The sequence below is a fragment of the Zhongshania borealis genome, from assembly GCF_039539625.1.
Taxonomy (GTDB): Bacteria; Pseudomonadota; Gammaproteobacteria; order Pseudomonadales; family Spongiibacteraceae; genus Spongiibacter; species Spongiibacter borealis.
Genome location: NZ_BAABDM010000002.1, coordinates 1 through 57,671 on the forward strand (window position 1 = coordinate 1; position 57,671 = coordinate 57,671).

The 57,671-nt window shown below is 52.1% G+C and carries 41 protein-coding genes (1 of these 41 running past the window's edge); 13 read left to right on the plus strand and 28 right to left on the minus strand.

Annotation, left to right across the window (positions count from 1 at the left end; all coding sequences use genetic code 11):
- From ABD836_RS06315 to tkt, 11 genes are all read right to left on the minus strand, one after another.
- A partial coding sequence (locus ABD836_RS06315; RefSeq protein ID WP_344933600.1) for an Ig-like domain-containing protein occupies positions 1-13,375 on the minus strand: 13,375 nt, incomplete at its 3' end.
- A gap of 139 nt (positions 13,376-13,514) precedes the next feature.
- Positions 13,515-14,144, minus strand: a complete 630-nt coding sequence (locus tag ABD836_RS06320; protein WP_344933602.1) for a helix-turn-helix transcriptional regulator — start codon at positions 14,142-14,144, stop codon at positions 13,515-13,517.
- Positions 14,145-15,488, minus strand: coding sequence for an HlyD family type I secretion periplasmic adaptor subunit (locus ABD836_RS06325; protein WP_344933604.1), 1,344 nt, complete (start codon positions 15,486-15,488; stop codon positions 14,145-14,147). It lies immediately after the preceding gene.
- A gap of 10 nt (positions 15,489-15,498) precedes the next feature.
- The gene (locus ABD836_RS06330; RefSeq protein WP_344933606.1) at positions 15,499-17,646 is read right to left on the minus strand and encodes a type I secretion system permease/ATPase; all 2,148 of its coding nucleotides are present in this window, start codon (positions 17,644-17,646) and stop codon (positions 15,499-15,501) included.
- Positions 17,643-19,565: a bifunctional diguanylate cyclase/phosphodiesterase gene (locus ABD836_RS06335; protein WP_344933609.1), complete on the minus strand. Its 1,923-nt coding sequence runs from the start codon at positions 19,563-19,565 to the stop codon at positions 17,643-17,645. The genes ABD836_RS06330 and ABD836_RS06335 overlap by 4 nt, the downstream gene beginning before the upstream one ends.
- Positions 19,562-20,236: a transglutaminase-like cysteine peptidase gene (locus ABD836_RS06340; protein WP_344933611.1), complete on the minus strand. Its 675-nt coding sequence runs from the start codon at positions 20,234-20,236 to the stop codon at positions 19,562-19,564. The genes ABD836_RS06335 and ABD836_RS06340 overlap by 4 nt, the downstream gene beginning before the upstream one ends.
- A 167-nt stretch (positions 20,237-20,403) precedes the next feature.
- Positions 20,404-22,536: a TolC family outer membrane protein gene (locus ABD836_RS06345; protein ID WP_344933613.1), complete on the minus strand. Its 2,133-nt coding sequence runs from the start codon at positions 22,534-22,536 to the stop codon at positions 20,404-20,406.
- An 874-nt stretch (positions 22,537-23,410) separates the two neighbouring features.
- Positions 23,411-24,469: a class II fructose-bisphosphate aldolase gene (gene fba / locus ABD836_RS06350; protein WP_344933615.1), complete on the minus strand. Its 1,059-nt coding sequence runs from the start codon at positions 24,467-24,469 to the stop codon at positions 23,411-23,413.
- Between the two features lie 96 nt (positions 24,470-24,565).
- Positions 24,566-25,735: a phosphoglycerate kinase gene (locus tag ABD836_RS06355; RefSeq protein WP_344933617.1), complete on the minus strand. Its 1,170-nt coding sequence runs from the start codon at positions 25,733-25,735 to the stop codon at positions 24,566-24,568.
- A gap of 63 nt (positions 25,736-25,798) precedes the next feature.
- The gene (locus ABD836_RS06360; protein WP_344933620.1) at positions 25,799-26,806 is read right to left on the minus strand and encodes a type I glyceraldehyde-3-phosphate dehydrogenase; all 1,008 of its coding nucleotides are present in this window, start codon (positions 26,804-26,806) and stop codon (positions 25,799-25,801) included.
- Positions 26,806-28,803 (minus strand): transketolase, encoded by a 1,998-nt coding sequence (gene tkt, locus ABD836_RS06365; protein WP_344933622.1) that lies wholly within the window; start codon positions 28,801-28,803, stop codon positions 26,806-26,808. The genes ABD836_RS06360 and tkt overlap by 1 nt, the downstream gene beginning before the upstream one ends.
- Positions 28,804-29,022: 219 nt before the next feature.
- On the opposite strand from tkt, the gene ABD836_RS06370 reads away from it, so the two are divergent.
- The 6 genes from ABD836_RS06370 (at position 29,023) to metF (ending at position 34,685) form a co-directional block, all read left to right on the plus strand.
- The gene (locus ABD836_RS06370) at positions 29,023-29,460 is read left to right on the plus strand and encodes a low molecular weight protein-tyrosine-phosphatase (RefSeq protein WP_344933623.1); all 438 of its coding nucleotides are present in this window, start codon (positions 29,023-29,025) and stop codon (positions 29,458-29,460) included.
- A 123-nt stretch (positions 29,461-29,583) separates the two neighbouring features.
- Positions 29,584-30,606, plus strand: coding sequence for an ArsR/SmtB family transcription factor (locus ABD836_RS06375; protein WP_344933625.1), 1,023 nt, complete (start codon positions 29,584-29,586; stop codon positions 30,604-30,606).
- A 36-nt stretch (positions 30,607-30,642) separates the two neighbouring features.
- Positions 30,643-31,851, plus strand: a complete 1,209-nt coding sequence (metK, locus tag ABD836_RS06380; RefSeq protein ID WP_344933627.1) for a methionine adenosyltransferase — start codon at positions 30,643-30,645, stop codon at positions 31,849-31,851.
- Positions 31,852-31,924: 73 nt separating this feature from the next.
- Complete coding sequence (locus tag ABD836_RS06385) at positions 31,925-32,320, plus strand: four helix bundle protein (protein WP_344933630.1); 396 nt, start codon at positions 31,925-31,927, stop codon at positions 32,318-32,320.
- 18 nt (positions 32,321-32,338) lie between these two features.
- A complete protein-coding gene (ahcY, locus tag ABD836_RS06390; RefSeq protein WP_344933633.1) occupies positions 32,339-33,715 on the plus strand; it encodes an adenosylhomocysteinase in 1,377 nt (458 codons plus the stop codon).
- A gap of 130 nt (positions 33,716-33,845) precedes the next feature.
- Entirely contained in the window at positions 33,846-34,685 is an 840-nt protein-coding gene (gene metF / locus ABD836_RS06395; RefSeq protein ID WP_344933636.1) for a methylenetetrahydrofolate reductase [NAD(P)H], read from the plus strand.
- Positions 34,686-34,735: 50 nt separating this feature from the next.
- Here the strand turns inward: metF and ABD836_RS06400 are convergent, their stop codons facing one another.
- Together ABD836_RS06400 and ABD836_RS06405 are read right to left on the minus strand one after the other, a co-directional pair.
- Entirely contained in the window at positions 34,736-35,401 is a 666-nt protein-coding gene (locus ABD836_RS06400; protein ID WP_344933639.1) for a fumarylacetoacetate hydrolase family protein, read from the minus strand.
- Positions 35,402-35,416: 15 nt separating this feature from the next.
- Complete coding sequence (locus ABD836_RS06405; protein WP_344933642.1) at positions 35,417-36,826, minus strand: FAD-binding oxidoreductase; 1,410 nt, start codon at positions 36,824-36,826, stop codon at positions 35,417-35,419.
- A 92-nt stretch (positions 36,827-36,918) separates the two neighbouring features.
- Between ABD836_RS06405 and serA the strand changes: the two genes are divergently transcribed.
- Together serA and ABD836_RS06415 are read left to right on the plus strand one after the other, a co-directional pair.
- Positions 36,919-38,145 carry a phosphoglycerate dehydrogenase gene (gene serA, locus ABD836_RS06410; protein ID WP_344933645.1) on the plus strand — a complete coding sequence of 409 codons (1,227 nt, stop codon included), beginning with the start codon at positions 36,919-36,921 and terminating at the stop codon, positions 38,143-38,145.
- Between the two features lie 47 nt (positions 38,146-38,192).
- Positions 38,193-38,564: a hypothetical protein gene (locus ABD836_RS06415; protein WP_344933648.1), complete on the plus strand. Its 372-nt coding sequence runs from the start codon at positions 38,193-38,195 to the stop codon at positions 38,562-38,564.
- 148 nt (positions 38,565-38,712) lie between these two features.
- Here the strand turns inward: ABD836_RS06415 and ABD836_RS06420 are convergent, their stop codons facing one another.
- Together ABD836_RS06420 and ABD836_RS06425 are read right to left on the minus strand one after the other, a co-directional pair.
- Positions 38,713-39,657: an alpha/beta hydrolase gene (locus tag ABD836_RS06420; RefSeq protein WP_344933650.1), complete on the minus strand. Its 945-nt coding sequence runs from the start codon at positions 39,655-39,657 to the stop codon at positions 38,713-38,715.
- Between the two features lie 16 nt (positions 39,658-39,673).
- Entirely contained in the window at positions 39,674-40,444 is a 771-nt protein-coding gene (locus tag ABD836_RS06425; RefSeq protein ID WP_344933653.1) for an SDR family NAD(P)-dependent oxidoreductase, read from the minus strand.
- Between the two features lie 280 nt (positions 40,445-40,724).
- Between ABD836_RS06425 and ABD836_RS06430 the strand changes: the two genes are divergently transcribed.
- Positions 40,725-41,114 carry a hypothetical protein gene (locus ABD836_RS06430; protein WP_344933656.1) on the plus strand — a complete coding sequence of 130 codons (390 nt, stop codon included), beginning with the start codon at positions 40,725-40,727 and terminating at the stop codon, positions 41,112-41,114.
- Between the two features lie 40 nt (positions 41,115-41,154).
- Here ABD836_RS06430 and ABD836_RS06435 read toward each other — a convergent pair whose 3' ends face one another.
- On the minus strand, positions 41,155-41,964 hold the full coding sequence (locus tag ABD836_RS06435; RefSeq protein WP_344933659.1) for a hypothetical protein: 810 nt from the start codon (positions 41,962-41,964) through the stop codon (positions 41,155-41,157).
- Between the two features lie 343 nt (positions 41,965-42,307).
- Here ABD836_RS06435 and mscL point away from each other — a divergent pair, with 343 nt between their 5' ends.
- Positions 42,308-42,763: a large-conductance mechanosensitive channel protein MscL gene (mscL, locus tag ABD836_RS06440; protein ID WP_344933662.1), complete on the plus strand. Its 456-nt coding sequence runs from the start codon at positions 42,308-42,310 to the stop codon at positions 42,761-42,763.
- Between the two features lie 16 nt (positions 42,764-42,779).
- Here the strand turns inward: mscL and ABD836_RS06445 are convergent, their stop codons facing one another.
- Positions 42,780-43,310, minus strand: coding sequence for a hypothetical protein (locus tag ABD836_RS06445; protein WP_344933664.1), 531 nt, complete (start codon positions 43,308-43,310; stop codon positions 42,780-42,782).
- 38 nt (positions 43,311-43,348) lie between these two features.
- Positions 43,349-43,888, minus strand: a complete 540-nt coding sequence (locus ABD836_RS06450; protein WP_344933666.1) for a DUF924 family protein — start codon at positions 43,886-43,888, stop codon at positions 43,349-43,351.
- A gap of 148 nt (positions 43,889-44,036) precedes the next feature.
- On the opposite strand from ABD836_RS06450, the gene ABD836_RS06455 reads away from it, so the two are divergent.
- The 3 genes from ABD836_RS06455 to dxs all read left to right on the plus strand — a co-directional run bounded on the left by ABD836_RS06455 (position 44,037) and on the right by dxs (position 47,179).
- Positions 44,037-44,270, plus strand: a complete 234-nt coding sequence (locus ABD836_RS06455) for an exodeoxyribonuclease VII small subunit (protein WP_344933668.1) — start codon at positions 44,037-44,039, stop codon at positions 44,268-44,270.
- Positions 44,271-44,273: 3 nt separating this feature from the next.
- Positions 44,274-45,191 carry a polyprenyl synthetase family protein gene (locus tag ABD836_RS06460; RefSeq protein WP_344933670.1) on the plus strand — a complete coding sequence of 306 codons (918 nt, stop codon included), beginning with the start codon at positions 44,274-44,276 and terminating at the stop codon, positions 45,189-45,191.
- Between the two features lie 80 nt (positions 45,192-45,271).
- Entirely contained in the window at positions 45,272-47,179 is a 1,908-nt protein-coding gene (dxs, locus tag ABD836_RS06465) for a 1-deoxy-D-xylulose-5-phosphate synthase (protein ID WP_344933672.1), read from the plus strand.
- A gap of 78 nt (positions 47,180-47,257) precedes the next feature.
- Here dxs and ribA read toward each other — a convergent pair whose 3' ends face one another.
- The 10 genes from ribA to thiC form a co-directional block, all read right to left on the minus strand.
- On the minus strand, positions 47,258-47,854 hold the full coding sequence (gene ribA / locus ABD836_RS06470; protein ID WP_425583023.1) for a GTP cyclohydrolase II: 597 nt from the start codon (positions 47,852-47,854) through the stop codon (positions 47,258-47,260).
- Positions 47,855-47,915: 61 nt separating this feature from the next.
- A complete protein-coding gene (locus tag ABD836_RS06475) occupies positions 47,916-48,557 on the minus strand; it encodes a retropepsin-like aspartic protease family protein (protein WP_344933675.1) in 642 nt (213 codons plus the stop codon).
- A complete protein-coding gene (thiE, locus tag ABD836_RS06480) occupies positions 48,557-50,035 on the minus strand; it encodes a thiamine phosphate synthase (protein ID WP_344933677.1) in 1,479 nt (492 codons plus the stop codon). The genes ABD836_RS06475 and thiE overlap by 1 nt, the downstream gene beginning before the upstream one ends.
- A gap of 111 nt (positions 50,036-50,146) precedes the next feature.
- Complete coding sequence (locus tag ABD836_RS06485; RefSeq protein ID WP_344933678.1) at positions 50,147-50,902, minus strand: sulfite exporter TauE/SafE family protein; 756 nt, start codon at positions 50,900-50,902, stop codon at positions 50,147-50,149.
- A complete protein-coding gene (locus tag ABD836_RS06490) occupies positions 50,899-52,698 on the minus strand; it encodes a monovalent cation:proton antiporter-2 (CPA2) family protein (RefSeq protein ID WP_344933679.1) in 1,800 nt (599 codons plus the stop codon). Before ABD836_RS06490 ends, ABD836_RS06485 begins: the two co-directional genes overlap by 4 nt.
- A 240-nt stretch (positions 52,699-52,938) precedes the next feature.
- Positions 52,939-53,769, minus strand: coding sequence for a TIGR03619 family F420-dependent LLM class oxidoreductase (locus ABD836_RS06495; RefSeq protein WP_344933681.1), 831 nt, complete (start codon positions 53,767-53,769; stop codon positions 52,939-52,941).
- A gap of 163 nt (positions 53,770-53,932) precedes the next feature.
- Positions 53,933-54,730 carry a thiazole synthase gene (locus ABD836_RS06500; protein WP_425583030.1) on the minus strand — a complete coding sequence of 266 codons (798 nt, stop codon included), beginning with the start codon at positions 54,728-54,730 and terminating at the stop codon, positions 53,933-53,935.
- 106 nt (positions 54,731-54,836) lie between these two features.
- Positions 54,837-55,040 carry a sulfur carrier protein ThiS gene (gene thiS / locus ABD836_RS06505; protein ID WP_344933685.1) on the minus strand — a complete coding sequence of 68 codons (204 nt, stop codon included), beginning with the start codon at positions 55,038-55,040 and terminating at the stop codon, positions 54,837-54,839.
- A 17-nt stretch (positions 55,041-55,057) separates the two neighbouring features.
- Positions 55,058-56,164 carry a glycine oxidase ThiO gene (gene thiO, locus ABD836_RS06510; RefSeq protein ID WP_344933687.1) on the minus strand — a complete coding sequence of 369 codons (1,107 nt, stop codon included), beginning with the start codon at positions 56,162-56,164 and terminating at the stop codon, positions 55,058-55,060.
- A 36-nt stretch (positions 56,165-56,200) separates the two neighbouring features.
- Positions 56,201-57,671 carry the 3' portion of a phosphomethylpyrimidine synthase ThiC gene (gene thiC / locus ABD836_RS06515; protein WP_344933689.1) on the minus strand. The gene runs 425 nt beyond the window's last position, so 1,471 of the gene's 1,896 nt are visible here — the last part of the coding sequence; the start codon falls outside the window, past its right edge — the gene reads right to left on this strand; it ends in the stop codon at positions 56,201-56,203.

The window sequence follows — 57,671 nt, forward strand, 5'->3', positions numbered from 1 at the left end:
CCGTGTGAGTCGAGGTTGTCGTTGCCGTGAACGGATTACCTGCGACGTCAGTGCCAGTCACTGTTGCATCGAAGCTGGTGTCGGCTGCCAAATCGGCGCCGTCAACCGCAATGCTGTAGGTGTTGCCGGCCAAGACCGTACCGCTGTAAGGCGTGCCGTTGATCGTAAAGCTAACCGTGTCGCCTGGGGCCGCGTCCCCACCCACTGAACCAGTGACGTTAATGTTTCCGCCAGCTTCGGCCGCATTCACGATGTCATCTGGCGTGATCGCGTCTACGCTGATGGTTGCTGCTGCGCTCGTATCTACTGAGTGCGTTGACGTTGTTGTAGCAGTAAAGGAATTACCCGCGGCGTCGCTGCCCGCAACGGTGGCGTCGAAGCTAGTTTGCGCCGCAAGATCGCTACCCGCTACCGGAATGCTAAAGGTGTTGCCAGCCAACACAGTACCGCTGTATGGCGTGCCGTTAATGGTAAAACTAACGGTGTCGCCTGGGGCCGCATCGCCGCCGACCGAACCAGTAACATTAATTGTGGTGCCCGCTTCCACCACGTTAACCACGTCATCGGCAGTGATACTGTCAACGATGATTGTCGCTGCACTAGCGGTATCTACGGTGTGGGTTGATGTGGCCGTTGCAGTGAAAGGGTTGCCCGCACCGTCCGTGCCCGTAACAGTGACGTCGAAGGACGTATCAGCAGCAAGATCGGCGCCCGCGACCGCAATACTGTATGTGTTTCCGGCGAGTACGATGCCACTATAAGGTGTGCCATTAACCGTAAAGCTAACGGTGTCACCCACGCTAGCATCGCCGCCAACCGTACCCTTAACATTAATGTTCGCACCAGCTTCAGCCGCGTTAACCACGTCATCAGTGGTGATATTATCAACCGTGACGGTCGCCGCTGCAGAGGTATCAACCGTGTGACTTGAGGTGGTCGTAGCCGTGAACGGATTACCCGCTGCGTCGGTGCCAGTAACGCTTACATCGAAACTGGTGTCGGCCACTAAGTCTGAACCGGCTACTGCAATACTGTATGTACTACCGGGCTGCACGACGCCGCTGTAGGGCGTGCCATTAATAGTAAAGCTAATGGTATCGCCAACCGCAGCGTCACCGCCAACGGTTCCCGTCACATTGATGCTCGCACCCGCTTCAGCTGCGTTCACCACGTCATCGGCGGTAATATTGTTTACCGTAATGCTCGCCGAACTTGCGCTATCAACCGTATGCGTTGAGGTGGTGGTTGCGGTAAACGGATTACCCGCCGAATCAGTGCCCGCAACACTTGCATCAAAGCTGGTGTCGGCCGCTAAGTCTGCGCCAGCAACTGCAATCGTAAAGGTATTGCCCGCCTGAACGGTGCCGCTGTAGGGCGTGCCATTAATGGTAAAGCTGACCGTATCGCCAACCACGGCATCACCACCAACACCACCAGTGACATCAATGCTCCCACCGGCCTCTACTGCATTCACGACATCATCGGCAGTAATGTTATCGACGGTGATGGTCGCCGTCGCTGTGGTATCAACGGTGAATGGGCGGTTGTCGTTTGCCGTGAAGCTATTACCGGCGTCATCGCTACCCGTCAGGGTCGCGGTGGCACTACCCGCAGTGAGGGCCGCCACATCCGTGGCGGGAACAGTAACGCTGAAACTGGTGTTGTCTGCATTGACGGTGGCCGCGTAATCCTTGCCACCAATACTAACAATAACACTGTCACCGCTAGCGGCATCGCCACCAACCGTGCCAGAAATAATAAGATCAGTGCCCGCTTCCGCGGCATTAATAATGTCATCGGCCGCAATTGCTGCCAGCGCAATAGTTGCCGCCGCACTGGTATCAACACTGTGCGTTGAGGTACTGCTTGCCGTAAACGGATTGCCGGCATTATCGGCGCCCGTAACCGTGGCATCAAAACTGGTGTCAGCCGCTAAATCTGTGCCCGCTACCGCAATACTAAAGGTATTGCCAGCTTGGACCGTACCGCTGTAGTTAGTGCCATTGATGGTAAAACTTACCGCATCACCAGGCGCCGCATCGCCGCCCACTGAGCCAGTCACATTGATTGTGCTGCCAGCTTCCGCCGCGCTAACAACGTCGTCAGCGGTAATACTATCGACAATAATGGTCGCCGACGCAGTAGTATCAGAAATATGCGTTGAGGTAGTCGTTGCAGTAAAGGTATTACCGGCATCATCGCTGCCAGTTACACTTGCATCAAAGCTGGTATCGGCTGCCAAATCTGCACCCGCGACGGCAATACTGTAGGTATTACCGGTTTGTACAATACCGCTGTAATCATTGCCGTTAACGGTAAAGCTAACCGTGTCACCAGGGGCCGCGTCACCGCCGACCGAACCCGTCACGTTAATTGTACCGCCCGCTTCCGCCGCGCTAACCACGTCATCGGCGGTGATACTATCGACGGTGATTGTCGCGGCCGCTGTCGCGTCAAAAATATGTGTGGAAGTGGTGCTTACCGTAAACGGATTCCCGGCATTATCTGTACCCACTACCGTGGCATCGAAGCTGGTATCCGCTGCTAAATCGCTGCCAGCTACCGCAATACTGTAAGTGTTGCCGGGCTGAACGATGCCGCTGTAATCGCTGCCATTAATCGTGAAGCTAACCGTGTCGCCTGGGGCGGCGTCGCCAGCAACCGAGCCTGTCACGTTGATCGTGCCACCGGCCTCTGCCGCATTAACCACGTCATCAGCAGTAATGCTATCCACGATAATGGTCGCCGCCGCAGTAGTGTCTACGGTGTAGCTTGAGGTGGTCGTTGCGGTGAAGCTATTACCCGCTGCATCAGTGCCCGTTACTGTGGCATCGAAGCTGGTATCGGCGGCCAAATCGGCGCCATTAACAGCAATGCTGTAGGTGTTGCCCGCCAAGACGATACCGCTGTATGGCGTGCCGTTAATGGTGAAGCTCACGGTATCGCCAGGCGCGGCATCGCCACCGACAGTACCGGTGACGTTGATGCTTGTTCCTGCTTCAGCAGCGTTCACTACATCGTCAGCGGTGATGTCATTAACGGTGATCGTTGCCGCAGCAGACGTATCGACGGTATGCGTTGAAGTCGTCGTTGCCGTAAACGGATTACCCGCGGCGTCAGTGCCCGTCACGGTCGCATCGAAGCTGGTATCGGCGGCCAAGTCGGCGCCATCAACGGCAATGCTGTAGGTGTTGCCCGCCAAGACAGTACCGCTGTATGGCGTGCCATTGATGGTAAAGCTTATTGTGTCGCCTGGTGCCGCGTCACCACCGACCGTACCCGTCACATTTATCGTTGCGCCGGCTTCGGCTGCATTTAAAACGTCGTCAGCAGTGATGTCATCAACAGAAATTGTTGCACCGGCAACGTTATCCACCGTGTGAGTTGACGTTGTTGTCGCCGTATACGGATTCCCGGCGTCATCGCTACCAGCAACACTTGCGTCGAACGAGGTATCGGCAGCAAGATCAGATCCAGCTACGGCAATACTAAAGGTATTGCCCGCTTGCACGGCGCCACTGTAATCCGTGCCATTAATAGTAAAACTAACCGTGTCGCCAATGGCGGCGTCACCGCCAACCGAACCCGTCACATTGATGGTGCCACCGGCTTCCGCCGCGCTAACCACGTCATCGGCAGTAATATTATCAACTGAAATTGTGGCCGTCGCAGCGGTATCAACCGTGAAGGGGCGACTGCTCGTTGCGGTAAATGGATTACCGGCATCATCGCTGCCGGTGAGGGTCGCAGTAACATTACCTGCCGTTAGCGCCTCGACATCCGTAGCCGGAACAGTAACGCTGAAAGTGATGTTGTCTGCATTAACGGTCGCCGCATAATCATTGCCACCAATGCTAACCACGACGCTGTCGCCGCTAACAGCATCGCCGCCAACCGTACCGCTAATTGTAAGATCTGCGCCTGCCTCGACCGCGTTAATAATGTCATCTACTGCAATCGCACCCAGTGCAACACTTGCGGCAGAACTGGTATCCACACTGTGTGTTGATGTGGTGCTTGCGGTAAACGGATTCCCTGCATTATCGGTGCCGACAACAGTGGCATCAAAGCTGGTATCGGCCAGCAAATCACTACCTGCTACCGCGATACTATAGGTATTGCCTGCTTGGACAGTGCCACTGTAATCCGTGCCATTAACAGTAAAACTAACCGTGTCGCCAACAGTGGCATCGCCACCGACCGAGCCAGTGACATTAATTGTGGCTCCGGCTTCCGCAGCGTTAACAACATCATCCGGCGTGATGCTATCGACAATAATCGTTGCGGTCGCGGTGGCATCAACCGTGTGTGTTGATGTGCTTGTGGCAGTGAAGGGATTACCCGATCCGTCGCTGCCTGATACTGAGACATCGAAGCTGGTGTCGGCGGCCAGATCCGATCCCGCCACCGCGACGCTATAGGTATTGCCTGCTTGAACAGTGCCACTGTAGTCTGTGCCATTGACGGTAAAACTAACGCTATCACCAGGCGCTGCATCGCCACCCACGGAACCAGTGACATTGATTGTGCCGCCCGCTTCTGCCGCACTAACCACATCATCGGCGGTGATACTATCGACGGTGATTGTCGCCGCCGCCGACGCATCCGAAATATGCGTTGAGGTGGTCGTCGCCGCAAACGGATTACCCGCGTTATCTGTGCCGACAACCGTGGCATCGAAACTGGTATCAGCCGCTAAATCTGTGCCCGCTACCGCAATGCTAAAGACACTGCCCGCTTGCACAGTCCCGCTGTAATCTGTGCCGTTAATGGTAAAGCTGACAGTATCACCAACGGTAGCATCGCCACTTACCGAGCCCGTGACATTAATTATGCCGCCTGCTTCCGCCGCATTGACTACGTCATCGGCGGTGATGCTATCGACGACAATGGCCGCCGAGCTTGTGGTGTCGACGCTGTGTGTTGAGGTCGTGCTGGCAGTGAAGGGATTACCCGCGCCATCTGTGCCCGCAACAGTGATATCGAAGCTGGTATCTGCCGCCAGATCAGCACCTGACACCGCAATACTAAAGCTATTATCCGCCAGTACCGTGCCACTGTAATCAGTGCCATTGATAGTGAAACTAACTGCGTCGCCTGGCGCGGCATCGCCGCCAACAGAGCCGGTTATATTGATCGTTGCGCCAGCTTCAGCAGCGTTAATGACATCATCGGCGGTGACGCTGTCCACGGATATTGTCGCCGCAGCCGTCGTGTCTACCGCGTGGCTAGAAGTAGTGATCGCAGTAAATGGATTGCCGGCGTTGTCGCTGCCCGTCACGGTGACATCAAAACTATTATCAGCGGCTAAGTCGGCTCCCGACACAGCAATACTGTAGGTGTTCCCCGCCTGCACAGTCCCGCTGTAATTAGTGCCATTAACGGTAAAGCTAACGGTATCGCCAACAGTGGCGTCGCCGCCGACGCTACCCGTGACGTTAATTGTTGCGCCAGCTTCCGCGGCGTTAACTACATCATCGGCAGTAATGTCATCGACGGTGATACTCGCAGCACTGGCCGTATCTACTGTGTGAGTTGAAGTGGTCGTCGCAGTGAAGGAATTGCCCGCATCGTCGGTGCCAGTCACCGTAGCCTCGAGGCTCGTGTCAGCGGCTAAATCTGCGCCGGCAACGGCAATCGTAAAGCTATTATCAGCCTGAACGGTGCCGCTGTAGTTGTTGCCATTAATCGTAACGCTAACGGTATCGCCAGCTGCTGCGTCGCCAGTAACCACACCAGTGACGTCAATTGTTCCGCCAGCCTCAGCCGCATTCACTACGTCATCGGCGGTAATGCTATCGACGGCAATTGTTGCTGCCGCAGAGGTATCAACTGCGTGAGTCGATGTGGTGCTTGCGGTAAACGGATTGCCGGCGCTGTCGGTGCCCGTCACCGTCACGTCGAAAGACGTGTCGGCGGCCAAATCCGATCCTGCCACCGAAACGCTATAGGTATTACCCGCCTGAACAGTACCAGTGTAAACGGTGCCATTTACCGTAAAGCTAACTGTATCGCCAACCGCCGCATCGCCGCCGACGCTACCAGTAACGTTAATCGTTGCGCCAGATTCCGCGGCGTTAACCACGTCATCAGCAGTAATGTCATCAACGGTGATGGTCGCCGCTGCAGTAGTATCAACAAGATAGGTAGAGGTTGTTGTTGCCGTAAACGGATTACCGGCATTATCCGCACCCACGACTGTGGCGTCGAAAGACGTACCTGCCGCTAAATCAGCGCCAGCAACCGCAACGCTAAAGGTATTGCCGGCTTGAACTGTACCGCTGTAGTTAGTGCCATTAATGGTAAAGCTGACCGTATCACCAACTGCTGCATCGCCACCCACCGAACCAGTAACCTTAACAGTACCGCCGGCTTCCGCCGCATTCAGTACGTCATCAGGCGTAATGCTGTCGACATTAATCGTCGCTGCGGCACTAGTATCAACACTGTGAATTGAAGTCGTCGTCGCTGTAAATGGATTGCCTGCGCCGTCGGTGCCGGTCACCGTAGCATCGAAACTGGTATCCGCCGCTAAGTCTGCGCCGGCAACCGCGATGCTGAAGGTATTATCGGCCTTAACAATGCCGCTGTAGTCGTTGCCATTTATCGTAAAACTAACGGTGTCGCCAACGGCGGCGTCGCCAGCAACTGCCCCGGTCACATCGATTGTGCCGCCGGCCTCAGCAGCACTAACAACGTCATCAGCCGTGATGCTATCGACCGCAATTGTCGCTGCCGCAGAGGTGTCAACTGCATGAGTCGATGTGGTGCTTGCCGTAAACGGATTGCCGGCGCTGTCGGTCCCTGCCACCGTCACGTCGAAAGACGTGTCGGCGGCTAAATCCGACCCTGCCACAGCTATACTAAAGGTATTACCGGCCTGCACTGCGCCACTATAATCAGTGCCATTGACTGTAAAACTAACGATGTCACCAATCGCCGCGTCACCACCAACCGAACCAGTCACATCGATTGCGCCACCAGCTTCAGCCGCGTTGACCACATCGTCGGCGGTGATGTTATCAACGACGATGGTTGCTGAACTAGCCGTATCGATCCCGTGCGTTGAGGTCGTGCTGGCAGTGAAGGGATTACCCGCACTGTCGGTCCCTGTCACGATCGCATCGAAACTGTTGTCCCCAGCAAGATCCGCCCCGGCAACCGCAATACTATAGGTGTTACCCGCCTGTACGGTGCCGCTGTAATCAGTGCCGTTGACCGTAATGCTAACCGTGTCGCCAGCCGCAGCGTCGCCACCAACAGAACCTGTAACATTGATTGTGCCACCCGCCTCTGCAGCGTTAACAACGTCATCAGCAGTAATGCTATCCACTGTAATTGTTGCTGCTGCGCTGGTATCAACGGTGTAGGTAGACGTCGTCGTTGCGGTAAACGGATTGCCGGCGTTATCCGTACCTGCAACCGTTGCGTCAAATGCCGTATCTGCTGCCAGATCCGATCCCGCTACTGTAATACTAAAGATATTACCGGCTTGAACGGTGCCACTGTAATTGGTGCCATTAATCGTAAAGCTAATGGTATCGCCAACCGCCGCGTCACCGCCAACCGAACCGGTCACATCGATTGTGCCACCGGCCTCTACAGCGTTAACAACGTCATCAGCGGTAATACTGTCGACAGTAATTGTCGCTGCCGCAGCAGTATCAACGGTGTGGGTAGATGTCGTTGTTGTTGTAAACGGATTGCCCGCGTCATCAGAACCAAGCACTGTTGCATCGAAAGACGTGTCCACGGCCAAATCCGACCCTGCAACAGCAATGCTAAAAGTATTACCTGCCTGAACTGCGCCACTGTAATTGGTGCCATTAATCGTAAAGCTAACAATGTCGCCGACGGCGGCGTCGCCACCCACTGAGCCTGTTACGTCGATTGTGTCGCCAGTTTCCGCCGCGCTAACCACGTCATCAGCAGTAATGCTATCAACCGTAATGGTTGCTGCGGCGATAGTATCAACGGTGTAAGTAGATGTGCTGACTGCGGTAAACGGATTACCGGCGTTATCCGTTCCGGAAACCGCCGCGTCGAAGGACGAATCCGCTGCCAAATCCGATCCCGCCACAGCAATGCTAAAGGTATTACCTGCCTGAACTGTGCCGCTGTATTCCGTACCATTAATTGTGAAACTAACTGTGTCGCCGACCGTCGCGTCGCCACCCACCGAACCGGTCACATCGATTGTGCCACCGGCTTCAACCGCGTTAACAACATCATCGGCCGTAATACTATCGACAATGATGCTCGCTGCTGCTGCCGTATCAACAACGTAGGTTGCCGTAGTGGTTGCGGCGAAGGGATTACCCGCATTATCTGCGCCAATAACCGTCGCATCAAAACTTGTATCCGCCGCCAAATCCGCGCCAGCGACCGCGACACTGAAGGTGTTGTCCGCTTGTATAGAGGCGCTGTAAGCGGTGCCATTGACCGTGAAACTGACGGTGTCGCCAGCCGCAGCGTCGCCACCGACAGAGCCTGTAACATTGACATTACCGCCGGCTTCTGCGGCATTAATCACATCATCGGCGGTAATATTATCAACGGTAATACTCGCTGAACTTGCCGTATCAACGGTATGTGTTGAAGTCGTTGTTGCGGTAAAGGGATTACCTGCGCCATCTGTACCGGTCACGACCACATCGAAGGATGTGTCCGCCGCCAGATCAGCCCCAGCCACAGCAATGCTGTAAGTATTATCAGCCTGAACTGTGCCGTTATAGTTAGTGCCGTTAATGGTAAAGCTAACTGTATCGCCAGCGGTTGCGTCACCACCTACTGACCCAGTGACATTGACAGTGCCGCCTGCTTCCGCAGCGCTGAGCACGTCATCAGCTGTAACATTATCTACCGCAATTGTTGCCGCCGCAGAGTCATCAACTGTGTGCGTGGAAGTCGCCGTGGCGATAAAGGGATTGCCCGCCGCATCGCTGCCAGTAACGGAAATATCAAAGCTCGTGTCTGCCGCCAGATCAGCGCCAGCAACGGCAACACTGAAAGTGTTATCCGCTTGCACAATGCCATTGTAGTCATTGCCATTAACCGTGAAGCTGACGGTGTCGCCTTCGGCGGCGTCGCCACTAACCGTACCGGTAACATTAATATTCGAACCGGCTTCTGCCGCGCTGACAACATCATCGCCGGTAATATTCTCAACAGCAATCCCAGCCGTTGCGGCAGTGTCAACGGTGAAAGGACGGCTGCTACTCGCGGTAAACTCGTTACCTGCGTCGTCACTTCCAGATAGGGTCGCAGTCACATTACCGTCAGTCAGTGCAGCAACATCTGAGGCGGGAACTCTTACACTAAAGCTAAGGTTATCTGCGTTTACTGTAGCGCTGTAATCGCGCCCGCCCACGGTAACAACGACCAGATCACCGGCCGCCGCATCACCACTCACCGAACCGGTAATGACTAAATCACTTACCGATTCCACCGCGTTGACAATGTCATCCGTCGCAATTGCGTCCAGCGCAATTATTGCATCTGAACTTGTATCTACCGTATGCGTCGATGTTGTTATTGCGGTAAAGGGATTGCCTGCGCCATCTGTGCCGGTGACGCTTGCCTCAAAACTGGTATCGGCGAGCAGGTCCGAGCCAGCTACTTCAACACTATACGTATTGCCGGGTTGAACCGTCGCGCTGTAATCGCTGCCATTCACAGTAAAGCTAACGATATCGCCAGCCGTCGCATCGCCACCGACCGAGCCAGTCACAAGAACATTCGCGCTGGCTTCAGCCGCATTCAAGACATTATCAGGGGTGATGCTATCAACAATAATGCTGGCCGTTGCCGCGGTATCAACGGTGTAGGTAGACGTAGTCATTGCGGTAAATGGATTACCCGCACTATCGGCGCCAGTCACGGTGGCATCGAAAGATGTTTCAGCCGCGAGATCCGAACCCGCTACGGCAATACTAAAGGTATTGCCGGGCAGAACCGTACCGCTGTAATCAGTACCATTGATGGTAAAACTAACCGTGTCTCCTGGCGATGCGTCGCCGCCTACGGAGCCCGTTACATTGATACTGCCGCCCGCTTCCGCCGCGCTGACGACGTCATCGGCGGTAATGCTATCGACAATAAGGCTGGCTGCCGCCGTGGTATCAACAGTGTAAGTAGACGTTGTCGTTGCCGTAAAGGGGTTACCGGCGCCGTCGGTCCCGGTAACCGTTGCATCGAACGACGTACCCGCCGCCAGATCTGTTCCCGCCACGGCAACGCTAAAGGTATTACCAGCTTGAACCGTTCCGATGTAAACAGTGCCATTAATCGTAAAACTGACCGTGTCGCCGGGAGCGGCATCACCACCCACCGAACCCGTTACATTGATACTGCTACCAGCCTCCGCGGCACTAACAATATCATCGGCCGTGATACTATCGACAACCACCGTAGCATCAGCCGTAGTGTCAACGATGTAGCTAGACGTCGTCGTTGCCGTAAAGGGATTACCGGCATCATCAGCGCCCACAACCGTCGCATCAAAGCTTGTATCCGCAGCTAGGTCAGACCCCGCCACCGCAATACTAAAGATATTGCCAGCCAGCACAGCGCCCGTGTAATTGCTGCCATTGATGGTAAAGCTAACTGTGTCGCCTGGCGCTGCGTCACCGCCCACCGACCCCGTCACATTGATCGTGCCGCCAGCCTCTGCGGCGCTAACAACATCATCGGCGGTAATACTATCAACGAGAATACTCGCCGCTGACGTGGTATCAACGGTATACGCTGACGTCGCTGTCGCAACAAAAGGATTACCCGCAGCATCTGCACCAGCAACAGTCACAGCAAGACTACTATCAGCAGCTAAGTCAGAGCCCGCAACAGCTATGCTGTAGCTGCCGTCTGCCAGCACAACACCACTGTATTCCGTGCCATTAACGGTCAAGCTAACTGTGTCGCCCGGGGCCGCATCGCCGCCCACTGTGCCAGTCACGTTCACCACGCCACCGGCTTCCGCCGCGTTTACTATGTCGTCAGCGGTGATGTTGTCGACCGCAATAGTCGCGGAGCTTGTGATGTCTACAGTGTGCGTTGAGGTCGCTGTAGCCGTATATGGATTACCCGCCGCATCGGTACCAGTAACGGCGGCATCAAAGGTGGTATCCGCCGCCAAGTCAGAACCGGCAACTGAGATGCGATACGTATTGTCAGCCTGCACCACACCGCTGTATTCAGTGCCATTAATGGTCAAGCTTACGGTATCGCCGGGGCCGGCATCGGAACCAACGCTACCAGTGACATCAACACTGCCGCCTGACTCCACCGCATTAACAATGTCATCTGCCGTAATATTGCCGACGGCGATCGTTGCCGCACTTACCGTATCTACGGTGAAAGGGCGGCTGGTATCTGCGGAAATACTATTACCGGCATCGTCAGTACCGGTCAGCGTTGCTGTAACAGTACCATCGCTAAGCGCCGCGACATCCGCGGCCGGAATAGCCACACTGAAACTGCTGTTATCGGCATTTACCGTCGCAGCGTAATCTTTGCTATTAAGACTAACAATGATGCTATCGCCCGCCGCCGCGTCACCACCAACGGACCCGCTAACAACAAGCTCTACACCGGCTTCAGCAGCGTTAATAATGTCATCACCGGCAATCGGGTTTAGGTTGATGCTTGCAGTAGCACTAGTGTCCACTGTGTAGTTTGACGTAGCCGTTGCGGTAAAGGGATTACCCGCGTTATCGGCGCCAACAACACGCACATCAATACTCGAATCCGCCGCCAAGTCAGAACCGGCAACGGCAATGCTGTAGCTACCGTCGGCTAGCACAACACCGCTGTATTCGCTGCCATTGACGGTCAAACTTACGATATCGCCGGGGGCCGCGTCACCGCCAACCGAACCAGTTACGTTCACCATGCCGCCAGCCTCGGCCGCATTCACAACGCCATCGGCAGTAATGTTATCGACCGTGATGGTCGCTGCGCCTGTTGTGTCTACGGTGTAGCTTGACGTCTCAGTAGCGACAAAAGGGTTACCCGCAGTATCTGCGCCAGTAACAGTCGCAACCACACTGCTATCCGCGGCAAGATCAGAGCCCGCAACCGGTATGCTATAGCTACCGTTTGCCAGCACAACGCCGCTGTATTCGGCGCCATTAACGGTCAAACTTACAGTGTCGCCGGGGGCCGCATCGCCACCCACAGTGCCCGTCACATTCACTGTGCCGCCGGCTTCCGCCGCGTTCACAATATCGTCAGCGGTGATGTTGTCGACCGCAATAGTCGCAGTACTTGTAGTGTCTACCGTGTGCGTCGAGGTGCCGGTAATCGTAAACGGGTTACCCGCTTCGTCGGTCCCAGTCACGGTGGTATCAAAGGTGGTATCAGCGGCCAAGTCAGAACCGGCAACAGGAATACTATACGTATTGTCAGCCTGCACCACACCGCTGTATTCGGTGCCATTAATGGTCAGACTGACGGTATCGCCGGGGCCAGCATCAGGACCAACACTGCCGGTAACATCGACACTACCGCCGGATTCCACCGCGTTAATAATGTCGTCTGCCGTAATATTATCGACTGTGAGTGTGGCGGTACTCGTTATATCTACAGTGAAGGGACGACTGGTATCGGCAACAAAGCTATTGCCGATATTATCGCCAACAAAAAGCGTTGCGGTGACAATACCGTCACTGAGCGCAGCGACATCTGCAGACGGAATGATGACACTAAAGCTCGTGTTATCGGCGTTTACGGCAGTCGCATAATCCTTACCACCAATATTAACAACAACACTGTCACCGGCAGCCGCAACACCCGTAACCGTACCGCTAATTGCGAGATCACTTTCAGCTTCGGCGGCGTTAACCACGTCATCTATTGCTATTTCATTGAGTGAAATAGCCGCGCTGGGTATTCCAGCGGTAGTTGCCAGCCCTTCGAAATCCAACTCATCGGTATCATCGTCGCCGTCGATAGGTGTCAACCGGGTATCCACGATACCTTCACGCCCGTCACGATTATACTCGGATGCCCCTGCCAATCCGTCGCCAATATCGTCGTTAGGGTTCTGTACACCCGCTGCCGTCGGGTCTAGGTCACTTAAGTCGAGACCGCCTAAAATCGCCTGCTGCAAAGCAGCAATTTGATCTACATCGACATCGCCATAGCCCACGCCATCATAGGCCAAGGTTTCATCAATCAAGATTCTTGCGTCAGCTTCAACCTGGAGCTGCTGACCATCATAGAATGTCACCAAAACCTTGGAATTGAGTCCGGTCATCAGTAGGTCGCCTTCACGAAGGCCATCCCCAACATTTACAACACGAACAATTCCGTCGGCACTACGAACAGTTGCAGATCCGACGATTTCGACGATATAACCTATTTGCTTGGCAGCCATGAACAAAAACCTCTCTTTAGATCTCTCAATCCTAGCAAGGTCAACGGCAACGCGCATGGTACCTAGGTACCATATAATTAAGAGAGCTTAAACGGCGAGCTTAAATAGCCCGGGGTAGCAAAAGAGGAGTAAAAGGCGACTAATGCGAGGTAGAAGCGGGACGATAGCTCAGTAGCGCCATCAAACCTTTGCGGTCTTTAACGCCGAGCTTCTCATAAATACTGGTTAGGTGGGCCTTCACGGTGCGTTCAGATATTTTACAGACACGGGCTATCTCCTTATTTGCCCGCCCTTCGGCGACAAACTCAGCCAATTCGCGCTCACGAGCGGTTAGCTTACCCAACTCTGCAGCCGAATCCCGAGACTGCACATCCCCCGCCCTAGCGAGAGCAAAAACCTCAGCCAGTAGCGCAGGCGGAAACCAGCTACCGCCAGCCTGCAATAAGCGCAACAACTGAACATAGTGTTGCGGCGCCATAAAGCTATTAAAGTAGGCCCTAGCGCCACTCTCGCTCGCCGACAATAAACCCGACACCGCGGGGGCATCATCCGCTATCGCCACTGCTGCCGGCCCGGCTATCGCATTACGGATAAATGCATCTGCTTCCTGCGTGGTAAACGAAGGTAGATGAAAAACGTACACATCACCAGACTCTGTCTTGGGCACCAGGCTGGCAGAAGAAAGATGACGAATGACGCCAGCCCCGTGCAAAGCGTTGTCGATGTGCTGGGAAAATCCAGCATGCTTAGAGCAAACAAATATCGTCATTTAATTCTCTGTCATCGCTTTTTGCAGCCCGCGATTTATAGGTTTTAACAGGTATTGAAGCACAGTTTTTTTGCCAGTAACAATATCGGCCTCAGTGGTCATACCCACTTTGACCGGCAAACGCTCAGCATTGCTACCAAGATAGGAATGTTCTGGCTGCACCCGCACAATATAGAAGCTCTCCCCCTCGTCAGTGGTAGTGGTATCTGCACTAACATAAATCACCGCGCCACCCAGACTGCCACTGATCGCAAAATCATAGGCTGAAAATTTTAAGCGCGTGGGCTGCCCAATCTGGATCAAGGCGATATCCGCTGGATTTATTCGCACCTCAACCAAGGGCTCATCACCCAAAGGTACGATTTCTAACACATTATCACCGGCCTTCACTACACCACCGATCGAGTTCGCGTATAAGCGCTTCACCACACCTTGGACTGGCGAACGCAATGTTGTACGTTTCACCCGATCGTCCAACGCCGCCTGTGTTTGCTCAAAGCGCGACATTTCAGCCAGCACCTCATTTAGCTCACGCTTAGCTTCATTACGAAAATCATGCTCAATCTGGCTCAATTTACGCCGCGCCTCTTCAATCGACGACTGCAAGCGCGGGATCGTGATTGTAATTGTCTCCAACTCCCCTTCGATTTCGGCTTCACGCTGACGAAGCTGCAGAAAATCAATCTCGCTAATAATTCGCTCTTCCACCAAGGGCTGTTTGATACTAATTTCTTCGCGAACTAATTTTAATGACCTATTCAATTGACGCTGTTTCGCGCGCCCCTCTTCGAGCCCATTCTCCTGCTGAGAAAGCTGCTGCCGATAAATGCTGAGGGTATCAACAAGTTGCTGCTGATTACTGTCATACAAACTACGCTCAGAGCGCACCAATTCGGGAATGGTCGCCGCAACCTCTGGCGATACCTCAAATGCCTCATCATAGCCCTCGGCACGCAGGCGAATACTGCGCGCCTGCAACTCGTAATACTTGAGCTGATTTTCTTCAAATGAACTTGAGAACGCGACGTCACTAAGCTTTAGCAGAGATTGATTAGGTTTAACCAAATCGCCTTCCCGCACCAGAATCTCGGCAACAACCCCGCCCTCTAAACTTTGCACCTGTTGCACCTGACCAGCGGGAATCACTTTTCCGGAGCCGCGCACCACCACATCCACATGTGCCCACGCCATCCACAGCACCGCCACTAGAAAAAGCCCTGCAAATACCATTAGCACCGTAATCAAATAACGCGGGGAGCGCTGCACAACCGCCGCCGACAAGCTGCGCATATACGCTAAGTCAGCGTCATCCAGTTCCTTATGTGATTTTAATTCTGTTTTCATTGGTGTCCGCTTACTTCCCAAGTTGCTTAAGTTTTTCAACGACTTGTTGCTTGGGGCCGTCCATTAAAATACGACCGTTTTCGACAACAATGAGGCGTTCAACCAAATCGAGCATCGACGTTTTATGGGTAATAACGATCAAGGTTTTGTCACGGGTGTACTCGAACAATTGACGTTTGATTTTAAATTCCGTCGAATTATCCATATTGCTCGTGGGCTCATCCAAAACCACAATGGATTCATTTCGAAGCAGCGCTCGCCCCAACGCGATGGCCTGACGCTGCCCGCCTGATAAGCAAGCGCCCTGCTCACCCACCTGAGTATCGAAACCGGAGGGTAATTGATTTACAAATTGATCAACACCGCATAGTGCCGATACTTCCAACAAACGATCATCATCAACTTGCGGATCACGATAAATAAGATTATCGCGAATCGTCCCTCGCATAAGACCTATCTCTTGTGAAAGATAGCCAATATGTTGCCGAAGATCGGCAGGATCAATTTGCTTACTATTAATATCATCAACGGCAATTGAACCGCCTGTAGGCTCGTACAAGCCAATCAACAGCTTTGCCAAGCTGCTTTTACCTGAGCCGACCTTACCTATAATGCCTACATGCTCACCGGGCTCAATATCAAAGGAAATGTCAGTCAGGGACGCCTGTTGTGCTTCAGGATAAGTGAAGGAAACCTTCTTAAACTCAATATGTCCGTCAAAACTTGGGCGGCGAACATACTGCTTATTTTCAGGCCTCTCAACGGACATATTCATAATATTGTCGAGGGAATCAAACGCTGTCCGCGTTTGCTGGTACTGAGAAATCAAGGTCGCCACCTGGCCGACTGGCGCCACTGCACGCGAAGCGAGCATAGAAACTGCAATCAAACCACCCAATGACAAGGCTTGATCACTAATTTGGTAAACACCAAAAATAATGATACCAACCGTATTCAACTGCATTAAAAACTGCGAAATAACGCCAATTGAGTTTGACAGAATTCGGCTGCGCATCGACTTACCAGCGATCGCCCCAGACGACTCCTCCCAGACCCATTGCGAGTGACTCGCGACACCCAGCGACTTAATGGTTTGGATCGAATGCAAGCTCTCAATCAAGTGCGCGTTTTTGTTTGCTGATGCCTCAAAAGTTGCTTCAATACTCTCGCGCAGGGGCTTCATAATTGCAAAGCTGTAGAGCAGCAATAGAAGCATAATAACAAGCGGTACCACGACCAGTGGCCCGCCGATATACGCAACCAAAATAAGTAGCAATATCGAAAAAGGCAAATCGACCAAAGCGCTAATTGTTGACGAGGTAAAGAAACTGCGAATACTTTCGAATTCACGAAGATTATTCGCAAAGGCCCCGACGCTGCGCGGCCACTCCGACATCTTTAAGTTCATCACCTGCTCATAGATGATGGACGACATGATGACATCGCTTTTTTTACCGGCAACTTCAAGAAAGTACGTCCGCAAAAAACGCAGCATCATATCAAAGGCGTAGATCACCAAAACCCCAATCGCCAATACCCAAAGCGTTTCAATCGCATCATTCGGGACTACGCGATCGTAAACATTCATGGTGAATAGCGGCGTAGCAATCACGAAAAAATTGATTAGTACCGAAGCGACAATCACACTTACAAAAGCCTCTTTTGAGAGCTTTAGGGTGTCCCAAAACCAATGGCCTTTACGAAGATTTAAGGTCTTTCTGCTTGTCGACTCCTGCTTAAATTCAAGTTTGAGTAAAAAAGCAAAGCCCGCATAAGACTCTTTGAGCTTGGCAAAATCGATCCACTCGGCGCCCTCGGCGACATCAGGAAAGATCACTCGTGCACGCCCCTGCTCCCGATCAATTTTGTCCAGAATAACCGCATCGCGATTTTTCAACACCAGAATACACGGCAGTAACAGGCCAGAGATTTCGTCTAGATCGCGTTTAATCAGTCTAGAGGCAAAACCTGCGCGCGCCGCTACCCGCTGAAACATCCCCTTAGATCGCTCTACCGAGAACATTTCTGGGCCCCGCGCACCAGGCGCAACCGGCAGGCCGGAAATTAACGCCTCAACCGTTACCGGCCGATTATAAAGCTTGGAAAAAACCACCAAACACCCCAGCAAGGGGTCATAAGTGTGTGCTACTTCTGTCATATCAGTCTCTCTGGCTGGCCCAGATAATTGCCCTGCATCCCATCAACGCCCATCACCAATAAACGATCGCGCAGTGCCTGCTCATCAACCCCTACCGCTATTAACTGTATATCGAGGGTTCGAACCACATTACGCAGCGCTTGGTAAGCACTAGAATCATTTTCTTCGCCAAGATCGTCAAGTACACGTGCGGAAATCTTTACATATTCAGGGTTTATCGCCTGCAAAGTATGCATCGGAATATTCAAATCCAGATGATCCACACCAAATGCGTGTCCATACCGCTTAACCGCGTCGGCAAGCTGCTGGCAGCGCTGCGGATGGCTCCGAACAGCTTCATGCCTCACTTCTACACACAAAGTGCCGGGCGATTTTTGAAAAAGCGCCAGCATTTGATTTAACTCTTCAAATGCGTGCGCACCACTAATAAACAAATCAGAAAAATTCACCGCAAAGGGCACTACATACTTGCTATCAGCCACTACCGGCAACAGCTCATTCACTTTCCGGTAAATTTCCATCCCAAAGCCAAGCGACAATGCCATTGGCATAAATACCGCGGCAGGAATGGTTTTGCCCTCACTATCATCAACCCGCACCAAGACTTCCCGATGCATCACAACGCCGTTTCTATCGTAAACCAGCTGCGACACTAAGTAGAATCGATCAGACGCCAAAGCTTCTTGGAACCAACTGCGCCACTGCAGCTTGCCTTGAGGTAATGACAAAAACTGTTCGCCGGGAAAACACAGCTGATAAGCACCAAGAGACTGCGCTTGACTCAGGGACAAGTCCAACTCGGACAGCAATTCTGTCACACCATCGACGCCACTCAGTTCAGCAACACCCGCATTGAGCGAAACCACATCGCGGCTAACATGACAGCGAGCTTGAAATGTTTCAAACAAGCGAGTTACTACGGCCGTCGCATGATCTCGCTCTGCGGGCATGATTAGAGCAAACTCATCATCACTTATCCGCGCATATTTATATTGCGAGTGCTCAGCAAATGCAACTTTTAAACAAACTGCAAATAGCTGCACAAGCTCATCGGCACTCTGATACCCAGACTGCTCCCGTATTGCCTCTAAGCCATTCAACTTAATCATCGCCATCACACCATGAAAACCGGCACTGTCCGCGAAATTAGTATTGAGCTCGGTCATCAGAAAACGTCGATTACGCAGCCCCGTTAATTCATCGCGATATAGCAACCGCTGATAGCGGGCAACCGCATATTCTTGCTCATTGAATATCTGTTCAACATTACTCGACAGCCGGTTCATCGCTTGCACAACTCGGCGCAACTCCCGCGTTCGCGGTAATCCCGCCTGCTGAGTAAAGCGGTTCGCCTGAATATCATTGGCTTGCAGATATACCGCCTTCAATGGTCTCAGCAAGTGATGAAGAACAAGCCACAACATCGCCAAAACCACAATAAACACCAACAAAAACCACTGCGCAGTTGATAGTAATCGCTCATACAAGCCTGCATAGGCAAAGCCAGGGTGCAGGGTTATTTCGAGCTTAGCGACGGGAACCCAACCCTTCATCACAACCGCGCGCCCTGTTGCGGGTTCGACGTGAACTGTACTGACAAACCATTCAGGAACGCCATACGTTGTCAGCGGCCGCTGTTTTTCAAAGATCACGCTACCATCCGTCGCCAGCAAGCGAATATCGCTGTAATAACCACTGTCAAACACGGCGTTAAACAAAGTCTCTATAGCCGCCACATCGTCGCCGCTACCGGTGGTAGACATCGAAATTGCCAGCACTGTCGCGGTGTCGTGCACCGTGGACTCCAGCTGATCGCTAAGTAGGTTTGTCGACTCACGGACACTATCTACACTGATAATAGCCAATAACAACACAAAGCCGACCGATACAAGCAGGGCAATTTGCTTAAACAAGGTCATTTATCACCATCCTGAAGGCTTTCTAACAGCGCCGTCCATTTACTATTCTTTATTTTGCTTGTTGGCACTTTTATCCCTAGACCTGCACTCCCGTCAGTCAAAAAGAATGACCGAGCATTAAAACTATACACCGGCAACAAATCCTTTCGCTCTGAGGCGGGCAGTATACGTGGATCGTAATTATCGATAACGAGCGGGGTGCTCTGTGGCGTTTCAAAATAAGTGAGTACCATATGGGCAACATTGAGTTCGGTGGCTTGAACATAGGTTAAAAACAGTTTGCTTTCTGCCACGCCTACCTCACGCAAAGCGAAATATTTTGCAATGACGTAATCTTCACAATCGCCCTGCATTCGCCCAATAAATTCCTCGGGTGTTGCCCAGTAATCACGCTGCTGCCAATTTTCCATATCGTCAAGGTATGTAAACTGGTTGAAGAATTTATTGACCCGTTCTAGCTTCTGGCGTTCACTTAAGCCTGCAATTTCTGTCAAGGTTAGCTGTAGCTGAAGTCCACGCTGGTAGGCCGCATCACCGTATTCACGCCTCAATACATCTAAATGGCGCTGACTAACGATCGAATCGGCGAGCAAGGGCATACTGATAGCAAACCACACAAGCATGCGACTAAGGCAGTAGCGGGCGTCCATGTGCTTAATTGCAGATACCACTGATCTAGGCCTCAACAAACGCTAAAGGAACCAAATCCTCCCTTTCGCTCTGCCAGTACTGACAATCACTATAAGTCGCGCAGCTAACTCATCACCAAAATACGCAGCTTAACTCATGCATACAAGCATAGCCGCTTTGTCACATAAGCACATTATCAGGGTGTGACCTACCCCCCAATAAAATGAAACTCACCTCGCCTGTTTATTGCCCGGCCATCACTAGTGGCATTATCAGCTAAAGGTTCCTCTTCACCACGGCCAACAGTGTAAATGCGGCTGGCTGATATACCTTCCTTTAACAGCAGCTGCTTAGTCGCTTCTGCTCGCCGTCCAGAGAGGCGACGGTTGTATGCATTCGAACCCACGCTATCGGTGTAGGTGGACACCTCTACGACCACATCAGGTTTAAGCCGCAAGGCATTAATTATGCGCTTGGTTGTAGCGTATGACGCCGGTGTTAAGGCTGTATCGTCAAATTCAAAGTTTACATAATATGTTTTAGAAAAATCGATCTCAGTCTGGTCGTTCACAACTAAAGTGACCGTTGCTAATGCGGTCGCCTGACCATCGTCAACAACATACGTAAAGGTGTCGCTGCCAATAAAACCCTCTGCCGCACGGTAAACCAAATTATTATCCGCATTTACAGCGAGCTTACCTAAGGCAGGTTGGGAAAAAGCTTTTATTGTCAGCGAATCGCCATTGGCATCGGTATCATTCGCTAGCAGCGACGCCCGACTGATTTCTACAACATCGTTTTGTTTGATAATCACCGTGTCGTTAACCGGTTGCGGGGCAGCATTGCCTACTTGCGCAGCCATCGATTTCACCGGCTCAGTTTGCGCTATCGCGCAACCGAATTCATTTACGGTAAGGCCGCGAAGACTGTTATCACAGTGGTCGCTGTTATCAATTTCTGTATCGCTATCAATATTATCGTTGAGCGGCAATCGATCCCGGCCTTTCGCTTCCAGTCGGGCAATACGCAGGTTTTCTTCTTCAATTACCGGCTTAAGACGCAAACCTTCAAACAACTCACCCGAGGCCTCTAAAATGCGAAACCGTGCCGCTAGCGCATCGAAGTAGGCGCTAATATAGGTATTCTGTGCACTATTTAGCTCATTTTTAGCATCAAGTAAGTTTATAAGGTCTCGCTGACCGATAAAGAATTCTTCTTGGTAGGAAACCATCGTTTTTTGCGACTGAATGACATGTTCGCGCAGATATGTGAGCTGCTCCTGCAAGTATTTATCGCCCATCCATGCCAGGCGAAGCGTATTAATGATCTGCCGGCGAACCCGCGCGGCATACTGCTGATGCTCATGCACTGCGCTGATTTTTTTCTTTTGTTCAGCGCGGTCTGCGCCGCCATTATAGAAATTGTACTGCAGTGTCAGCGCGACACTGCCCTCGTCGGTGTCCCCAGGAATACCATTCAAGTCCTCACCCACTTGCTGGGCAAAACGTAAATCCAGCTTGGGGTAATATTTGCTTTTAGTGCGCTTTTCATCGTAGATGGCGGCAGCAATGTTCGAGTTCGCTACCGTCATTGCTGGATTGCGAACAAGCGCGACATCCGTCATGCCCTCGAGTGACAATTCAGGATGAGCGGGTAAACTCGGCTCGGCAAGCTCATTGGGGCGAATATAACGGCCAAGCAACTGATGCGCCTCGGTTAGCGCATCTTCGAGGTTATTGCGCTGAGCAATAACGCCTGCTCGCGCCCGCGCGACGCGACCCTCTGTCTGCTCAAGCTGCGAGCGTCGACCAGCACCCGATTGGCTACGGCGCGTGATCTTGCCTAAAGTTTCTTCATGGGAAAGGAGGTTTTCTTCAGCTAATTCAAATAAACGCTGCTGCTTCATCACCTCGAGATAAGCTTTAACAGCCTCCAACGCAATATTATCGGCAGTATCGTAAAGGTGGTAGAGCGCTGCGCGCACTCGGGCATCCGCTTGATTAGAGTAATTGACGGTATCAAAACCATTAAACAGGTTTTGCGTTAACGACAGCTCCGCTTGGTTACTGGAATAATTATTTTCCAAAGCTGTTGGCGTGCTTGCGGCCGTAGGCGCCTCGCTCTCAACTCGACCACCAGTTGCATATAAATCAATGCTGGGCCGCCAGCCGCTAGTAGCAATAGTCTGGTCCTGCTTCGCTTGGCGGAAAATATGCAGCTGCTCAAGCACTAGCGGATTCGCGCTAATGGTATCAGAAACAAAGTCTTGTATATCCAGCGACTGAGCTTGCCCAGCAACAGCCCACACACCAAATAGACAGGCTAAACTAATTTTTTTCATCACGAGCTAGACCTTAGCTTTGAGTTAACATACACGACACACGGCACTTCATTGCCTGAATCAGCGGTCGTCGAGCTTTAGCCCCGCCACATAAAAAGCCACTATTAATAAGCTCGCGTAGACCTGACAATACTCACACCATAAACTAGTGAAGCAAGGACTGCGTTTATATGCAAGCCTTATCAACAAGCTAGCGCTGCATCATAAACCACGCCCACAACACTAGAACACATCAACAAATCAAAAGTGCAGTTAAGCAGCAGGGCTAGATAGCCTCAAGCAAACACCCATAGTGTTTAATCATAATCACAACAACGGCGGCAACTCGCTACTCTTAAAACATTACAACCGTAGACGCCGCACTCGCTCAAATCGCCCTCTCAAGTGTCCCTGACGCTCTACAAAGTATATTTGGCCAACATAGCCAATAACGGCCTCTTTCCGAACGGCTTCAGCAAATAATCGTTCATCCAAGCTGCGAGGCAACGATTTCGATCACAGGCCGATGCACTCCCAGTCATCGCAGTAATTGGCGACGCTGCAAAATAAATGACTAGCGCCGCATCTGCCAAGCCACTCCCTTTAATCCAGCCTCCATACTAATATAGTCGAGCCACTAGCTTCAAAAGAGGGAAATTAGGCGCTTACCCAGTCGGGGTAAAGTTCAGATTGCAAAACAGGCAACAAAGCAAAGGGCGCTTTAGTGTGACCTGCTATCCGACGTCCGCGGAACAGGCTCAGCTCGTATACACAGAACAAGAAGAAATAAGGGTGAGGTAAACTGGAGATTGGCGATCAAGCGGGGATGTTTGCACTGCGCCAAGCTATCGGCGTTAAACAGAGGCAGCATGGCTGCCGCCTCTGTTCGGTAGTATTACTTCTGGCTTAAACGACCTGAATCGTATTCCAAGTACATGGCCTCGAGGCTCATTGGTTTAATTTTTGATGCATTGCCGGCAGTACCAAACGCTTCGTAACGGGCAATACAAATTGCCTTCATTTCTTTAATGGTTTCTTGCAGGTATTTACGTGGGTCGAATTCGCTGGGGTTCTTCGCCATAAATTGGCGAATTGCACCTGTTGATGCCAAACGCAAATCGGTATCGATATTCACTTTGCGCACGCCATGCTTAATACCTTCGGCAATTTGCTCAACGGGCACACCGTAGGTTTCTGGAATTTCGCCGCCAAATTCATTAATAATGGCCAACCAATCTTGAGGCACACTAGAGCTACCGTGCATAACCAAATGAGTACCAGGAATGCGGGCATGAATGGCTTTAATACGATCAATTGCCAGAATATCGCCAGTGGGTGGCCGGGTAAATTTGTAAGCGCCGTGACTGGTGCCACAGGCAATAGCGAGGGCATCTACGCCGGTCTTAGCCACAAAGTCAGCCGCCTCTTCTGGGTCGGTAAGCATCTGCTCGTGAGACAGAATACCCTCAGCGCCAACGCCATCTTCTTCACCAGCTTGCCCGGTTTCCAACGACCCGAGGCAACCCAACTCACCTTCAACAGACACGCCACAGGCGTGCGCCATATCAACAACGCGACGCGTAACGTCAACGTTATAGTCGTATTCGGCAGGAGTTTTGCCGTCTTCAAGCAAAGAGCCGTCCATCATTACCGAGCTAAAACCGAGCTGCATTGAACGCTGGCAAATAGCGGGACTGGTGCCATGGTCTTGGTGCATAACCACCGGAATCTCAGGAAACTCTTCAATCGCCGCCAAAATCATATGACGTAAAAACGGTGCACCTGCGTATTTGCGCGCACCCGCAGAAGCCTGCATGATCACCGGGCTATTAGTAGCACGTGCAGCTTCCATAATGGCGCGGGTTTGTTCCAGATTATTGACATTAAACGCCGGAACGCCATAACCGTATTCGGCAGCGTGGTCCAGCATTTGACGTAGGCTGATAAGTGCCATGGTGATTTCCTTTTAACTCATTAATAATTCGTTTGGCCAGACCTCGGGAGTCGGATGTCTGACGATAAAACCACGCCAGACGTCAAACCCCAGACATCAGACGCTCTGTTTAGCGCGCGCTTCAAGCATCGCTACTGCTGGCAATACTTTGCCTTCTACATATTCCAAAAATGCACCGCCGCCGGTTGAGATATACGACACCTGATCGGCAATACCAAATTTATCGACAGCAGCAAGGGTATCACCACCCCCGGCAATGGAGAAAGCCGGTGATTCAGCAATTGCTCTGGCGATTTCTTCAGTGCCGTCGGCAAATTGATCGAATTCGAAGACGCCGACCGGACCGTTCCAAATGATTGTGCCAGCTTGTTTCAGTATTTCAGCCAAGCATGCAGCCGAAACCGGGCCGATATCAAAAATCATATCGTCGTCGCCAACAAACTCTACTGGACGCAGCGTAGCAGGTTCTTTTTCGTCGAACTTTTTACCGGTCATCACATCTGTTGGTAAAGGAATATGACATTTTTCCATCAAGGCCTTCGCCTTGGGAATTAAATCGTGTTCGCACAGGGATTTACCGACATTCAAGCCCGCTGCCGCCAAGAAGGTATTGGCAATGCCGCCGCCCACAATAAGCTGATCAACTTTGTCAGACAAGGTCTCGAGTACAGTGAGTTTTGTTGAAACCTTCGAGCCACCAACAATGGCCACAAAAGGTCGCGCCGGATTTGCGAGGGCACGCTCTAGGTTTTCTAACTCACTGGCAAGCAGCGGGCCCGCGCAGGCGATTGGCGCGAATTTAGCAACACCGTGAGTTGATGCCTGGGCGCGGTGCGCGGTGCCAAAGGCGTCCATAACAAACACATCACAGAGCGCAGCATAGGCTTTGGCCAAGGACTCTTCGTCCTTTTTCTCACCCTTGTTAAAGCGCACGTTCTCAAGCAACGCCAACTGACCATCGGCCAAGGTGACACCGCTCTGCCAATCACTCAGCAGAGCAACGCTCTGGCCCAGAGCCTCACTCAAATAATCAGCCACCGGCTTTAACGAGTATTGCTCTTCAAACTCGCCTTCGGTAGGGCGACCGAGATGCGACATAACAATCACCTGAGCGCCTGCGGCTAAGGCTAGCTTCAATGTTGGCAGCGCCGCGCGTAAACGCGCATCGGAACTTACTTTACCATCCTTGATTGGTACATTAAGGTCTTCACGAATCAATACTCGTTTACCACCGAGATCCACATCGCTCATTTTAATGACTGCCATTCTCAATTCCCTGCCTTTTCTGACGACCCTACCGAGTCGAACGTTATTTAACAAAAAGTGTAATCAAGCTTCTTTCAACCAATGCGCGATCACGTCCAACATCCTGTTGGCGTAACCCCATTCATTGTCGAACCAACTAAATATACTCACCAAATCACCAACTACCCGGGTCTGCCCTGCATCTACAATGGCCGAGCGCGGGTCATGGTTAAAATCGCAAGACGCTAATGGCTCGTCACTATAACCAAGAATGCCGCTTAAACGTCCCTGTGCCGCCATTTGCAGTGCCGCATTCACGTCACTCGCGCTAACCGAGGCCTCAAGGCTCACGGTCATTTCCATGGCAGACACATTGTGGGTAGGAATACGCACCGCACGCGCCGCAAAACAGCCATCCAGCTCAGGAATAATACGGCCAATTCCCGCAGCCAAACCGGTGTCGACCGGAATCATCGACAAACCAGCCGCTCTGGTTTTACGCAAATCAGTGTGATGATAGGCGTCCAGTACCGGCTGATCGTTCATTGCTGAGTGAATAGTGGTAATACAGCCCGAGCGAACGCCAAAGGCCTTATTGAGCACGTCAATCACCGGCACAATGCCATTGGTTGTGCACGAGGCGTTCGACACAATGCGCTGCTCTGCATCCAACTCACCGTGATTCAAACCATAAACAATAGTCGGTGTACCGGGCTCACCGGGTTGCGATAGCAATACATGGCGCGCGCCCCGCTCTATATGCACCTCAAGGTCCGAGTAGCGACTCACCACCCCCGAGCACTCCAACACTACATCAATATTATGACGAGTCCAGTCGAGCTGATTCAAATCTTCGTGATGGCTCACGGCGATAACATCGTCGTTCACCAATAAACTGCCATGACGATACTCAACCTTGCCCGCAAAGCGGCCATGAGTACTGTCGTAGCGGGTCAGATGCGCAATAGTCGCGAGATCGGCCGGCTCATTAATCGCGACGATCTGCATACTGTCACGCAGCGGTGATTCATACAGGGCGCGCAATACGCAGCGCCCTATGCGGCCGTATCCGTTTATGGCCAGTCGTAGCATTAGCTCAGGCAATCCTCAACCGCATCAACAACGGCGTCAGTGGTAATACCAAAGTATTCAAACAAGGCTTCAGCAGGTGCTGACTCGCCAAAGCTATCCATACCAATGATGCGGCCATCCAAGCCCACGTATTTGTACCAGTAGTCGCGGTGAGCCGCCTCTACTGCAACCCGCGCTGGAATATTGCTCGGCAAAACTGACTCGCGGTAATCGCCGTCTTGGCTGTCGAACACATCCGTTGACGGCATAGACACGACGCGAATCTTTTTGCCCTTAGCGGCCAATACTTGCTGAGCAGCCATGGCCAATTTCACTTCGGAGCCGGTAGCAATAATAATGGCTTCGGCCTCGCCTTCGCAGTCACTCAATACATAAGCGCCGCGCGCGACATTCGCCAGCTGCTCGGCGTCACGCTGCTGATGAGGTAAACCCTGACGAGTAAAGATCAGCGCGCTTGGGCCATCGGCACGCTCCAACGCCGCCTTCCATGCCACCGCAGATTCAACCATATCGCAGGGCCGCCACAGTGACATATTGGGGGTGCCGCGCAGACTGGCAATTTGCTCGATTGGCTGGTGAGTTGGGCCATCTTCGCCTAGGCCGATGGAGTCGTGGGTATAAACGTGAATCACCCGCTGGCCCATAATCGCGGCCATGCGTACGGCGTTACGAGCGTATTCCATAAACACTAAGAAGGTTGCACCGTAGTTAACGAAGCCGCCGTGCAGAGCGATGCCGTTCATCATCGCAGACATACCAAATTCGCGCACACCGTAGTGCAGGTAGTTGCCGCTAGCATCTTTGGCATCAATGGCTTTTGCGCCACTCCACAACGTCAGGTTGGAACCGGCCAAATCAGCCGAACCACCAAACAATTCTGGCAACATAGCGCCATACGCTTCGATACACAGCTGTGACGCCTTGCGGGTTGCGACCTCTTTACCCTCTGCCTGGCACTGCGCTATATAAGCAGTGGCTTTCTCGGCAAAATCAGCGGGCAAGTCACCCTTAACACGCCGACTAAAGTCAGCCGCCAAGTCTGGGTAAGCTGCCGCGTATTTGGCAAAGGCGTCGTCCCAAGATGCTTCGGCTGCCTTGCCTTTTTCTTGAGCATTCCAGCCCTCGTAAATATCTTCTGGAATCTCGAACGGGCCATGTGCCCAGCCCAAGCTCTCGCGAGTCAATGCGATTTCAGCATCGCCTAGTGGCGCGCCGTGGCTTTCTTCCTTACCTTGTTTGTTCGGCGAGCCTTTGCCGATCACGGTTTTACAGCAGATCAACGTAGGCTTGCCAGTCTCTTCCCGCGCCGCGTCTATAGCACGCGCAACCTCAGCGCTGTTGTGGCCATCTACCGCAGGAATAACATGCCAGCCATAAGCTTCAAAACGCGCTGGGGTGTCGTCGGTGAACCAGCCTTCAACTTCACCGTCGATGGAGATACCGTTATCGTCGTAGAAAGCAATTAACTTACCAAGACCCAAGGTGCCCGCCAGCGAACACACTTCGTGACTGATACCTTCCATCATGCAGCCATCACCCATAAAGGTGTAGGTGTAGTGGTCAACAATATCGTGGCCATCACGGTTAAACTGCGCCGCTAATACTTTTTCAGCCACTGCCATACCCACGGCGTTAGCCAAGCCCTGCCCCAAGGGACCCGTCGTGGTCTCAACACCAGGGGTGTAACCGTATTCTGGGTGACCCGGCGTGCGGCTGTGTAGCTGACGAAATTGCTGCAGATCTTCAATACTCAGATCGTAACCGCTGAGGTGCAATAGCGAATAGATCAACATTGAACCGTGACCGTTGGATAAAATAAAACGGTCACGGTTAGCCCACTCAGGATTATTGGGGTTGTGTTTTAAATAGTCGCGCCACAAGACTTCGGCGATATCTGCCATACCCATTGGTGCGCCGGGATGACCAGATTTGGCTTTTTGAACAGCATCCATACTTAGGGCGCGAATAGCGTTGGCGAGATCACTACGTGAGGGCATCGGTGGCTCCTAGATCGAGTTGGTAACTTAAGTATGAACTTACGCACGGACTTAAGCGGACAGCAAAGAGGCGGTATTTTCCCCTAGTGGCGCGCAGACAGCAAATGGCAGAACCGTAAAAATGGCCAATTTACTGCGTCTTTAGCCCACTATGCTTGCAACAATCGCGGCTGACAGCGAAAATCAGCGGCTCAAGGAACGATTCAGGTCACAAACTCCATGTTCAACAATATATTAATGGTGTGTATCGGCAATATTTGCCGCAGCCCCACCGCGGAATACTTGCTCAAACACAAGCTTGCCGACAAACCTGGCGTGACAATTCACTCCGCTGGGCTCGGCGCCTTAGTGGGCAAACCCATCGACCCCAGCGCAGGTAAAATACTTACCGCGAACGGCGTCGACGCCAGTGATCACTCCGCTCGGCAAGTTACCGCAGAACTGCTATTAAAAGCCGACTTGATTCTAGTGATGGAGCAGCGCCACATTAAAGGCATCACCGAACTCGCCCCTCAAGTCAGCGGCAAAACCTTTTTACTGGGCAAATGGTCGCAAAACCAACCGGTACCCGACCCCTACCGTAAAAGCGCGGAAGCTTTTGAGCACGTTTACGGGCAGATCGACCAATTCACCAACGATTGGCTTAAGTACCTGTAAACCTGCCGGACGTCGAATACTTGACGCCGGACACCCAAGAGACTGAGAGCTAGCCTCGGACGGCAGTCAAAATCTATATCAATATATTTTGATATAGATAAAAAGCCTGCTACACTGCGCGGCATGAATTCTGCCAGCCCGACCAATACCGCGATTTCTGCGAGCAACGACCAGCTATTGCAACTCTGCAAAGCCGGTAGCGATATGTTGCGCCTGCAGGTTTTGCGGGTACTAAGTCGCGACGCCTACTCGGTCCAGGAGCTTTGCCACATTCTCGATTGTCGGCAATCTGGCATGAGCCACCATCTCAAAACCCTGACTTCCGCGGGTTTAATTACCAAGCGCCGCGAAGGCAATAGCCTGTTTTATCGCCGCAGTTACGCCCCCGCTCTCGCCGATTTAGCGCCGCTACACGACGCCTTACACAGCAGCGCCGATCTCATTCAATTGGATCTTGATCAGCAGCACCGCTTAGAGCAGGTCTACGCCGAGCGCGCCGAACGTTGCCAAGCTTTTTTTGCCGAGCACGCCAGTGAATTTGGCGAGCAGCAAGAGCAAATGGTCGCCTTTAATGTCTACGGACACAGCTGCATGGAATTACTGCGCAGCAGCCAGAACCAAGGCGGTGAGCTCGCCATTGAGATTGGCCCTGGCGAAGGCGCATTTTTAGCGGAGTTGTCGCCTTATTACACCAAGGTCGTCGCGGTAGACAATGCCCAAGCGATGCTGAATCGCGCCGGAGAATTTGTAAACCAACAGGCGCTGGAAAACGTAGAGCTGGTGTTAGGCGACAGCCGCAGCGAGCAGCTACAGCCAAATAGCGCTGACTGCGTGGTGTGCAATATGGTCTTACACCATGTACCGTCACCCGCCGACATATTCAAAGACGCCGCCCGCTTACTGAAACCCGGCGGCCTATTTTGCGTTAGTGATTTATGTCGCCACGATCAAAGCTGGGCCAGAGAAGCCTGCGGCGATATGTGGCTGGGTTTTGAACCCGATGATTTAAGTGAGTGGGCAGCGGCCAACGGATTACAAGACGGCGCCGCGGCCTATTTAGCCCAGCTTAATGGCTTTCGCGTACAGGTTCGGCAATTTATTAAAGCCGAGCCTTACACCTTACCTACCCCGAACCCCAGCGCCTGAAACCGCGTCGGCAATTAGCAGAGGACTTTTGCAACCATGTCTGAATACAGTATTTTTACCTCGGAGTCGGTGTCTGAAGGACATCCCGACAAAATGGCCGACCAGATTTCTGACGCCGTACTCGACGCGATTATCGCCCGCGACAAACACGCCCGCGTTGCCGTAGAAACACTGGTTAAAACCGGCATGGCGATTGTTGCCGGTGAAGTCACGACCTCGTGCTACGTCGACCTAGAAGACATTATCCGCGACGTGATCACTGGCATTGGCTACAACAGCTCAGACGTTGGTTTTGACGGCGCCAGCTGCGCGGTATTAAACGCCATCGGCAAGCAGTCAGTTGACATCAACCAAGGTGTCGACCGCGCTCGCCCAGAAGATCAAGGCGCTGGCGACCAAGGCTTAATGTTCGGCTACGCCACCAATGAAACCCCGTCGCTGATGCCTGCGCCGCTGTTTTACTCTCACCGTTTGGTAGAGCGTCAGGCTTACTTGCGCAAAAACGGCGTGTTGTCTTGGTTACGCCCAGACGCTAAAAGTCAGGTTACCCTGCGCTATGAAAATGGCCTACCCGTCGCGGTAGATGCCGTTGTACTGTCTACTCAGCACAACCCTGAGATCTCGCAAAAAGACCTGCAAGAAGCGGTGCGTGAAGAAATTATTAAACATGTCATTCCAGCCGAATTGCTTCACGCTGGCACCCAATACCACATTAACCCAACGGGCAAATTCGTCATTGGCGGCCCCGTTGGCGATTGCGGCCTGACCGGCCGCAAGATCATCGTAGACACCTACGGTGGCATGGCTCGCCACGGCGGCGGCGCCTTCTCCGGAAAAGACCCCTCTAAGGTTGATCGTAGCGCAGCTTACGCTGGCCGCTATGTTGCCAAAAACATTGTTGCCGCCGGTCTTGCCGACCGCTGCGAAATTCAGGTGAGCTATGCCATTGGCGTTGCTGAACCCACCTCAATTTCAATCAACACCTTTGGTACCGGCAAAGTCAGCGACGCCAAACTGGTTGCCGCAGTACGCGAAGTCTTCGACCTGCGCCCCTATGGCATCACCAAAATGCTGGATCTGGCCCACCCAATGTACCAACCCACTGCAGCCTACGGACACTTTGGTCGCGATCCTTACGAGCTAACGTATAACTTTAAAGAAAATGGCGAACAGAAATCTGAGACTGCGACCGCATTTAGCTGGGAGAAGACTGATCGCGCGGAGGCTTTGAAAGCAGCTTTATAGCGCGGGAGAGGCTGGCCGGAAGACGGTATACGCAAAAGCCTAAACCCCGCTCAAAACTATTTGGAGGGTTGCCATGGAACGGCGGCATATACGAATGGATGTTTGGCAGGACTCTGTGGCACTGGTTCATCATGCTTATGAATTCAGCACAATGTTTCCGCAGGATGAACGATTCGGGCTTATCAGCCAGATGCGACGCTCGGCCATTAGTATTCCGAGCAATATCGCAGAAGGTGCAGCCCGCGGATCAGACAAAGACTTTTTGCGTTTCCTGTATATCGCTAGGGGATCCCTAGCAGAGTTAGAAACACAAATAATCATAGCCACACAACTAGGCTATATAAACGAGCAAGAAAATTGGCAGCCAGGTCTTGAACGCGTTTTTGCGAAACTAGCTGCATTAATAACCGACTTCGGGCGAGTACCAAGTGAGCGCATTTGCGTCTCCCGTCTCCCGTCCAGCATTTAGCTTATAGAGGTATACACCATGACCAACATTTCCACCGACTACAAAGTCGCCGACATTTCCCTTGCTTCTTGGGGCCGCAAAGAACTCAGTATTGCCGAAGGTGAAATGCCGGCGCTGATGGCCATGCGCACAAAATACGGCGCTGACAAGCCACTGGCTGGCGCCAAGATTTTGGGCTGTATTCACATGACAATTCAAACTGGGGTTTTGATTGAAACCTTGGTTGAGCTGGGTGCAGAAGTGCGCTGGTCGTCGTGCAATATTTTCTCTACTCAAGACCACGCTGCCGCGGCAATTGCCGCTGCGGGCGTTCCAGTATTTGCTTGGAAAGGCGAAACTGAAGAAGAGTATGAGTGGTGCCTAGAGCAAACCATTTTAAAAGACGGCCAGCCGTGGGATGCCAACATGGTATTGGATGATGGCGGCGATTTGACTGGTCTGCTTCACCAAAAATACCCACAGATGATGGACCGCATTCACGGTATCACTGAAGAAACTACTACGGGTGTTCACCGCCTCCAAGAGATGATGGCGAAGGGCGAGCTAAAAGTACCCGCCATTAACGTTAACGACTCAGTGACCAAGTCTAAAAACGACAACAAGTACGGCTGCCGCCACAGCCTGAACGATGCCATCAAGCGCGGCACCGATCACCTCTTATCTGGCAAAAAAGCCTTAGTCATTGGCTACGGCGATGTGGGTAAAGGCTCTGCAGCATCCCTGCGCCAGGAAGGCATGATTGTTAAAATCAGCGAAGTCGATCCCATCTGCGCAATGCAAGCCTGCATGGATGGATACGAAGTTGTTTCGCCTTACAACAACGGCATAAACGATGGCAGCGAAGCCTGTGTAAATACCTTAGTGCTCGGCAACACCGACCTACTGGTTACCACCACCGGTAACGTCAATGTTTGCGATTCTAATATGCTCAAAGCCCTGAAAAATGGCTGCGTGGTGTGCAACATCGGTCACTTCGACAATGAAATCGACACCGCCTTTATGCGTAAAAACTGGGAGTGGGAAGAAGTTAAACCACAGGTACACTTGGTTTACCGCAACAAAGCCGCTAACGACCACCTAATACTCTTGTCAGAAGGCCGCTTGGTTAACCTCGGCAACGCTACTGGCCACCCCAGCCGCATCATGGACGGGTCTTTCGCCAACCAAGTACTGGCACAAATTTACCTTTACGAGCGTCGCTTCGCCGATTTAGAAGCTAACTTCAAAGCTAACGCCATTACCGTAGAAGTACTGCCCAAGAAATTAGACGAAGAAGTAGCCGCCCACATGGTAGCCGGCTTCGGAGGCGTGCTGACCCAGCTCAGCAAAACTCAAGCAGACTATATTGGCGTACCCGTTGAAGGTCCATTTAAGCCTGAGAGTTATAAGTACTAAAGCGGGAGACGCTTTACGGGAGACGGTAAACGCGAATTTTTAGCGTCTCCCATCTCCCGTCTAGCATTTAGCCGAGCGGCGTTAACAAACAAAAAAGCTCGACGCTCAGAACACACTACCGGAACACATCATGGCAAACCGTTACAGCTTTGAATTCTTCCCCCCAAAAACCGAAGTTGGTCGGGCGAAGTTAAAAGACACTCGCAGCCAATTGGCCGCCTTGAATCCTGAGTTTTTCTCAGTGACTTACGGCGCCGGAGGCTCAACTCGCGACAATACCCGCGATATCGTTTTAGAAACCAAGCAAGCAGGCCTATCTGTTGCGCCGCATTTGTCTTTTGGTGGTGACGAAGAATCTGAGATTCTGACACTGCTCAATGACTACAAGACCGCAGGTATAGATCGCATTGTCGCACTGCGTGGTGACATCCCATCTGGCATGGGTGCAACGCGTCAGGTTTACGCCAAAGAGCTAGTGGAATTTATTCGCAAGCACACCGGCGATCACTTTCAATTAGAAGTGGCCGCGTATCCAGAAACTCACCCCGATGCCAAAAATCATCAGGCTGATATCAATTTTCTGAAAGCAAAATTGGATGCTGGTGCCAATAGCGCCATCACCCAATACTTCTTTAACGCCGACGCGTATTTTTACTTCTTAGAAGACTGCGAAAAAGCGGGCATCGACAAGCCGATTTACCCCGGCATTATGCCAATTACTAACTTCGCTAATCTCGCGCGCTTCTCTCGCAACTGCGGCGCTGAAATTCCGCGCTGGCTAGCGCAAAAGCTTGATGGCTACGGTGATGACCAAGCAAGTATCATTGAATTTGGCGCGGAGTTTGTTAGCGAGCTATGCCATATTTTAATGGAAGGCGGCGCACCGGGAATTCATTTTTACAGTATGAATCAGGTTGAGCCAATTAAGCGTATTGCTGAAGCGGTAATGAGTTCGCATCCAGCCAAGTAGCAGCAAGTATTAAGTGAGGCACCACCAGCGCCGCCTCACTTTTTATCCCACTAAAGAACCATCGTCTCCACTTTCAGCAAACCGTCTAGTTCACACAGCAAGTGATCGCCCCTGCACAACGGGCCAACGCCAGCAGGCGTACCCGTCAATACAACGTCGCCCGGCATAAGGCTAAAATTGTGACTGATATCACTGAGCAAGGTTTCTACAGAAAACAACATATCACCGCAGCTACCTAATTGTTGCACGCCACCATTGCGGGTTAAACGCAATGTTAGGCTAGAAAAATCTAAGGCCGAATCAAAGGGGATAAATGCCGACAAGGGACTTGCGCCATCAAACGCCTTAGCGCGCTCCCAGGGCTGCCCTTTCTTTTTCAATTCGGTTTGAACATCGCGCAAGGTCAAGTCCAAGGCCAAGCCAATTCCTGCAATCGCAACTCGACACTGGTCTGGCGCCGCGCGACTAAGGGGCTGCCCAATCAACAGGGCCAACTCCAACTCGTGGTGACAACTGCCGTCGCCCGCAGGCAATTGCAATGGTTCCGCCATCGCCACCATCGCCGTCGCAGGTTTCATAAACAGCAATGGCGTGTCGGGTATATCATTACCCAACTCCTTGGCGTGTTCAGCGTAATTGCGTCCTACACACACCAGCTTGCCCGGCGAGGCAGCAAACTCAGTGTCGTCAATAAAACTATGGCGATACAAATTCATCAACGAAACTCCGTCTTAGTCGAATATTTTGCCAGGGTTCATGATCCCCTTTGGATCAAACACGTGTTTCACTTGGCGCATTAAGGCAATTTCAGTTTCCGAACGCGAATAAGATAAATAGTCTTTTTTCAACAGCCCCACACCGTGCTCTGCCGATACGCTGCCGCCAAATTTCTCAACAATTTCAAATACCCCAACACTCACTTTAGCGCACTGCGCAAAGAAGGTTTCTTTATCTAAGTCATCGGGTTTGAGAATATTCAGATGCAAATTGCCGTCGCCAATATGGCCGAACCAAATAATTTCAAAATCTGGGTATTGCGCCGTTACGAGTGACTCCACCGCCTCAAGGAAATTCGGCACCCGCGAGATAATGGTGGAGATGTCATTTTTATACGGGGTCCACTGCGAGATCGTCTCAGAAATATCCTCGCGCAGGCGCCACAGATTTTTCAGTTGCTCCAGACTCTGACTCATCACGCCGTCGCTGACCCAACCCTCTTCCACGCACGTTTCAAACAAGGCCATGGCCTGCGCTTCGACTTCATCGTTAAGGCATTCAAATTCCAATAATGCGTAATAAGGACAGGTCGACTCAAATGGCCGCGGGACCTTACTGTGGGCAACCACTTTTTGCAGCGCTTGTTCTGAGAAGAATTCAAACGCAGTCAAGTCCATTTCGGCCTGAAAGCGATTAAACAAATTCATTATCCCGTTAAAATCTTCCACGCCCAATACAAAGGCAGTGAGATTTTTGGGCTGACGGGTCAATTGCATGGTCGCTTCAATAATCAACCCCAAGGTGCCTTCGGCGCCAATAAAGAGCTGCCGCAAATCGTAGCCAGCATTGTTTTTTAGCAGGCCGCGATTAAGTTCCAGCAAATCGCCATTACCGGTAACAACTTTCAGGCCAGCCACCCAATCACGGGTCATGCCGTAGCGAATAACCTTAATGCCGCCGGCATTGGTCGCGATATTGCCGCCAATCTGTGAGGAACCCGCCGAAGCGAAGTCAACCGGATAAAATAGGCCGCGCTCCTCGGCAAAGTCCTGCAATTGCTCGGTAATTACCCCAGCTTGACAAACCACCGTGCGGTCAATGGGATCAAAGTCGCTGATATGGCTCATATAGTCGAAGGACACCACAACTTCACCGTTAGCGGCGACCGCGCCACCACTCAGACCGGTACGACCACCCGAGGGCACAATTGCGAACTCGAGCTTATTGGCCAACTGAACAATGGCTTGCACCTCTGCCGCAGTGCGGGGAAAAACCACCGCGAGCGGCGCCGGCGTGTGGACTTTGGTCCAGTCGCGGCCGTGGCTGAGGAGGATTTCAGCATCGCTGCGCACCTTGTCCTCGCCCACAATGGCTTGCAAGTCTTTAATTACGTTAGCGGAGGACGGTATTTGGCTTGCCGACATGGTAAAAATGCCTCTCAGAATCGCACTTGGGAAAGTGGAATATGATAACATACTGCGCTTTCACTTTACCTCAGAGTGGGGCTAGCAAATTCATGGCAAAAACATCCCTCGACAAAGCCAAAATCAAATTCCTGCTATTGGAAGGACTTCACCAGTCCGCTGTCGATGCCCTACACGCGGCCGGCTATACCAATATCGACTACTACCAAAAGGCCCTTCCCGACGAGGAGCTTAAGCAAAAAATAGCGGACGCCCACTTTGTCGGCATCCGCTCACGCACCCAGCTCACCGCTGAAGTGCTGGATGAAGCTAAAAAGCTGATCGCAGTAGGTTGCTTTTGCATAGGCACCAACCAAGTTGACCTGCAAGCCGCCACCGAGCGCGGGATTGCCGTATTTAACGCGCCGTTTTCTAACACCCGCTCGGTTGCCGAGCTGGTGATTGCCGAAGCAATCTTATTAATGCGCGGCTTAGCCGAGAAAAACGCCGCCGCTCACCGCGGTGAGTGGATGAAAACGGCTGTTGGCTCCTACGAAATTCGTGGCAAGCGCCTCGGTATTATCGGTTACGGCTCCATTGGTATGCAGCTGTCGGTTATCGCTGAAAGCCTGGGCATGGAAGTGTGCTTTACGGACGTGGTCAACAAACTGCCCCTCGGCAATGCCCACCAAGTCAGCATGGGCGAACTGCTAGCCACCTCCGATATCGTCACCTTGCACGTGCCCGAAACACTGTCTACCCAGATGATGATGGGCGCAGATCAATTCGCGCAGATGAAAGCTGGCGCGATTTTAATTAACGCTGCCCGCGGCACCGTGGTCGACATCGATGCACTCGTTAACGCCCTGCGCGACAACAAGCTCGCTGGCGCTGCCATCGACGTATTCCCTGAAGAGCCACGCAGCAATAGCGACGAGTTTATTTCGCCGTTGCGTGAATTCGACAATGTGTTTTTGACGCCACATGTTGGCGGATCCACCGTGGAAGCCCAGTTGAATATAGGCATGGAAGTCGCCGACAAACTAGTCAAGTACTCAGACAACGGCACCAGCACCTCGTCGGTCAACTTCCCTGAAGTGGCACTACCGGCCCACCCTGGCAAGCACCGTATTCTGCACATTCACCACAATGTGCCCGGCATTCTCAGCGCGATCAATCTGATCTTTTCTGAGAACAACATCAATATCTCTAGCCAATACCTGCAGACCAGTGAAAAAGTGGGTTATGTCGTTATCGATATTGATGAAGCCTCTAGCGAATTTGCGGTAGAAAAACTGCTAGACGTGAAAGGCACTATTCGCTGCCGCGTCTTGTTCTAAACCACCTGCCGCGCTAAGCGGCAGAAACTGCAAGGGCAACGCCATTTATGTCTGATATTTTAAACGCCGAACTCGCCGCACTGCTCGACAAACGCGCGCTAGTCGGCATTAGTTATTACGATATTAATGGCGACACCCTTCAACAGCGCATGCTGGCTGGCACCGTGGTGCGGGTAACCGCCAAAGACGGCATAACCCTGCGCCAGAGTGACGAAGAAGAATTCACCATCCCCTCTTCAACCTCACCGTGGTTTATTGCGCCGGCGGGTAATTACAAAACTGGCGACGGCGAAGCGATTAGTAACCCAGATTACCTAGTAACCTGGGACGTGCATCGCTGCCAAGACATGGATAAGCCAGAAGGTGAGCACCAGTGGTGGGAATGGGTAGCGAATACCACACCGCCGTCGGTGGGTTGAGTTGCGGGAGGCGCTTGACGGGAGATGGGAAACGCTTAGAAGCATTCGCTTCGCTCACATGAATACCTGCATTCGCAGGTATGACTAAATGTTACTGTCACGCCTCTCTATTTTTTGCGTATACCGTCTCCCGTCAAGCATTTAGCGCCTAAAGATAGTCATCGCAGGCCTGCCACAATTTCTCCCGATACGCTTCACCCTCTTTTGCTAAGTGATGACGAGCGCCGGGCACAAAGACTACCTTGGCGTTTGGGAATTTCTGTTGAATGCGCGGCAGATTGTAACGCCACTCTACGGTTTCATCGGCGTCGCCTTGCAGGATCAGTATTGAGCTCGCCACCGGCGTTTGTTTCAGAAACCAGGACTGCCATTTTTTGAGCGCGCCTACCCAGCTAACTGGCAGGGTTCTAGCTTGCAAGGGATCGCGCTCACGGAGAAACTCCAGAAAAACCTGGTCGTCAGAGTTATCGGCAAATTTGCGCGGCAAGCCTTTGATAAAATACTTTAACACTGCGTGAGCAGGCTTACCCCACCACCAGTCACAAGGTCTTAATAGCGGTGCTAGTAGCACCACATGCTCAAAATCTGCTTCGCCCCCACTAAGTAAATGTGACATCAGTACCGCACAGCCGGTACTCTGAGCCAAGGCAACGCGGCGCGCGGGTAAATTAAAATCGGCAACCACCGTAAATGCATCGCTCAACACTTGCCGATAGCGCATAAAATCGTCGATCGCCGCGCGCTCGCCACTCGACAAACCATGACCGGGCAGATCGTACGCCACAACCGAATAACCGTGCTTTAAAAAATAGTTGATCACATTATTAAACAAGCCCACGTGATCATAGTAGCCGTGGTAGACAAAGGCGGTGCTATGCGCATCGGGCAATACAAACACCTGCACGGCAATACGCTCACCGGCGCTATTAAAGCTGCCAAACAGATGTTTTAAACCAACGTACTGCTGCCCAAAATCAATACCGTAATACGCGCTGTAACTCTGCGCCCAAGGCAGCGCCGCGATGTCGGCATTGACATCAATCGCGGGCAAGTCGGGAATATTCTGAAGATCCAGCTCGGGCGACCACTTCATAATAGGGCTACTCTCGTTATTTGAATTTTTCTGCCGACGCGATTAAGCACTGATAAACCAATTGGCGACTATCTTCACCCGGAATACAAATCACATTAGCATTATCACTGTAGAGCTCAGCCAAACTATAACTTACAAGGTCTGCCGCACTCCACCACATTTCCTCTGGGACTTTACTGTTATCAAAACCGTCAAAAGCCGCGCGCTGGTGAAACTCACTGCGCGTATAACTCGGGCACAAACACTGCACTTTAATACCATCGCGACGCACCTCAAGTTGCAGTGCTTCCGAATAAGCATTGAGAAATGCCTTGCTTGCACCATACACCGCCGAGTTTTTTAGGGGAAAAAAGCTACCCATTGACGAAACGTTAATAATGCGACCGCCACCACTTTCTTTCATATACGGCAGTGCCGCTCGGCACAGCGCCAGCGTGGCGTTGCAGTGCAAGTTCACCATCGCCTGTTGCACATCAAGATCGGCCTCGGCAAAACGGCCAACACTGCCAAAACCCGCGTTATTTATCAGCAAGGTGATAGGGCCTTTTTGACGAATCGCCTCCATCACCCGCGCCACCCCAATATTTGAGCTCAAATCCAGCGCCAAGCAATAAATCGTCAGGCCATCTTGACGCAGTGCGTCGCTCAAGGCCGCGAGCTTTTCATTGTCTCGACCAACCAGCACCATCGCCTTACAGCGCGGCGCTAATTGTTCAGCGAAGGCTTTACCAATGCCCGCCGAGGCACCTGTTATTAAGGCAATTTCTGTTCTCAATTCAGTCGTCATTTCTGCTGCCATTATTATCGAGTAAACGCCGCAACGGTCTAGGCATAAAACCTAGCGCGACCACAAACACCACTATACAGCCGTCATTTTGCCCCTTATTACGCTACGCGGATACCACCAAGCGATTACTAAATGGTAAGACAGCGGCTAATTGCTACAGTCATGCCACGCCGAATAATCTAATTTCAGTTACTATGCGCTCAATCGTAAGGCGGCAAAAATCACCAAGTTCATACAAAACTGACATGGCGCACCAATGCGCTTTTCAATAGGGACACAAATGAGAAAATTACTGATATTTTTTGCGGCAGGCTGCCTTGGCGCCTTAATCAATAGTCTCGCCATTTGGTTGTTGGGCGATCAAGGTATAACGGCGCGCCTTGGCATTGCGATTGCGCCAAACCTGACGCCAAGCTGGCTATATCCGCGCATCGTGTGGGGAGGGATTTGGGGTTTGCTGTTTATCTTGCCGATGCTGGCTTCGCGGCCATTCAGCAAAGGCCTTGTATTAAGCTTATTTCCGACGGCAGTTCAGCTATTGCTGATTTTCCCTCAAGCCTATAAAGGCTTAGGCGGTATAGAATTAGGTCTATACACCCCAATTCTAGTGCTCGTCATTAATGCCGTGTGGGGCGTAGCAACCGCGCTGACCATTCGCTACGCCCGATAATTAAGGCGACCCACGTTTAGGCCGCCGATGAAGCACAAGCTTATTTAGCCGCTTTTTTACTCGCGCCGCTAATACCGTCTGGCTCTGAACCATCCAAGCCTTTGATGATGGCCTCTGCGCGCAACACGCATAGTTTGGAAATCGAGAGCAGTAGTTCTACCTCATCTAAAATAGCGGCTTGGTAGCTCGCCATCAATGACCGACCTTCCGCAGTGCTTGCCGCGCTGCCGCCAGCCGTTGGCCCAATGCTTGAATCCGCAGGAATGACCACAGAAAATCGTTTGGTCTTCCAATCATCAAACATGGCGTTCCAGGCGCGAATTTCGGTTTTCAATTCATAATCCCGGCGATTGATAAGTGACTTATTCGCATCAATCGCCGCAGCATCAGTGCATGGGGTATCACACGATGTCATCGCCTTGGCGATCTGCATTTGATTTTGACCAAACGCGGCTTGCAGCCAACGTTTGCGTTTGCCGAGCACCGCCTCAGGCGCTTCGGCACCTTGGTTTTTGGCAAGATAACTCGCATAACTACGCGCGGCCGCCTGAACCTCGGCGCTGTCAGAAACAGAGCTAGGCACAGTAACGCTTGCCTCAGGTGCTTTTCCGCCATTCAACTCCGCAATACGGGCCCGCTCAGCGGCTAATGCCGCGGCGACCTCAACATACTTCGGGTGCACAATTTCGCCCTCACTAATCCAGGTGAGCGCCTCGGCGGCACTGGCCGGCGGTTTAGGTACTGCGCTGTACAAATCCGAGAGCGGCGTAGCCGCTTGCGCAGCGATTGCACCAAACGTAAGTGCAATAGCGAAAGAGCGGCGAATATTTCGAGAAGATATAAACATCATTAATGCCTGTTTCAGGGTTGACGGTGATGACCTTGCCTCATACAAGCAAAAATGACGCCGAGATTCACCGACGCCCCTAGACTCGCCGCCAGCACTGGCCCTCAGCGGTATTTAACGATGATCAGATAACACATATTCAACAACAAGCCTCAAACGCACCAAAGACGCCCACAACAAAACCAAGCCTTACCGCGACAAGCCCCAAAATAGTACCGAGCGCCCTGCGCCACATAATCTCAGTCATAGGCACTAGCTGGCGAAGCCCCTCATTCCCATCTATACATAAACTAGGCTCACCGTGGCCTGGTTAATAAAAAATCAACTGAAAGAGAGAGGCAAGGCGATGCTGACTGAATTTAAGAAATTTGCCATGCGCGGCAATGTTGTCGATATGGCCGTGGGTATTATTATCGGCGGCGCCTTTGGCACCATCGTAAAAAGCATGGTTTCAGATGTCATCATGCCGCCAATCGGTCTGCTATTGGGCGGGGTCGACTTTGCCGATTTATTCGTGACCCTAAAAGAGGGTGCCGTCGCCGGACCTTACGCCAACCTCGCGGCAGCGCAAAGCGCAGGGGCAGTAACAATTAATTACGGCGTGTTTTTCAACGCAGTCTTTAGTTTTATAATTGTCGCTTTTGCCGTATTTATGCTGATCAAAGGCATTAACAATATGCAAAAAGAAGAAGAAGCCGCACCTGCTGCGCCAACGACCAAAGACTGCCCTCACTGCCTGTCAAAAATAGCAATTAAAGCCAGCCGCTGCCCGCATTGCACTTCAGAGCTAAGCGATAGCTAGTACGCCTAAACGGCACTCAGAGAACGGCGGCTGGCGCATTCAACTTACGCCAGCCATCTTGCCCTAATACAGCGATGATTCGCGCTTTATTGGCGAGCATAATTTGATGGCGTGCAGTTTGGACCATGCTCGCTTTCAGCTCCGGCGTGACGCCGGCCAACACATAGAGGTGACGCTGGGGACTAACGACCTTATCTAAGACGCGAATTCCCTTAAAATGCGCTACTTGCGACCACTTTACGCCGCCCTGCTCCGCTAAAATCAATGTTTCAGGCAATTCTGCCTGTAGTTCAGCCCTAGCAAAAGCGAGTATTTCCACCACGACCGCGGTCATAGCCGCTTTGCCCGCCAAGCGATTCTGTAATGAAATTGAGGGCATACGACTCTTGTCGCCGACAGCCAAGAATCCCGCGCCCTCATATTCATCGACGCCGCACAACCATGCAGGGGCTTCGCCACGATCACTATCGGGATAAGCACATTCGGCGTGCACCAACGGACTCACAATAAAAGCGAATACTAAACCTAGCGGCAAAAATGCGCGCATTAATATCTCCACGTATTGCAGCAAGCCAAAACCAGCCACTAAAAAGATGAACCCGCCGTTTCCAAAAAAGCCTGTTCGGCCATCGTCGAGTCGCGACCCAAGATAGCATTGCGATGGGGGTAACGGCCAAATTCGTTTATGATTTGCTGGTGCCTGAGGGCAAACCGGTAATTATCAGCCAAGCCAAGCGACTCATATAATCGCAATGAGGCATTCTGAATGGCCGCGGACTCACTGTGCATATAGGGCATATACAGGAACACGCGTTGAGCTTGGCTCAGCTCCTCGTCAGCGTGCACCCGAATCGCCTCTTGCGCTAAAATCAATGCCTGCCCATCAGCGGCAAAGGCGGCCGCTTGGTCACGGTAGATATTCCGCGAAAACTGATCGAGTACGATAATTTCTGCCAAACGCCCTAGGGCTCGATGTCGCCATGAGTAAAGCTCACCCGCAACGGCGGCATGATGAATAGCGCCAAACCGGGTAGCGATTAACTGATCAAGCGCGGGGTCCTTTCTAAAATGCGCCGACGCGGAAAGCTCGCCGAACCAAAAATCGATAACTTTTTGAAAATGCATTAATTCATGCGCTCACTCAAACAACAGACCTCGGTATTTTAGTCCTCTTTGGCTAGCGATAGTAAGTTCGCAATTACCCTCATTTCCTCGACACTGATAGAATAGCCCGGCCAACGACTCAATCAACGCAACACTTCGGGAGCATGTGATGGCCAAGGCAAATACAGTGAATTTTGAAACCGCCCTTTCTGAGCTAGAAAGTCTCGTGCAAAGCATGGAATCCGGTGACCTCAGCCTAGAAAATTCGCTCAAGGCCTTTGAAGACGGCATGCAATTAAGTCGCGACTGCCAACAAGCTTTGGCTGACGCAGAGCAGAAAGTACAGCTACTCATGGACAAAGACGGCGAAATCGTCAGCAAAACTTTGGTTGCGGAAGACTGATTAATGACCCCTGATTTCGCTAAATTCCTCGCCGATAGTCAGCAGCGCGTACAACAGTCCCTGCCCACGGTACTGAGCAACACCGGTAGCGAATATGCCGATGCCGATGCCAGCACCAAACTGCAGAGACTGAGCGAAGCCAGCATTTACAGTTTAATGAACGGTGGTAAGCGCGTCCGCGCCAGCTTAGTTTACGCCACCGCACACGCCTTGGGCCAGGACACTAGCCCGGGCCTAGACGAGATTGCCTGCGCAATTGAGATGATCCACGCCTACTCCCTTGTTCACGACGACCTTCCCGCCATGGACGACGACGATTTGCGTCGTGGCAAGCCGACCTGCCATATTGCCTTTGATGAAGCCACTGCCATTCTGGTCGGCGATGCTCTACAGGCCCGCGCCTTTGAAGTCATTGCAAACTTACCGGGCGAGAATGCCTCGGCGAAGCTGGCGTTAATTCGGCAACTAAGCGCCGCCGCCGGCCCGCGCGGCATGGTGGGCGGCCAAGCCATTGATCTAGCGGCGGTAGACCAGCAGCTCGACCTCGCGGCGCTGCAGACCATGCACCAATTAAAAACCGGTGCGTTAATCCGCGTAGCCATCGCAATGAGCGCCATCTGGTGCGGCGCGAGCGAACAGCAATTATCCCAACTCGACTGCTACGGCAAAGCAATAGGCCTATCATTTCAAGTGCAAGACGACATTATCGACATTGAGAGCAATACCGAGACACTCGGTAAGACACAAGGTGCCGATCAGGCCCTGAACAAGCCCACATTCCCTGCCCTATTAGGCATGCCGGGCGCAAAAAGGCTCGCCCAAGACCTCCACACCGAGGCACTAAAATCATTAAGCGATTTCGATGAACGCGCTACGCCACTGCGTGATTTATCTCACTACATCATCGCGCGCAATCACTGAAGAAGACTGCTTTAAATAGGTAAATCGGCTCAAATTCGTTTACAATCTCGACCTTTCACCGGTTCAGGGTCCCGCGTTTAATGTTTCAAGAAATCCCCCATACAAGACCAGCCACGCCACTGCTGGACAGTATCGACAGCCCGGCAGATCTGCGTCGACTCGAGGAAACTGATCTAGTAGAGCTGGCCCAGCAACTGCGGGAGTTTCTGCTCTACACCGTTGGTCAAACCGGCGGGCATTTCGGCGCCGGACTCGGCGTGGTCGAACTGACCGTTGCCCTACACTATATTTACAACACCCCAGAAGACCGGCTCGTTTGGGATGTCGGCCACCAGTGCTACCCCCATAAAATTTTAACGGGCCGTCGTGAGCGCATGAGCGGCATGCGCAAAGCCAATGGCTTGGCCGGTTTTCCGAAACGTGAAGAAAGCCCCTACGATACCTTTGGTGTTGGTCACTCCAGCACCAGTATCAGCGCAGCACTGGGCATGGCGATTGCCGCGCGCCAGCAAGAAATAGAGCGCCATACCATTGCCGTTATCGGCGACGGCGCGATGACCGCTGGCATGGCCTTTGAAGCCATTACCCACGCCGCCCATACCGGCGCCAATATGCTGGTCATCCTCAACGACAATCAAATGTCGATATCCAAAAGCACCGGCGGCTTAAACACTTACTTTTCAAAGATGTGGGCCTCTAAAACCTACAACCAGCTGCGCAGTGGCGGTAAGTCCGTACTGAAAAAATTCCCTCGCTCGGCAACCGACATTGCCGCTCGCCTAGAAGAATACATGAAGGGCATGGTCTCGCCTGCCACCTTATTTGAAGAGTTAGGCTTTAATTATATCGGCCCAATCGACGGCCACGATTTAGAGATGCTGGTTCCGACTTTACGCAATTTACGCGAGCTACCCGGCCCGCAAATGCTGCATATCCGCACCCAAAAAGGCAAAGGATTTGGTCCTGCTGAAGAAGACCCCGTAGGTTTTCACGCGATTTCTAAAATTGAACCGAAGCCCTGCAATGGACACACCCCAGTGGCCAAGCCCTCGCTCCCCAAATACCAAGATATTTTTGGTGATTGGCTCTGCGACCAAGCTGCGCAAAATCCCGAACTCGTCGCCATTACCCCAGCGATGTGCGAAGGCTCAGGCATGCTCGATTTTTCTGAACGTTTTGCGGACCGCTTTTACGATGTGGCCATTGCCGAACAGCACGCACTGACGTTAGCTGCCGGCATGGCCTGCGACGGTTTAAAGCCTGTGGTTGCCATTTACTCTACTTTCTTGCAGCGCGCTTACGATCAGCTCATTCACGATATTGCCCTGCAAAATCTTGACGTGACCTTTGGTATAGACCGCGCAGGTCTCGTCGGCGAAGACGGGCCTACCCACGCCGGCGCCTTTGACCTCAGCTTTTTACGCTGCATTCCCAATATGATTGTATTAGCGCCCGCCGACGAAAATGAAACACGGCAAATGCTGCACACCGCCTATCACTACCCCGGCCCAGCAGCCGTGCGCTACCCACGCGGGACCGGCCCCGGCGTGGCAATTGAAGATGAAATGCAGTTGATGGCGATTGGCAAGGGCCGGATTCAACGCCAGGGCCAAAAAATTGCCCTTCTCAGTTTCGGCACCCTGCTTGCCTCGGCACTGACTGCCGCAGAGGAGCTTGATGCCACGGTCGCTGATATGCGTTTTGTTAAACCCCTCGACACTGATTTAATTGACGCATTAGCCGACGATCACGACTTATTAGTGACACTGGAAGAAAATGTAATTGCCGGTGGCGCTGGCAGCGCAGTGACGGAATACCTGAATCAACAAAACCGCTGGATGCCGGTATTGCAACTGGGGCTACCTGATGTGTTTATGGATCACGGTAAGCACGGACAATTGCTCAGCGACATTGGCTTAGACGCGCCCGGAATTGTCGCCAGTATTCGCCAGCGGATAGCGCAACTACCGCAATTTTCGGAAGAATAAGCCCTCGCCTAGCTAAGGATTTACCACCCTTTATCTCCCAGACGCGAGCAAATAAAGGGGCTTGGTAAAGATACCCCGCTAAAACAAATGCCCGAGCTTGCCCGACTTAGTCGCGAGGTACTTGGCATTATGGGGGTTCTGACCGGTTTGCAGTGGCAGCCGCTCAACCACTTCCACGCCTTGGTCTGTAAGTGCATTTACTTTACGCGGGTTATTGGTCATCAAGCGCACCTTGGTGATATTAAGGTGCTCACACATGACCGCCAGCACGCTGTAGTCACGCATATCTGCACCAAAACCCAATTGCTCATTGGCTTCCACGGTATCCGCACCAGCATCTTGCAATTTATAAGCGCGAATTTTGTTTACCAGACCGATACCGCGCCCCTCTTGGCGCAGGTAAAACAGCGTACCACGCCCTTCGGCAGCAATTGCCTCTAGGGCCGCGCGCAGCTGTGAGCCGCAGTCGCAGCGCATGCTGAACAAGGCGTCACCTGTAAGGCATTCGGAATGAACCCGCGCCAGCACCGGCTCACCGTCACTGACATCACCTAAGGTGAGCACGACATGTTCCTTGCTGTTCTCGGTGTCCTCAAATCCATGTATATCGAATACCCCCCAAGGGGTTGGGAGCTTTGAGGATTCTATAAAACTAACCGCCACGGGTATCTCCATGAGCAAAACCGGTCGCGCATTTTACCAGCACCATGGCCATGAGGCGAACATTGTTGCATATTCAATTGTGTCGGGCAGTCAGAGTTAAAATATTATTGTGTTCTTGTAGGTTCACATGCTGTAAAAAACTCATGCCTAACAGCAAGACATGAGGGTAATTTCCCTCGATAACAATCGCATTGACATGGGGTACCGCAATACTGCCTAGCTCAACCTTGGCAAGGCTGATGGCGTAAGCGTCACTCAAACCACTCGCCGTAGCGACAACTGTGGGTAGGCATTGCTTATAAGCAATGCCCAAGCGCTGCGCTTCACGTGAGCTCATCGCAATCGTCGACGCGCCGGTATCAATCACGCCATCCACCATGCGGCCGTTAATGCTGACCGTCATCCGATATTCACTGCGAGAGTTCTTGCGCAGCACCACAGTGTTAATCGCCGCTTGCTGGTATATGGCACCGATTCGCTTATTCAGCACCAAGGTCTGGCGCTGACCTGCAACCTCGACCACGGCCTGCAAGGGCGTGGCTGAGATAAGCTGTAAGCCCGAGCTGTCGTGCTGACCATTGCGTAATAACTGACTTCGGCCGTCAATTTCAAACAAGGCCGCTTTATCAAATAGGCCTCGCACAACAACATTTGAAGGCTCTGACCAGGCCAATGACGCCGCCAATAATATAACGCCGACAAGAATCCACCTCACTATGCCACCGTCTCAATCAGTGACATTAGCTCGGCAACAACTGCCTCCGGGTTTTCGGCTTGGGTGATCGCGCTGATCATCGCGATACTTTTCACGCCAGTTTGCAAAACCGCCGCCGCCCGCTTCACATCAATTCCGCCAATGGCCGTGAGGGTGTAATCTCCGCCTAAAATACCCACCCAGCGGCGCAGCTGCATAAGCCCCTGCGGACTATAAGGCATCTGCTTGCTGTTGGTTGGATACACTGGGCCGATCGCAATGTAACTGGGCCGCAGACCATGCGCCCTAGCAACCTCGTAGTAGGTGTGGGTACTTACACCGAGCCGTAATCCAGCCTTAGCGATGGCGTCCATGTCAGCGATATCGAGGTCTTCTTGACCTAAGTGCACACCATACGCACCCAATTCGATAGCCAACTGCCAATAGTCATTAATAAATACCTTGGCGTTAAATTCTCGCCCCAAAGCCACGGCGCGCTCAACTTCTTGGCGTAGGGCGTCGCCCTGCAAGTCCTTAACACGGAGTTGAATTGTTTTTACGCCGCAAGCCAATAGACGAGCAATCCAATCGGCACTATCAACCACCGGATACAAACCGAGTTCTTCACCGCAAGACGGAAAGTTAAAGCGCGGGCCCTTGACGGGCAATCGTCGACTTAAGGCAGGAAAATCGATTAATTCATGAGGCCAACCGACATGCACTACGGGGCCCGGCCCGCCGCCCAACTGCACTGCCATCCGCAACCCTTGGCTCACATAGGCTTTAGCGATCACCAAGGCATCCGGCAAGGAATAGCCGCGCGCCAAGGCAGCGGCAATCGCCGAGGACAAGCTACAGCCAGTACCATGCGTGTTTAAGGTATCAACATTAGTACCGCTCAACCAAAACCCATCAATACCATCTGTCCAATAATCGTGGCGCTCACTATTGCGAGCATCAAAATGCCCGCCCTTAATTAAAACCGCATGGGCACCCAGCGCGACAATATCAGCCGCCGCTCGCTCTACATCATCGAGTCCGCCTACCTCACGATTGAGAATGGCCTCGGCTTCGCTTAAGTTAGGCGTTAGTAAATCGCAGTGCGGCAGCAGCTTCTCGATCATGCACGCACTGAGGTTTTTGCTTAATTCGCCGCCGGTACTCGACATCATTACCGGGTCACAAACAACAAAGCCCTTATAGGTTTCTAAATACTTGGCCACCATGCTGACCACACTTTCATCAGCCAGCATGCCCAGCTTAATTACATCGGCCTGCAGATCACTGTCTAAGGCATTAATTTGCGCGGCGAGCGTTCGCCGCGGAGTAACCGATATATGGCCGAGTGCGAAGCTATTTTGAGCGGTAATCGCGGTGATAACGGTACAGCCATGTACGTTGAAATCGTGAAAGGTGGCCAAATCAGCCTGAATACCCGCACCGCCACCCGAATCTGAACCGGCAATACTCCAAACTATTGGTTTTCTGCGGCTTGCCATATTTCCTCATTACATCTCGTGATTATTGCGCTAAGTATAGCTGCCACAGGAATAAGGCAACACCAAGACCGAAAATTCATCAGTCATTAGCGACACTGGCAGGAACAAACCTTAGGAGAAAAGCCCGAGCAATCCATCAAATAAGAGTTTGACACCAACGACAAACAGAAAAAAATAGCAGATTCGGTATATAAGCTGCTCACTCACTTTGTGTAACAAGTAATACCCTAACCGAACGCCGACAGGCGCGACCGGCATGAGTATCGCCGCTGTTAGCAAATTAGTGTGGTCGAAACTGCCCTGCAAGCTATAGGGTATCAACTTCACTACGTTCACCACCGCAAAGAAAATGGCGATAGTGCCCATTAGCAATGATTTTTCCAGACGCTGAGGCAACAGGTAAATATTGATTGGCGGTCCGCCCGCGTGAATACCAAAACTGGTAAAACCTGCGACCGCACCCCAGATACTGCCCCGCAGGCGATCAGGTCCACGTTGCATTTGTGTTGCTGGCTTTAACCAATAATTTAAACAAAACGCAACGGCGATAAAGCCGATTAAAATGCGAATCATGTCTTCAGACAAGTACCGAAAACCAATACTGCCAATAACAATCCCAAGCATTGCTCCAGGCAGTATTATTTTCAAATTCGCCTTATCCCATTGGCCGCGAAAACTCCACAGGGCCACCGCATCCATCACCACCAAAATGGGAAGTAAAATCGACGCGGCCTGAACTGGCGATACGGCCAAGCTCATCAACGGCACCGACACCACCGCGATACCACCGCCAAAACCGCCCTTTGCCATACCAAAAATAAGTATGGCGGGTATGGCGCAAAAATAGAAAAATGGATCGTTAATCACAGGCCACGTTCTTCGATAAGGTCAGCATCAAATAACGCCTGCAATTCATCATGAGCTTCTCTAGCACTTTGCATCAAGGCCTCGCGGTCGTTATACATCTTATGCTGTTGCTCAAGCAGCGCCTCATCGTGCTGCTGAAAACGACTGATTCGCGCCTGCGCGCGCTCCTCGCTCAAGCCCAACGCCATCAGGGTAAGGCGGCTCATTTCCAAACTAGAGTGGAAGGTTTCACGAATCGGTGAGGCGCCTAACTCAAGAAGGCGATGAACGTGGAATCGGCTTCTTGCGCGGGCAATAAATTTTATATGCGGATACAAACGACCTACCAACTCAGTAATTTTAATATTTGTTTCTGGGTCATCAGCAGCCAGCACAAAATATTCGGCTTTGTCGGCACCCACCGCTCGCAATATCTCCGGCCGCAATGGGTCGCCGTAGAACACCGGCATACTGTCAATACTTCGCGACAGGTCAATGGTATCTACTGACAAATCCAGGGCAACAAAAGGCACCCGCTGAGCACGTAAGATACGGGCAACTATCTGCCCCATTCGGCCCATACCAATAATAACCACGCGCGGTTCATCGCTTTCTATTTCTTCGTATTCTGGCGGCACCGGGCGCGACTCAGTCTTGGGCTGCAAAACCTTGGCGATAATAATGATCAAAAATGGCGTGAGCGCCATCGACAGGGTAATCGCTAAAATCAGCATGCTGTGTAACTCGGCGCTGAACAGTTTCTGCTCCCGCGCTATTTGGAAAATAACAAAGGCGAACTCACCGCCCGCCGCCAACACAACCCCAAGTTTTAGCGCACTGCGACGATCCAATCTGCCAAGGGTTTTACCTACCATAGCGAGAATAGGCAGTTTTATAACCATGAGTAAAATGCTTAGGCCAAGCACGGTCAGCGGCTCTTGCAGCAGAAGATGAACATCAGCCGTCATCCCCACGCTAATAAAGAACAAGCCCAATAACAGCCCTTTAAATGGTTCGATCTGGGACTCTAACTCGTGACGGTATTCTGAGTCCGCCAGTAGCAAACCAGCCAAAAATGCGCCCAAGGCCATCGACACCCCGGCGAGTTCCATCAACCACGCGGTTCCAATAACCACCAGCAAGGCGGTTGCTGTGGATACATCTTGCAGCCCCGTTTTGGCGACCATGCGAAACACGGGGCGCAGTAAATAGCGACCGCCGACCACGACCGCCGCAATGCACAGCAGTATCCGCACAACCGACGTACCGGTCTCGCCGCTTTCTGCCCCAACATTGCCGCTCAGTAGCGGCACCAGCGCGATCAGTGGAATTGCCGCAATATCCTGAAACAGCAAAATAGCAAACGCCAAGCGCCCATGAGGACTGCCAAGCTGTTTACGCTCCGCTAATATCTGCAAACCAAAGGCCGTTGAAGACAGCGCTAAACCCAGCCCTAAAACAATCGCGGTACGAATAGGCTGCTCAAAGCCAAAGTAGGCCACACAGCCAATCAACAGACCACTGAGTGCAACCTGCGCCAATCCCACACCAAATACCGCCCGACGCATAAGCCACAGACGTTTCGGAGACAGTTCCAAACCAATAATAAAAAGTAATAACACCACACCAAACTCGGAAAAGTGGGCGATATTCTCTGGGTCGTGAATCAGTTCTAATGCCGCAGGTCCAATTGCCACCCCGGCAATGAGATAACCCAGAACCGCACCCAGTTGCATCCGTTTAGCCAGCGGCACCACTAAAACAGCAGCCAGCAACAGTACGACTATTGCCTGCAATAGATTGCTTTCGTGAGGCATGTAAATCTCCAGAGTTTAATGGCGGCAAGCACAGCGATGAATATTAAGACGAAATATTACACTGCCATATCCCTATGACAGGAATCATTCTCACACGAAAAATAAAGGGATACTAAAGCATTTACGAGGTTTAATCGTATTCTCGGTGCAGGTGATAGTCGCCCGCAGCCAAACTAACGCCGAGGCCAAGCTAGCTACTGCAAAGCCCTCGGCAAGGACTTCACAGACTAGCAGTAGGTCTCAGAGCTCGGCAATAATCTTGGAGAAACGCTCGATCATCGGCATCACAATCTCGGGCTTATCCCAATTTTGCATACCCACGCCGATATTGCAGCGGCTTACCCCGCAGTCGCGATAGTACTTAAGTAAATCTGGCGTTACTTCAGCCATCACGACCAAAGTCACTTCGACGTCATCGGGCTTGCGACCAAATTCTGCAAGCAAATTATGAAATGCCGCAATCGCTTGTTTAACATCTGGAAGCGCTACATCCACCGGCATCCAGCCATCGGCCCACTCTGCCGTGTGCCGCATTCCCAGCGGTCCCATCGCACCGAAAATCATGGGCGGTATATTCACGGGTTTTGGCTCAAACCACACTGGATCAAAATCAATAAATTCACCGTGAAATTCTGGTGCCGTGTCAGCAAATAACGCCCGGGTCGCCGCAATCGTTTCTTTTAACACTGAATAGCGGCGCTGCCAGGGTTGTTGCGTCACATTTTCAAATTCTTCCTGATTCCAGCCCACACCGCTACCAATCATTACGCGCCCGCCAGATAAACGATCTAAGCTCGCAATGGTCTTTGCTTGAGAAAACAACTCGCGCTCCATTAACAAGGCAATACCCGTACCCAGCTTTAAACGCGTGGTCGCCGACGCCGCTGCCATCAATGAGATATAGGGATCCATCATCTCTTTATAGGGTTCGGGCAGTTCCCCCCCAGGCGGATACGCCGTCGTGCGGCATCGAGGAATATGGCTGTGCTCGCCATACCAAAGCGATTCAAAACCCGCCTCTTCCAAAGTCTTTGCCAATAGCGCCGGATCAGGATCGTTCACCGTATTCATAGAACTGAAGCCGAGATGCATAGTCGCGTCCTTTTTATTATGAATTGATCTTGCCGCTAGTGTAGGTGAATTACCTTTACCACCCTATACCACACTTTGACGAGGGCAAAACCACGGCGTTAATACTCACATGACTATAAATACCCTAGAACTTTCTAAACCCTCACTGCTGGTGCCAGAACGGCATACCCAAGGTAGGCGTTGACGGCGAGGCAGTCTGCCGTTCTGGCATTGCGCCAGCACGCGCCGCCTGTCGCCCCGCTGCAACCGCATCCCGAAACGCAGCGGCCATCATCACTGGATCGCCAGCCTGGGCAATGGCGGTATTGAGAAGAATACCGTCATAACCCAACTCCAATGCTTGAACGGCATGGGAAGGTTTGCCAATACCGGCATCAACAATTAGCGGCAGTTCAGGAATACGCTCACGAATGGTTTGTAAATTATAGGGATTCATCAAGCCGCGCCCGGTGCCAATAGGTGAACCCCAGGGCATCAAAACCTCGCAACCGACATCGCGCAAGCGCTGACAAATCACTAAGTCGTCAGTGCAATAGGGAAACACCTTAAAGCCGAGCTTAATCAATTGTTCAGCCGCTGCAATCGTCGCGACCGGGTCAGGCTGCAAATTATAATCATCGCCAACCACTTCCAGTTTCAACCAATCCGTTTCAAACAATTCCCGCGACATCTGCGCCAAAGTCACCGCTTCTTTCACGCTGTGGCAACCCGCCGTATTCGGCAAAAAAGTTTTATTCAAACTTTTTAACTGCTGCCAAAAACCTTCACCACCCGCCTCACTTGGCGACTGACGGCGCAGCGATACAGTTATGATTTCCGATCCCGACGCGGTGATAGCTTCACTCATTACCGAAGGCGAAGGATATAGTGCGCTGCCAATGAGGAGACGACTTTGGAAAGTTTGTCCGTAGAGAGTCCAGTTGTCTGGCTGTGGTGTCATCATTTTATAGCTCTGTATTTATTCGTCGGACGTCGGGGGTCTGGCGTCGACCTGGAAGCCCTGTGAACGTGTCGCCTGACATCTGATTTAGACGTCCGGCCCAAAATCACCCGCCCTGAACAGGCGCCAATACATCCACTTGATCGCCGGCATTTAATCGCAAACTCGAGTACTGCGAGCGGGGAACAAAATCACCGTTGATAGCCACCGCAATTTTTTTCCAATCAAAACCCCATGCCGGCAAAAGCGCTGCCAAGGCAAGCTCCGAATCACATTCACGGGACTCATTATTCAAACTAATTAAAATCATTTGCGCCTTCTTTCCCGCTACACTGCAACACTATTTTCAGTTTGTTCTGTGAACATCGCTAAGGCTTTCTCCACTAGCTGCGGGCTAAGCAGATAACCATGACGATATAATCCATTAACCGTGAGCAAGCCTGACTCACAGTTAACTATCGGTAAATTATCCGGCATCGCTGGCCGACAATGTGCGAAGGCATGCAGTAAGGTCGCCTCAGCAAAACCGCTGTGCACACTGTATAGCGCCGACATTAATTCCAAGGTCGAGCGCACGGTAACCGGTTGCATAGATTCACTTTCTATTTCTGTCGCGCCAATCACATAACAATTACCGGGACGCGGCGAGATATATAATTTGTAACGAGGATGCATCAAACGCACCGGCCGTTTGAAATTCACCTCGGGCGCATGCACCCAAAGTACTTCGCCGCGAACGCCTCGCAAACCCGGTAGCTGAGATTTCGCGCCGAGCCCTCGACTGTCTACCACCCAATCAAAGCTCTGTTCGCCGCCGCTTAGTACAATGCGCCCGGGGCTAAGTTCAAGCACTTCACTGTATTCAAACCACTGACCACCAAGCTGGGTAATTGCCATTTCTAGCGCGACGAGCAATGCCGAGTTATCGAGATAGCCTTCGTCCACAAGGTACAGCGCCGAACTGTAATGCTCAGCGAGTTCGGGTTCTAATCTTCGCAAACGTTCGCGATCTATGCGCTCAACGCCGTCCGCCCGATCTGGTATTTTTGCCTGTAAGCATTGTTCAAAATGGCGCAGACTGGATTTATCTAAGTCATGCGCGACCACAATACTGCCATCAACACCGTAGTGAATATCCTGCCCCGTTTGCTGAGCTAATAAGGCAATTTGCGCTGGCCACCACGTCAGCGCCATTAAGCCCCAATCAAAAACTTGGCGTTCAGCGCTAGCCACTTCGCTATAGGGCGCCAGCATCGACGCAGCCACCCGCGCCGCACTTAACTCGCCGGCGCGACTGCCGCGATCGAACAAACTCACGCGATGGCCGAGCAGCAGTAATTTCCATGCGAGCAAGCGACCAAGAAGGCCTGCGCCTGCGATGCCGATGCGCAAGGAGTGGCAGTTCGAATGGCGGATATCGGACGCGTCGCTCATACGTCAGACTCCAGCCCCCCGACGTCGGACTCGTCATTACACCTTCTGATATATCTCACTACCCAACTCTTTAAACTCTGCTGATTTTTTCTGCATCTCGGCGTCGAGTTCTTGCTCTTCCAATTTTGCTGCGTAATCGCGAACGTCTTGGGTGATTTTCATTGAGCAGAACTTAGGCCCGCACATAGAGCAAAAGTGCGCGACCTTGGCCGATTCCTTGGGCAAAGTTTCGTCGTGATAGGATCGCGCCGTATCGGGATCAAGGCCGAGATTAAATTGGTCTTCCCAGCGAAATTCAAACCGCGCGCGACTTAAGGCATTGTCACGCAGCTGGGAGCCCGGATGCCCCTTTGCCAAGTCCGCTGCGTGTGCGGCAATTTTATAGGTGATAATCCCGGTCTTAACATCATCTTTATTGGGCAGGCCCAAGTGCTCTTTGGGCGTGACGTAACACAGCATGGCGCAGCCATACCAGCCTATTTGCGCGGCGCCAATGCCCGAAGTGATGTGGTCGTAGCCAGGCGCAATATCGGTAGTTAGCGGGCCAAGTGTATAAAACGGCGCTTCGTCGCAATGCTTTAGCTGCTCGGTCATATTCTCATGAATCATTTGCATGGGTACATGACCGGGACCTTCTATCATGACCTGCACATCGTGCTTCCATGCACGCTTTGTGAGTTCACCCAAGGTACGAAGCTCGCCGAACTGCGCCTCGTCATTGGCGTCTGCCACCGAGCCGGGACGCAGGCCATCACCAAGCGAGAAGGACACATCGTAGGCCTTCATGATCTCGCAGATGTCGTCGAAGTGCGTGTAGAGAAAGTTTTCCTTATGGTGCGACAAACACCACTTGGCCATAATCGAGCCGCCCCGCGACACAATACCGGTAACGCGTTTGGCTGTGAGGGGCACATAGCGCAGCAACACTCCGGCGTGAATCGTAAAATAATCGACGCCCTGCTCAGCTTGTTCAATTAGGGTATCGCGGAAAATCTCCCACGTTAAATCCTCAGCCACACCGTCAACTTTTTCCAAGGCCTGATAAATCGGTACTGTGCCCACTGGCACGGGTGAATTGCGCACAATCCACTCACGGGTTTCATGAATGTTTTTGCCGGTAGACAAATCCATCATGGTATCTGCGCCCCAGCGAATGCCCCAGGTCAACTTGGCAACCTCTTCTTCAATTGAGGAACCCAATGCAGAGTTGCCAATATTGCCATTCACTTTAACCAAAAAATTGCGGCCAATAATCATCGGTTCTAATTCGGGGTGATTAATATTGGCAGGAATAATTGCGCGGCCACGCGCTACTTCGTCGCGAACAAATTCTGGTGTAATTTCTTTCGGAATACTCGCGCCAAACGCGTTGCCCGGATGCTGAAAACCCAACTCACCCGGCAGCTCACCCGCTTCTTTCGCGGCAGCTAGGGCCATGTTTTCACGAATGGCAATGTATTCCATTTCTGGTGTAACAATACCGCGGCGCGCGTAGTGCATCTGGCTA

Bases quoted from the DNA above. Each gene is read 5' to 3' on its own strand.
- ABD836_RS06320 (WP_344933602.1), bottom strand. From the start codon at position 14,144: ATGACGATATTTGTTTGCTCTAAGCATGCTGGATTTTCCCAGCACATC.
- ABD836_RS06325 (WP_344933604.1), bottom strand. From the start codon at position 15,488: ATGAAAACAGAATTAAAATCACATAAGGAACTGGATGACGCTGACTTA.
- ABD836_RS06330 (WP_344933606.1), bottom strand. From the start codon at position 17,646: ATGACAGAAGTAGCACACACTTATGACCCCTTGCTGGGGTGTTTGGTG.
- ABD836_RS06335 (WP_344933609.1), bottom strand. From the start codon at position 19,565: ATGACCTTGTTTAAGCAAATTGCCCTGCTTGTATCGGTCGGCTTTGTG.
- ABD836_RS06345 (WP_344933613.1), bottom strand. From the start codon at position 22,536: ATGAAAAAAATTAGTTTAGCCTGTCTATTTGGTGTGTGGGCTGTTGCT.
- fba (WP_344933615.1), bottom strand. From the start codon at position 24,469: ATGGCACTTATCAGCCTACGTCAAATGCTGGACCACGCTGCCGAATAC.
- ABD836_RS06355 (WP_344933617.1), bottom strand. From the start codon at position 25,735: ATGGCAGTCATTAAAATGAGCGATGTGGATCTCGGTGGTAAACGAGTA.
- ABD836_RS06360 (WP_344933620.1), bottom strand. From the start codon at position 26,806: ATGCTACGACTGGCCATAAACGGATACGGCCGCATAGGGCGCTGCGTA.
- tkt (WP_344933622.1), bottom strand. From the start codon at position 28,803: ATGCCCTCACGTAGTGATCTCGCCAACGCTATTCGCGCCCTAAGTATG.
- ABD836_RS06370 (WP_344933623.1), top strand. From the start codon at position 29,023: ATGTTCAACAATATATTAATGGTGTGTATCGGCAATATTTGCCGCAGC.
- ABD836_RS06375 (WP_344933625.1), top strand. From the start codon at position 29,584: ATGAATTCTGCCAGCCCGACCAATACCGCGATTTCTGCGAGCAACGAC.
- metK (WP_344933627.1), top strand. From the start codon at position 30,643: ATGTCTGAATACAGTATTTTTACCTCGGAGTCGGTGTCTGAAGGACAT.
- ABD836_RS06385 (WP_344933630.1), top strand. From the start codon at position 31,925: ATGGAACGGCGGCATATACGAATGGATGTTTGGCAGGACTCTGTGGCA.
- ahcY (WP_344933633.1), top strand. From the start codon at position 32,339: ATGACCAACATTTCCACCGACTACAAAGTCGCCGACATTTCCCTTGCT.
- metF (WP_344933636.1), top strand. From the start codon at position 33,846: ATGGCAAACCGTTACAGCTTTGAATTCTTCCCCCCAAAAACCGAAGTT.
- ABD836_RS06400 (WP_344933639.1), bottom strand. From the start codon at position 35,401: ATGAATTTGTATCGCCATAGTTTTATTGACGACACTGAGTTTGCTGCC.
- ABD836_RS06405 (WP_344933642.1), bottom strand. From the start codon at position 36,826: ATGTCGGCAAGCCAAATACCGTCCTCCGCTAACGTAATTAAAGACTTG.
- serA (WP_344933645.1), top strand. From the start codon at position 36,919: ATGGCAAAAACATCCCTCGACAAAGCCAAAATCAAATTCCTGCTATTG.
- ABD836_RS06415 (WP_344933648.1), top strand. From the start codon at position 38,193: ATGTCTGATATTTTAAACGCCGAACTCGCCGCACTGCTCGACAAACGC.
- ABD836_RS06420 (WP_344933650.1), bottom strand. From the start codon at position 39,657: ATGAAGTGGTCGCCCGAGCTGGATCTTCAGAATATTCCCGACTTGCCC.
- ABD836_RS06425 (WP_344933653.1), bottom strand. From the start codon at position 40,444: ATGACGACTGAATTGAGAACAGAAATTGCCTTAATAACAGGTGCCTCG.
- ABD836_RS06430 (WP_344933656.1), top strand. From the start codon at position 40,725: ATGAGAAAATTACTGATATTTTTTGCGGCAGGCTGCCTTGGCGCCTTA.
- ABD836_RS06435 (WP_344933659.1), bottom strand. From the start codon at position 41,964: ATGATGTTTATATCTTCTCGAAATATTCGCCGCTCTTTCGCTATTGCA.
- mscL (WP_344933662.1), top strand. From the start codon at position 42,308: ATGCTGACTGAATTTAAGAAATTTGCCATGCGCGGCAATGTTGTCGAT.
- ABD836_RS06445 (WP_344933664.1), bottom strand. From the start codon at position 43,310: ATGCGCGCATTTTTGCCGCTAGGTTTAGTATTCGCTTTTATTGTGAGT.
- ABD836_RS06450 (WP_344933666.1), bottom strand. From the start codon at position 43,888: ATGCATTTTCAAAAAGTTATCGATTTTTGGTTCGGCGAGCTTTCCGCG.
- ABD836_RS06455 (WP_344933668.1), top strand. From the start codon at position 44,037: ATGGCCAAGGCAAATACAGTGAATTTTGAAACCGCCCTTTCTGAGCTA.
- ABD836_RS06460 (WP_344933670.1), top strand. From the start codon at position 44,274: ATGACCCCTGATTTCGCTAAATTCCTCGCCGATAGTCAGCAGCGCGTA.
- dxs (WP_344933672.1), top strand. From the start codon at position 45,272: ATGTTTCAAGAAATCCCCCATACAAGACCAGCCACGCCACTGCTGGAC.
- ribA (WP_425583023.1), bottom strand. From the start codon at position 47,854: ATGGAGATACCCGTGGCGGTTAGTTTTATAGAATCCTCAAAGCTCCCA.
- thiE (WP_344933677.1), bottom strand. From the start codon at position 50,035: ATGGCAAGCCGCAGAAAACCAATAGTTTGGAGTATTGCCGGTTCAGAT.
- ABD836_RS06490 (WP_344933679.1), bottom strand. From the start codon at position 52,698: ATGCCTCACGAAAGCAATCTATTGCAGGCAATAGTCGTACTGTTGCTG.
- ABD836_RS06495 (WP_344933681.1), bottom strand. From the start codon at position 53,769: ATGAATACGGTGAACGATCCTGATCCGGCGCTATTGGCAAAGACTTTG.
- ABD836_RS06500 (WP_425583030.1), bottom strand. From the start codon at position 54,730: ATGACACCACAGCCAGACAACTGGACTCTCTACGGACAAACTTTCCAA.
- thiS (WP_344933685.1), bottom strand. From the start codon at position 55,040: ATGATTTTAATTAGTTTGAATAATGAGTCCCGTGAATGTGATTCGGAG.
- thiO (WP_344933687.1), bottom strand. From the start codon at position 56,164: ATGAGCGACGCGTCCGATATCCGCCATTCGAACTGCCACTCCTTGCGC.